The following is a 57167-nucleotide window of genomic DNA, read 5'->3' as shown; positions in this document are numbered from 1 at the left end:
CGCCGCCACGGCCGCCGGATCGTGGCGCACCGCGCCGGACGCCAGGCGCGGATCGGGCGCGAAGAAGCCCAGCGTGTTGTAGCCCCAGTAGTTGCGCAGCCCGGTGCCGAAGAGATGCGGCTCGTCGACGGCGTGCTGCACCGGCAGCAGCGAGAGCGTCGTCACGCCCAGGCGCTTGAAATGGGCGATCGCGGCCGGATGCGCCAGACCCGCGTAGCTGCCGCGCAGCGCTTCCGGGATCTCCGGATGACGCATCGAGAAGCCCTTCACATGGACCTCGTAGAGCACCACGTCGGCCGGCGCATGGCGCGGCGCGTTGGCGCGCGGGCTGGCGCCGGCGAGCGGCGCGGCCACCCGTGCCTTCAGCGCGGTCGGGCCGTTGTCGCGCTCGTCCAGCGCGAGCGGCCCGTCGGGATGGCCCAGTGGATAGCCGTGGTCCTCGGGCAGGCAACGGAACTCGCCGACGATCTCGCGGGCGTAGGGATCGAGCAGCAGCTTGCTCGGGTTGAAGCGATGCCCCTCGCGCGGCGCGTGCGGGCCGTGGGCGCGCAGGCCGTAGACCTGGCCCGGACGCAGCCCCGGCGCGAAGCCGGTCCACAGGCCGTCGACCGGCCCCTGCAGCGCGACGCGCTTGAGCTCGGTCGTGCCGGCCTCGTCGTAGAGGCAGAGCTCGACGCGCGTGGCATGCGCGGAGAAGACCGCGAAGTTGACGCCGCCGTCGCGGGCGGTCGCGCCCAGCGGCTCGTGGCGGCCGGGCTGCAGGACATCGGGGAAGGCAGTCATCGGAGGCATCGTCAATGCGGGGAATGCGGGGGAGCGGTGGCGGCGCCGATCAGACCGGCACGAGGTAGATCGTCGCCATCGGCGGCAAGGTGATCGTGATCATCGGCGTTTCCGCCGCGGCGAACACGGGATGCGCGGCGTCTTGCGCCCCGCTGTGAACGCCGCTGCCGCCGTAGACGGCCGCGTCGGTGTTGAGGACCTCGCGCCACTCGCCCCCATGCGGCAGACGCAGCGCGTAGTCGTGATGCGGCAGCGCGGTGAAGTTGCAGACGGCGACGACGCTGCCGCCCTCCCCGTCGTGCCGCGTCCAGGCGAAGACCGAACGCGCGTGGTCCGCCTCGGTGATCCATTCGAAGCCGTCGGCGTCGCCGTCCTTGCGATGCAGCGCGGGCCGCGCCCGGTACAGGCGGTTCAGATCGCCGACCAGGCGCTGCACGCCGGCATGGCGCGGATCCTCGAGCAGCGCCCACGGCAGCGCGCGCTCGAAGTCCCACTCGGAGCGCTGCGCGAATTCCTGCCCCATGAACAGCAGCTTCTTGCCCGGGTGCGCCCACATGAAGCCGTAGTACGCGCGCAGGCTGGCGAAGCGCTGCCAGTCCGCGGGATCGTGGTCCTCGCCCGGCATCTTGCCCAGCATCGAGCCCTTGGCGTGAACGACCTCGTCATGCGACAGCGGCAGCAGGAAGTTCTCGCTGAACGCGTAGACCAGGCCGAAGCTCATCTTTTCGTGATGCCAGGCGCGGTGCACGGGTTGCTCGCGCATGTAGCCGAGCGTGTCGTTCATCCAGCCCATGTTCCACTTGTAGTGGAAGCCCAGGCCGCCGTCATGGGTCGGCGCGGACACCAGCGGAAAGGCGGTCGACTCCTCGGCGATCGTGATCACGCCGGGCGCCTCGCGGCCCAGCAGCTCGTTCATGCGGCGCAGCAGCGCGATGGCCTCGAGGTTCTCGCGCCCGCCGTCCACGTTGGGGATCCATTCGCCCTCGGGCCGCGAGTAGTCGCGATAGAGCATGGACGCGACGGCGTCCACGCGCAGACCGTCGACGCCATGCCGCTCGGCCCAGTACAGCGCGGCGCCGCACAGGAACTGTCGCACCTGCGGCTTGCCGAAGTCGTAGATCAGCGTGTGCCAGTCGCGATGGAAGCCCTCGCGCGGATCGGCGTACTCGTAGAGCGACGTGCCGTCGAACCGCGCCAGGCCATGCGGATCGGCGGGGAAATGCGCCGGCACGAAGTCCAGCAGCACGCCCAGGCCCTGCGCATGGCAGGCGCGCACGAAGCGGCGCAGGCCGTCGGCGTCGCCCAGACGGGCGGTGGGGGCGTGCAGGCCCAGGGTCTGATAGCCCCAGGAGCCGTCGAAGGGGTATTCGCTGACGGGCATCAGCTCCACGTGCGTGAAGCCCAGGCCGGCGGCGTAGGTCGGCAGCTCATGGGCGAGCTGGTCCCAGGTCGGGAAGGCATGGCCGTCGCCGGGTCGTCGCCACGAGGTCGGATGGACCTCGTAGATGCTGAGCGGCGCGTCGCGGCGGTTGAGCGCCGCGCGGCTCGCCGGCAGCGGCATGGGCTCGGGCAGCGCGTCGATGACGCTGGCGTTGTCCGGCCGCAGCTGGCCGCGGAAGGCGTAGGGGTCGGCCTTCAACGGGAGCACCGCGCCGTCGGCGGCGGTGATCTCGTACTTGTAGAACTGGCCGCGCGCGGCGCCGGGAACGAAGAGCTCCCAGATGCCGGCGTCGTGCTCATCGCGTCGGCGCATCGGATGCGCGGCGCCGTTCCAGCCGTTGAAGTCGCCGACCACCGCGACCCGCGACGCCGATGGCGCCCAGACGGCGAAGCGCACGCCGTCGACCTGGCCATGCCGGTCGTGCCCTTCCTGCCGCTCACGCCGCGCGGCGCCTGGGGCTGGCGCTGAGGCTGGGACTCGGCCTCGCGCCGATCCCGAGACCATCGGATGCGCGCCCAGCCACAGCCACGGGCGCGGATGCTCGCCCCGCGCGAGCAGCGCGAGGTCGGCATCGGGCAGCAGCGGCGTGGCGGTCATGCCTGGCAGCGGATCGTGAAGGCGCGATGGCGCGGCGAGCTGGACGTCACGGAAGGCCGATGGCGACGGCGATCCGGTCAGCCCAGGCTCTTCGCCGACCAGACGCGGTCGACGTACTCGGCGATGGTACGGTCCGACGAGAACATGCCCATGCCGGCGATGTTCAGGACCACGCGCTCCGCCCAGGCCCGGGGATCGCGGAACAGCGCGTCGACGCGCTCCTGCGCGCGCAGGTAGTCGTCGAAGTCGGCGGTCAGCAGGTAGACGTCGTCGCCCAGCAGCTTGTCGACCAGCGCGCGGTAGCGGCCCGCGTCGCCCTGAGAGAAGTCGCCGCGCGCGATCGCCTCGACGACGGCGCGCAGTCGCGCGTTGCCCGCCACCGCGGCGCGGGCATCGTAGCCCTGGCGCTTGAGCGCCTCCACCTCGTCGGTCTTCAGACCGAAGCTGAACATGTTGTCCTCGCCGAAGGCCTGCGCCATCTCGATGTTGGCGCCGTCCCAGGTACCGATGGTCAGCGCGCCGTTGAGCGCGAACTTCATGTTGCCGGTGCCCGAGGCCTCGGTGCCCGCGGTGGAGATCTGCTCCGACAGGTCGGCCGCCGGGATGATGACCTCCGCCAGCGACACGCCGTAGTTGGGCAGGAAGGCCAGCTTGAGCTTGTCGCCCACGCGTGGATCGCTGTTGATCACGCAGCCCACGTCATGCGCCAGCTGGATGACGGACTTGGCCGCCACATAGGCCGACGCCGCCTTGCCCGCGATCACCACGGTGCGCGGCACCCAGTCCGCCCGCGGGTTCGCGACGATGGCCTGATAACGCGCGATGACGTGCAGCACGTTGAGCAGCTGCCGCTTGTACTCGTGGATGCGCTTGATCTGGACATCGAAGAGGCTGTCGACGTTCACCGTCAGGCCCAGGTCGCGCTGGATGCGCGCGGCCAGGCGCTGCTTGTTCTCGCGCTTGACGGCGCGCAGGCGCTCGCCCAGCGCGACGTCGCCGGCCAGCGGCCGGAGCCTGGACAGCTCGCCCAGGTCCTGGCGCCAGCCCGCGCCGATGCGCTCGTCCAGCAGCGAGGAGAGCCCGGGGTTGGCCTGCTGCAGCCAGCGGCGCGGCGTCACGCCATTGGTGACGTTGTGGAAGCGGTCCGGGAAGATCCGGGCGTAGTCCGCGAAGATGGTCTGCACCATCAGCTCCGAGTGCAGCGCCGCCACGCCATTGACGCGGTGCGAGGCCACGATGCTCAGCGCGGCCATGCGCACGCGGCGCTCGCCGAGGCCGTGTTCACCGCCCTCGTCGATCAGCGACACGCGTCGCAGCAACGCGTCGTCGCCGGGGAAGCGCGCTTTCACCTCCTCGAGGAAGCGATGGTTGATCTCGTAGACGACCTCGAGGTGGCGCGGCAGCAGCTGCTCGAAGAGCCGCACCGGCCAGGTCTCCAGCGCCTCGGGCATCAGCGTGTGGTTGGTGTAGCTGACCGCCTGGCGCGTGATCGCCCAGGCCGCGTCCCAGCCCAGGCCGTGCTCGTCGAGCAGCAGGCGCATCAGCTCGGCCGGCGCCAGCGCCGGGTGCGTGTCGTTCAGGTGGATGGCGTTGTCGCGCCCCAGGTCGGCCAGCGCGCGACCTTCGCGCAGGTGGCGGGCGATCAGGTCCTGCAGCGAGGCGCTGACCAGGAAGGCTTCCTGCTTCAGGCGCAGCACGCGCCCGGACTCGGTGCTGTCGTCGGGATAGAGCACCCAGTTGATCGCATCGGCCGCCACGCGGTGCGCGGCGGCGCCGTGGTGGTCGCCACGGCAGAAGGCGGCGAAGTCGATCGGCGCCTCGGCCCGCGCGTGCCATTGGCGCAGCGTGGAGACGCGCTGGCTGTGATGCGCCGGGACGATGAAGTCATAGGCCTGCGCGATCAGGCGCTCGGCCGGGACCCAGCGGCGCGCGCCGTCGGCGCCCACCTCGACGTGCCCGCCGAAGCCCACCGCGTAGCGCAGCTCCGGTCGTGCCGTCTCCCAGGGATTGCCCAGCGCCATCCAGTCGTCCGGGACCTCGACCTGGCGGCCGTCCTGGATGCCTTGCGCGAACATCCCATATTGGTAGCGCAGCCCGTAGCCAAAGGACGGCAGGCCCAGCTCCGCGAAGGAGTCCAGGAAGCAGGCGGCCAATCGGCCCAGCCCGCCGTTGCCCAGCGCCGCGTCGTTCTCGCGCTCCAGCACGTCGGGCAAGGCCTGACCCTGGGCGTCGAAGGCGACGCGCAGGGTGTCGTCCAGCTTCAGCGCGGCCAGCGCATTGCCCAGAGCCCGGCCCATCAGGAACTCCATCGACAGGTAATGCACGCGACGCACCTCGGCGTCCGCACCGCGCGCCGCGTCGGCGGCTTGCGTCTCGGCCCAGCGAAGACCCAGCGGCTCGCGGCAAGCTTGCGCGGCGGCGCGCATCAGCGCGCGGCGCGCGGCGGCCGGATCGACCGAAGCCTGGACGTCGGCGCCGGCGGCGCTCGCGGATGTGGCGGGGGCGCCGGCGAGCGCAAGCTCGCGGCGCAGCGCCTCGGTGAAGGCGGCGCTCAGGTCGATGGGGGCGGTCGTCATGGAGCGAAGTATCCATCAAGCGACCTGAATTTCTGTAGTTTCACTACATCGGGTTATCCCCGAATCAATGTTAAGCCATTGATTTCAATGGATTCAAACGGGCGAATTCGGGTGTGACAGCGTTGTGAATCGCCAATCAGACATGTATATTCTCTACAAACATCGCCCGACGGCACGCGGACTTTCGCGTCGCGCGGCCGGGCGGCCGATCGACAGCAACGAGCGAGACAGGCGGCGCCTTCTGCAGGCGTGCGCGGAGGTACCCAAGTGGCGGACGTGAAGCTGGAAGGCGTGGTCAAGGCCTATGGCGAGACCAGGATCCTGCATGGCATCGACCTGGAGATCCGGGACGGCGAGTTCATGGTCTTCGTGGGCCCGTCGGGCTGCGGCAAGTCGACGCTGCTGCGCACGATCGCCGGCCTGGAGGACATCACCGGCGGCGAGATGCGCATCGGCGGCCGCCTGGTCAACGACGTCCCGCCCGCGGAGCGCGGCATCGCGATGGTGTTCCAGAGCTACGCGCTCTACCCCCACATGAACCTGTACGACAACATGGCGTTCGGGTTGAAGCTGGCCAAGGTGCCCAAGGACGAGATCGAGCGCGCGGTGCGCTACGCCGCGCGCATCCTGCACATCGAGCACCTGCTCGAGCGCAAGCCCAAGGACCTGTCCGGCGGCCAGCGCCAGCGCGTGGCCATCGGCCGCGCCATCGTGCGCAAGCCCGAGGTCTTCCTCTTCGACGAGCCGCTGTCCAACCTGGACGCGGCGCTGCGCGTGCGCATGCGCTACGAGTTCGCGAAGCTGCACGAGGACCTGAAGACCACCATGGTCTACGTCACCCACGACCAGGTCGAGGCGATGACCCTGGCCGACCGCATCGTGGTGCTGAGCGCCGGCAAGATCGAGCAGGTCGGCACGCCGCTGGAGCTCTACGAGCATCCCGACAACCTCTTCGTCGCCGGCTTCATCGGCAGCCCGAAGATGAACTTCATCGAGGCCGAGGTCGTCACCGCCTCGGCCGAGCACGCCACCGTGCGGCTGAGCGACGGCGCGATCATCCGCAGCCTGGTGGACGCCGCGCGCGCCAAGGTCGGCGACCGGGTCACGCTGGGCGTGCGGCCGGAACACTTCGCCGTCGGCGGCGACGCCAACCTGATCGCCAGCACCGTCACCTTCGTCGAGTCGCTGGGCGGCGCGACGCATGCCTACTGCGCCTACCCCGGTGTCGAGGACGCGCTGACCTGCGAGTTCGACGGCAGGACCCGCGTGCGCGCCGGCGACACGCTGCAGCTGCACGCGCCCGCCGAGCTCTGCTACCTCTTCGACGCCGAGGGCCTGGCCTTCCAGCGTCTCGGAGCGGCGGCATGAGCGGTGGCATCGAGGATCGCGCCGGCCAGGGGCCGCGCCACGGCACCGGCATTGGCACCGGCATCGGCGACGCGCGACGTCCGGCCGGCGCCGCCGCCGCGCTGAGCGCCCTGCTCACGGCACTGGGCCTGCTGACGGCCTGCGGGCCGGCGGCGGCGCAGACCGCGCCCAAGCTGCTGGTCTGGATCAACGGCGACAAGGCCTACAACGGGCTGCAGAAGGTCGGCGACGCCTTCGAACGCGAGTCCGGCGTGAAGGTCGTGGTCGAGCATCCGGTCGACGCGCCCGAGAAGTTCACGCAGGCGGCCGGCGCGGGCAAGGGCCCGGACATCTTCTGCTGGCCGCATGACCGCGCCGGCGAATGGGCCAAGGCCGGCCTGCTGACGCCGGTGCAGCCGCGCAAGGCGCTGTTCGACGAGCTCGAGCCCGCGACCTGGGAGGCCTTCCGCTACCAGGGCCGCTACTGGGGCTACCCGATCGCGATCGAGACCACCGGCCTGATCTACAACAAGGCGCTGGTGGCCAAGCCGCCCGCGACCTGGGACGACGTGATCGCGCTGGACAAGGACTTGAGCAAGGGCGGCAAGCACGCCGTGCTCTGGGACTACAACAAGAGCTTCTTCACCTGGCCGATGTTCGCCGGGGCCGGCGGCGTGATCTTCGGCCGCGACGCGCAGGGCGACTTCGATCCGCGCCAGGTCGCGGTGAACAACGCGGGCGCGCTGGCCTCGGGCCGTCTGCTCGAGCGCCTGATCAAGGACGGCGTGATGCCGCGCGGGGCGCGCTATTCGGAGATGGAGTCCTCCTTCGCCCGCGGCGAGATCGCGATGATGATCTCCGGCCCCTGGGCCTGGGACAACGCGCGCAAGGCGGGCATCGACATCGGCGTCGCACCGATCCCGGCGGTGATCCCGGGCAAGCCGTCCAAGCCCTTCGTGGGCGTGCTGGGCTGCATGATCTCGGCCCCGTCCCGGAACAAGGACATCGCGCGCGAGTTCATCGAGCGCCACCTGATGCGCCCCGCCTCGCTGAAGGTGCTGGACGCCGACGTGCCCATCGGCGTGCCGGCCAACAAGGCCTTCTACGCCGAGCTGTCCGTGAATCCGCTGATCCGCGCCAGCATGGAGAACGCGCGCGCCGGCGAGGCCATTCCCAACATCCCCGAGGTGGGGCGCTTCTGGACCGCGATGGACGCGGCGCTGGAGGCCATCACCAACGGCCTGCAAAGCCCGAAGGACGCGCTCGACGGCGCCGCCGCCCGGATGCTGCTCAAGCAATGAACGCCACCACCGCATCGACCTCGGCGCTCGCCGCCTCCCTGCCCGGCTCCCCGCTGGCCGAGGCCTACTCCCAGCAGGCGCCCGGCGCGCTGGAGAGGCTGGCCCGGTGGCTGTACTGGCCGGTGGTCGCGCTGATCGCCGTCGCCGCGCTGTACCTGGTCTTCACGCTCTACGTGGCGGGGCAAACCTGGTGGGCCGTGGGGGCGCTGGCGCTGTTCGGCTCGGGCTTCGCGATCTACCTGTCCAAGGCCGGCTTCGCCTACCGCTACCTCTTCCCCGGCGTGGCCGGGATGCTGCTGTTCATCGCCTTCCCGCTGGCCTACACCACGCAGATCGGCTTCACGAACTACTCGTCGGCCCACCTGCTGAGCCAGGAGCGGGTGCGGGAGTTCCTGCTCGAGCAGCATGACGCGGTGCTCGACGAGGTGCGCGAGTTCAGCGTCCATGCCGACGGCCGCGAGTTCCGCCTCGCGCTGCGCGATCCGGCGACCGGCGCGCTGCAGTTCGTCTCGCCCGCGCTGGGTCTGCGCGACGCGCGGGCGCCGCTGAACGTGACGATGCAGACACCGGCCGACGCGCGCATCGCGCCGACGGCGGCCGCGTCGTCGAGCGCGACGCCCGCGGCGACCGACACGCCCTGGGGTCCCGCGCTGAGCCTGCGCGAGCTGATCGCGCACCGCGGCGCGCTGGCGCAGCTGCGGCTGCACCTGCCGGCCTCGGCCGCGACGTCCGCCTCGACATCGCCTCCGGCCGACGCCTCGACGGGCACGGCGGGCCACCTCGCGGGCACGGGCTCGACCGACACCTCCCTCCACTACCTCGGCCTGCGCGAGTTCGGTCCGATCCGGCCGCACTACGAGGAGCAGCCCGACGGCGCGATGAAGCGGCTGAAGGACGGCGCGCTGTTCAAGCCCGACGAGGCGACCGGCTACTACGAGGGCCAGGGCGCGGCGGCCGGCACGCATCTGGCGCCGGGCTACAAGGTGATGGTGGGCGGCCACAACTACGCCCGCATGATCCTGGACCCGGAGTTCCGCGGTCCCTTCCTGTCGATCTTCGGCTGGACCGTGATGTTCTCGCTGCTGACGGTGCTGTGCGCCACGGCGATCGGCATGACGCTGGCGGTGCTGCTGAACTGGGAGGACCTGCGTTTCCGCACGACCTACCGCACGCTGCTCTTCCTGCCCTACGCGGTGCCGGGCTTCATCTCGATCCTGGTGTTCAAGGGCCTGTTCAACCAGAACTTCGGCGAGATCAACGCCATCCTGGACGCGCTCTTCGGCGTGCGGCCGGCCTGGTTCGCGGACCCGGCGCTGGCGCGGACCATGCTGCTCATCGTCAACGTGTGGCTGGGCTATCCGTACATCATGATCTTGTGCACGGGGCTGCTGAAGGCCATCCCATCCGACCTGTACGAGGCCTCGGCCATCGTGGGCGCGGGCCCGCTGACCAACTTCTTCAAGATCACGGTGCCGCTGATCATCAAGCCGCTGTCGCCGCTGCTGGTGTCGGCCTTCGCGTTCAACTTCAACAACTTCGTGCTGATCGCGTTGCTGACGGACGGGCGACCGGATTACCTGTCGACCAAGATCCCGGCGGGGCAGACCGACATCCTGGTCAGCTACACCTACCGCATCGCCTTCCGCGACTCGGGCACGGACTTCGGACTGGCGGCGGCGATCTCGACGCTGATCTTCGTCCTCGTCGCGGCGATGTCGCTGCTGAACCTGCGCCTGATGCGCAAAGCCAACCAATAAGGACGCCCGGACCATGGCCATCGTTCGAGGCAAGCAGGCGCGCTGGCGTGTCTTCGCGGCGCATGCGCTGCTGTGGGGCTTTTTGGCGATCACGCTGTTCCCACTGCTGGCGGTGGTGTCGATCTCGCTGCGGCCGGGCAACTTCGCCACGGGCAGCCTGATCCCGACCACCATCAGCCTGGAGCACTGGCAGCTCGCGCTGGGCATCCCGTACCAGGCGGCGGACGGCTCGCTGGTGCAGCCGCCCTTCCCGGTGCTGACCTGGCTGTGGAACTCGATCAAGGTGGCGACGATCTCGGCGCTGCTGATCGTGGCGTTCTCGACGACGGCGGCCTACGGCTTCGCGCGGCTGCGCTTCCCCTTCAAGGGCGGGATCCTGAACGGGATGCTGCTGCTGCAGATGTTCCCGCCGGTGCTGGCGCTGGTGGCGATCTACGCGATCTTCGAGACCATCGGGACCTTCGTGCCCTGGCTGGGCATCGAGACGCATGCGGGCGTGATCGTGGCCTACCTGGGCGGCGTGGCGACGCACATCTGGACCATCAAGGGCTACTTCGAGACCATCCCGGTGGAGATCGAGGAGAACGCCAAGGTGGACGGGGCCTCGCACTGGCAGGCCTTCCGCCTGGTGCTGCTGCCGATGGCGGTGCCCATCCTGATGGTGGTGTTCGTGCTGGCCTTCATCGGCTGCATCATCGAGTACCCGGTCGCCTCGGTGCTGCTGCGCGAGGAGTCTCACCTGACGCTGGCGGTGGGCTCCAAGTACTACCTGCACGACCAGCGCTTCCTGTGGGGCGACTTCGCCGCCGCGGCGGTGCTGTCGGGGTTGCCGATCACCGCGGTGTTCCTGCTCGCGCAGCGCTGGATCGTCTCGGGGCTGACGGCGGGTGGGGTGAAGGGCTGAGGCGGGTGAAGGAGTGAGAGCGGGGACGCGGGTCTTACCTCCAAGAACCCCGAAGACCCTCACCCCGCCCTCTCCCGCAAGCGGGAGAGGGAGCAAGAGGGCTCGCTCTCCGGCAAGCGGGAGAGGGAGCACGAGGGCTGGCAGATATCAATCAATAGCCCCGGTCTCGACGCTCGGGGTTGCAGTCGGCCCTGCATCGCGACTGCATGTGCGCTGGCGGCTCCCTCGCCCGCTTGCGGGAGAGGGTGGGGGTGAGGGTCTTCGAGGTCCACGGAGCAGCCCAGCCCCGTTACCTCTTCATCAACCCCCGTGCGCCCCTCAACCCAAATCCGTTGCGCGCGCGTCTTCACCTAACTTTGCGAAAGCGCCCGATCCCCGCAGGGCAAGGCCTGGCACCGGATTCATGTCCCGAGTGACACGGATCCGTCATGCGTGATTTCTAGAGTGCGCGGCGTTTTCCGAGGCCCCCTCCGCGAGGCCCGGACACAGCCCTCCGCCACCACTCCAGGATCCCCATGCGACCCCGCACCTCCACCGCGCTGAACGCCTCGCTCACCCTCGTCGCCGCCGCCATCCTCGCGGCCTGCGGCTCGTCCAGCGACGACCCCACCATCCCCAGCGTCACCATCACCGGCGTGGTCACCGCCACCAGCTTCACCGCCGGCAGCGCCGCCGATCCCACGATCGCCCCCGCCTACTACGTCGGCGCCAAGGTCTGCGTCGACGCCGACGGCAACGGCGTCTGCGACGCCAGCGAAGCCCCCGTCCTCACCGACGCCAAGGGCCACTTCAGCATCACCCTGCCGGCCAACGCCACGCTGATCGCCGACATCGGCACCGACGCGACCAACTCCGCCACCGGCGCCAAGGTCGCCAGCCGCGACGTGCTGCGCGCCTCGCTGGACCAGGTGCTGGATCAAGGGGGCAACATCGTCATCAGCCCGCTGTCCTCCGAGGTGCAGCGCCTGGTCGAGGCCAACGGCAGCAGCTACGCCGTCGAGAAGCAGACCGTCGCCACCCGCATCGGCGTGTCCCTGGCCAACGTGCTGGCCGACGTCAACACCGTCACCGGCGCCGACCAGGCCGCCATGCTGGCCGAGTCCAAGGCCCTGGACAACCGCTTCACCTACGCGATCACCAAGCTGGATCGCGGCGACCTGTTCCCCGACGCGCTGGCCGCGCCCGGCGGCGACCCGCGCCTGGCCGGTGCCGCCAACGTGAGCACCGCCACCGCGCCCACCGGCGCCGACGCCCGCACCAAGATCAACTTCACCCAGGCCCAGCAGGCCGCCTTCAACATCGAAGGCGTGCCGCGCTACGACCACATCTTCATCGTGATGCTGGAGAACAAGGCCACGCTGTCGATCAAGGGCTCGCCCTGGGCGCCCAAGATCAACGCGCTGCTGGCCAGCGGCAACCAGCTGACCAGCTACTACGCCACCGGCAACCCGTCCGAGCCCAACTACACCGCGCTGGGCGGCGCCGACGACTTCGGCATCACCGACGACAGCCAGTGGAACTGCGACGCCACCGGCGCCAATGCCGTGCAGGACCTGCCCCTGCCCGACAAGACCCAGCCCGGCCTGGCCAGCTCGCCCTTCAACGCCAGCTGCACGCAGACCGCCGCGGTCAACCACAACATCGCCGGCAAGCCCAACCTGTTCAACGCGATCACGGCCGCCGGCATGACGTGGCGCACCTACAGCGAGTCCATGAACCCGGGCCAGGACTTCCGCACCGACTCCGTCGCGGATGCCGCCGTCACCGCCACGGACAACGTGTACGCGCCCGGCACGCTCAACGGCAACACCACCGCCGTGGGCAACGCCGCCCTGACGCTGCCCATGCCCGCGGGCCTCTACAAGACCAAGCACCACCCGGGCATGGCCTACCAGAACGTGCGCAGCGCGCCGGAGTTCAAGTACAGCAACCGCACCATGGGCGGCGGCCAGTGGGACGCCACCCTCAAGAACGGCACCGCCTACGCGGTTCCGGCCAACTACGACGTCGACCAGCTCGGCACCGACCTGGCCAGCGGCAAGGTCGGTCAGCTGAACTTCCTGGTGCCCGACCAGTGCGACGACATGCACGGCATCAGCGTCATCGGCAAGCTCGCGGGCGGCGGCACGGCCACGGCCAGCGACTGCGGCAGCGTGGCCAACAACGTGGCCCCGACCTCGGCGGCCAACATCATCACGCGCGGCGACAACTACGTCGACGCGCTGGTGAAGAAGATCCAGGCCTCGCCGCTGTGGAAGAACCCGGCCAAGCGCGTCGCCATCGTGCTGATGTTCGACGAAGGCAATGCGACCTCGGGCTTCAACTCCTGCTGCGGCTGGAACGTGTCCAACAGCGCGGTCTCCAAGCCGGTGACCGTCGACGCGAAGACCGGCGCGGTGACCGTCGACAGCAGCGTCAACAACTACACCAAGGGCAACCGCGGCCACGGCCAGAGCATCTTCGGCATCCTCACCAACCAGGCCGGCGCGCCCAAGGGCGTGTCGGACGGCGACGCCTACAGCCACTTCTCGTTCGTGCGCACGCTGCAGGACATGTTCCAGCTGGCCGACCCGGCCGTGGACGCGTCCTACATGAACCGCTCGAAGTACACCGAGAAGTTCATCGCCGCCAACATCCTGAACCTGCCCGAGTACGCCGGCAGCGCCGACACCCACTTCGATTCGGTGCGCGCGATCAACCACGCCTGGGTCGCCCCGTCCGGCTACACGCAGAAGCAGTCGGCCGACGTGAACACCGGCGCGCAGATCGGCCCCGACGCGGTCCAGACCAACGTCTGGGCGCTGAAGAAGTAATCGCCTCGCGCGATCACGGCGCGTCCCTTCAGCCTTGAAGGACGCGCGCGAAGCCGGCGGCGCCACGGTGCCGCCGGCCCTGGTCTTTCTCTCCCCGCTTGCCATGCGTCACGTCTTCTCCCCCGCCCGCGTCCTGCTGTGTGCCGGTCTGTCCGCGCTGCTCTCGGCCTGCGGTCCCGGCGCCAGGTCCGTGGCGGCCGACGCGGCCTCAACTGCCGCCGCCGCCAGCGACAGCGTCGGCACCGCGCTGAATCCAGTCACCGCGCTGAGCCTTTCCGCGCAGGTCGGCCAGAAGATGTTCTTCGACGTGACGCTGTCGGGCTCCGGCCGCATGTCCTGCGCCAGCTGCCACGACCCCAAGAACGCCTACGGCCCGCCGAACGATCTCTCGGTGCAGCTCGGCGGACCCGATCTGAAGGACGCCGGCGCGCGCGCCGTGCCCTCGCTGCGCTACAAGGACGCCACGCCGCCCTACGCCGACCTGCTCGACAACCCCGACGGCGTCAGCGTCCCCGGCCCGGGCGGCGGCTTCGCCTGGGACGGCCGCGCCGCGACGCTCGCCGATCAGGCCGGCCTGCCGCTGCTCGATCCGCACGAGATGGCCAACGCCAGTCCCGCCGACGTCGTCGCCAAGATCAAGGCCAGCCCCTACGCCGCCCTCTTCAAGCAGGCCTTCGGCGCGACGGTCCTCGACGACGCGGGCCAGGCCTTCGCCGCGGCCGGCAAGGCGCTGCAGGCCTTCCAGCTGGAAGACGTCAGCTTCCATCCCTACTCGAGCAAGTTCGACCTCTACATCGGCAACAAGATCGGCGGCGTGCTGACGCCGGCCGAGGCGCGCGGCCTGAAGGTCTTCGCCGACCCGAACGGCGGCAACTGCGCGTCCTGCCACTACCAGGGCGCCGGCCTCAATGGGAGCACCGCGATCTTCACGGACTTCTCCTACGAGGCCATCGGCGTGCCGCGCAACGCCGCCATCCCGGCCAACGCGGACCCCGCCTACAACGACCTCGGCCTGTGCGGTCCGATGCGCACGGACCACGCCCCGGTCAAGGGCAACACCTTCTGCGGCATGTTCAAGTCGCCGACGCTGCGCAACGTGGCCACGCGCCGCAGCTTCTTCCACAACGGCATCTTCCACACGCTGGAGCAGACCATCCGCTTCTACAACACGCGCGACACGATGCCGGAGATCTGGTACCCGACGGTCGGCGGCAAGGCCAAGGACAAGCCGGATCCCGACTTCCCGACCTACGGCCTGATCACCACGCAATACGTCGGTGGCAAGGTCCGCAAGTACGACGACCTGCCGGCCGGCTTCACCGGCAACATCGACACGCAGATGCCGCTGGACGGCCGGGCGCCGCACAGCAAGCCGCCGATGTCGGAGCAGGACATCGCCGACCTGATCTGCTTCCTCAACACGCTCAACGACAAGGACACCCAGCCGGCGCAAGCGCCCAAGCCGGGCGCCTGCACGTCGTGAGGCGCTCCGTGTCCCGCGCCGCCACCCACGCGGCCTCCCGCACCGCTCCCCGAATCGCTTTCCGAATCGCTTTCCGAATCGTTTCTCGCATGTCCTCCCGCCTCCACATGACCGCCGCTCCTTCGCCTCGCTCCGCCGTGTCCCCGGGCCTCGTCGCGAGCCTGCTCGCCGTGATCGCGCTGGTCGGCTGCGCGCGCTCGAGCGAGCCCACCGCCGACCAGTTCGCCGCCGGCCTGACGGCCTACCTCGCCCAGCGCGGCGACCTCTGCCTGGCCAAGACCGACTGGCCCATCGACCTGACCCAGCACGAGATCGACAGCGGCGCCCGCAACGCGCTGCAGTTGCCCGTGCTGGAGCGGCTGCGGCTGGTGAGCTCCACCGTCGCCGAGGTCGACGTCAAGGACGACCAGGAGGTCCCGCATCACATGAAGGTCCGTCGCTACGCGCTGACGGACAGCGGCAGGCAGTTCTTCATCACGCGCGAGCAGCCGCGCCCGGATGGCGGCAAGGAGCGGCGGGGCGACTTCTGCGCCGCCAAGCTCAGCCTGGACAAGGTGGTGCGCTGGGACCTGACGGGCACCGGCAAGGACCGCGTCGCGGTGGTGAGCTACACCTACCAGGTCCAGGCCGCGCCGTGGACCGCCGACGCCGAGCTGCGCAAGGTCTTTCCCGTGGTCGCGAACGTGATCCAGGGCGCGGGCAGCGCGCAGTTGCAGGAGCGCTTCCGGCAGACGGAGACCGGCTGGGTCGCCGTCGACCTGCTGTGAGCGGCGGCCCGCGATGAGCACGATCGTCCGCTTCCCGCCGGCGCTGGGCGACTGGGTGCGCGGCCACCTGGACGAGGGCGTCGCGCCCGCCGAACTCCGGCAGGCGCTGCGCGAGCGCGCCATCGCCGCCGAGGCCGCCCAAGCCATCGTCGACGCCTTCGTGCGCGCGCGGCTCGGCCAGGCGCCGATGCCGGTCGATCACGTGGCGCTGCCGGACCCGATCGCGCCCGCGGCGTCCGCCGACCCGATCGGCGCCCCGCCCTATCGCCACGAGACGCCGCGCCTGCGGCCCGGGACCTCGATCGCGACGAACGACCGCGTGGTGGGCGTGGCCGCGCGCGCGGCGCGCCCGATGCTGGCCGTGCTCAACGGCGTGTTCAGCGCCGATGAATGCGAGGCGCTGATCGCGCTCGCGCGTGGCCGCCTGCGGCCGTCGACGCTCGTCGATCCGACGACGGGACTCGACGTCGTGAGCGGCCTGCGCGCCAGCCACGGCATGTTCTTCCGCCCCGCGGAAACCCCTCTGATCGCGCGCCTGGATCGCCGCATCGCCGAGATCATGAATCTGCCGGTTTCGCACGGCGAGGGGCTGCAGATCCTCCACTACCCCGAGGGCGCGGGCAGCGCGCCGCACTACGACTTCCTGGTGCCGTCCAACCCGGCCAACCAGGCGTCGATCGCGCGCAGCGGGCAGCGGGTCAGCACGCTGGTGACCTACCTGAACGACGTTCCCGCCGGCGGCGAAACCGTCTTCCCGGCGGCCGGCTGGGCGGTGTCTCCGCAGCGCGGCCACGCGGTCTACTTCGAGTACGCCAACGGACAGGGCGAGTTGGACCACGCCTCGCTGCACGCCAGCGGCGCGGTCACGCAGGGCGAGAAATGGGTCGCGACGAAGTGGATGCGGGAGCGGCCCTTCGTCAGCGCGTGATCGAGGCGGGAGCCTCAAGGCCTGACCCCATGAACAAAGCCCCGCCGGCTCTCGCCGGACGGGGCTTTGTGTTGACAGGTCGGCGGCGCTCGGCCGCCAAGGCCCGGCGCGTCAGCGCGTCAGCGCGTCAGCGCGTCAGCGCGTCAGCGCTTCAACGCATCAGAACTTGTAGGTCGCGCCGATCAGGAAGGTGCGGCCCCACTTGATGTACTCCAGCGGGCGGTCCTTGGTCACCGCGTAGGTGCGATAGGCCTCGTTGGTCAGGTTGTTGACCTGCGCCAGCAGACCCAGCCCCTTCAGCGAGCCTTCGGTGAAGTTGTAGCCGATCTGCGCGTCGACGATGCTCTCGCCCACCACGTAGCGCAGCGTGCGCGCGCCGTTGAAGTTGCCGATCTCGCCGATGAAGTCCGAGCGCTTGCGCTGGCTGATGCGGGCCTCGAAACCGTCGCGCTCGTAGTACGCGGTCAGGTTGTAGACCTGCTTGGACAGACCCGGCAGCGCGATGTTGCCCGAGCCCACGCTGCTCGCGCTTTCCGGATCCTTCACCGAGATGTTGCTGTGGTTGAAGCTGGCGCTGGCGATGATGCCGAAGCCGTTCAGCGCCGGCGTGATCAGGTTCAGCGGCAGCGAGGCCGTCAGCTCCAGACCCTGCAGCTTGCCGCCCGAGCCGTTGTACGGCGCGGAGTAGGTGCCGGTGGTCAGCACCGGCGGGCACTGCGAGGCGCCGCCGACGCCGCAGGTCTTGGGCGGGACGTAGCCGGCGACGAACTTCGAGAAGTCGTAGCTGTCGAAGGACTGCGTGTAGATGTAGCTGCGCAGGTCCTTGTAGTAGCCGGCCGCCGAGACGTAAGCCTTGTTGCCGAAGTACTTCTCGTAGGACAGGTCCAGCGCGTTGGCGCGCCACGGGTCCAGCTTGGCGTTGCCGCCGCTGGCGCCGGGCTTGCCGGTGGCGTTGTCGACGCCGAAGTCCAGCGCCGAGCGCAGCTGGTCCACCTTCGGACGCGCGACCTGCTTGGCCAGGCCCAGGCGCACGGTCTGGTCGTTGCCCAGCGACCAGGCCAGGTTCAGGCTGGGCAGGAAGTCGGTGACCGTCTTGCCGTCGTCGATCGGCTTGACCTGCTGGCCCGCCGGGGCGGTGCCGTCGTAGTAGTTCGAGTGGGACGACTGCTTGACGCTGACGACCTGCAGGCCCACGTTGCCGCGCATCGGGATGCCGAAGGTCGTCGTGTCGATGTTGCCCTTGAAGAAGGCCGTGGTGGTCTTCTCCTCGACATCCCAGGCCTTGGAGATCAGGTAGTTGGCCGTGTCGCTGGGGTTGAACACCATGTAGCGCGCGACGGCCGCCGGCACGTTCCACGCCGGGATCGTGCCCAGGCCGGCGAAGCCCAGGTTGACCGGGCTGTACTGCAGGTCCGAGGCGATGGTGGTCGCGCCCTGCGCGCCCACGTCGATGTTGCCTTCGGGCTGGCGCTTCTTCTTGGAACGGTCGGCGTAGTTGAGGCCGATGTCGAAGTCCGAGAACAGCGCCGAGGTCATCGCCGGCGACGGGATGTTGGTCACCAGCTTGAAGCCGGTCAGCTCGTCCTTGACGCTGGGCACCTTGCCGTAGCCCGAGCCGTAGACCGTGCCGCGCAGGAACAGGTTGGCCGGGTTGGAGTAGTCCAGCGTCGGCGTGATCTGCGAGAAGCCGCCGCTCGCGAACGCCAGCTTGGCCGTGTCCAGCAGGTTCTGCGAGGCGGTCAGCTGGGTGTTGTTCTCCAGGTTCAGCTCGTTGCGCGTGGCGCGCGAGTAGTTGACGTCGGCCATCACCGAGATGCCGTTGTCGAACTTGAGCTTGTTGTTCCAACCGGTCGCGACGATCTTGTCCTCGCGCTTGTTGTACATGCCGCGGATCAGCGGGACCACGTTGGTGATCGTGCCGCCGGTCTGGGTCTGGTTGTCGTTGACCGTCGTCGAGGTCCAGTTGCAGGCGGGGCTGCACGGCGAGTTGCCGTTGTACTGGAGGTTCATCTCGAACTGGTTGGCCGTGTCTTCCTGCTTGGCCTTGGTCCAGAAGCCGTCGATGACGCTGGTCCAGTTCTTGGTCGGGCGGAACTCGACCGTGCCCATCACCGCGTCGCGCGTGCTCTTGCCGGTGCGGCGCAGCGCCTTGATGCCGTCGGAGACGAAGGTGCCGGTGGGCACGCCCGGCCGGGCGTTCACGGCCCAGGGTTCGTACAGGCCGACCTGGTCTTCCTGCACCGGGGTCTCCTGGTGCGCGACGCCCAGCGACACCCCGATGGTGCGGTCGGCGAATTGGTCGATGTAGCTGGCGCTCAGGCGGTTGCCGTTGGCGCTGGAGTCGGCGGCCTTGCCCAGCGAGTTGTGCTGGCCGCGCGCGTTCAGCGTCACCACGCGGTTGCTGAAGTTGAGCGGACGCACGGTCAGCAGGTCGATGGTGCCGGACAGGCCCTGGCCGACCAGGCCCGCGTCGGGCGTCTTGTAGATGGTCACGCCGCTGAGCAGCTCGGACGGGTACTGGTCGAACTCGACGCTGCGGTTGTCGCCGGTGGAGACCAGCTCGCGGCCGTTGAGCAGCGTGGTGGCGAAGTCGGGCGACAGACCGCGCACCGAGATGACCTGGGCACGGCCGGCCACGCGCTGGGCCGACAGGCCCGGCAGGCGGGCGATCGATTCGGCGATCGAGACGTCGGGCAACTTGCCGATGTCCTCGGCCGAGATGGCCTCGACGATGGAGTCGGAATTCTTCTTGACCGAGATCGCCGCCTCGATGCCACGGCGGATGCCGGTGACGGTGACGGTTTCCAGCGTCTTGTCGGTGGCGGCCTTCTCGGCGGCCTGACGCTCGGGTTCGGTCTGGGCTTGCTGCGCGTGGGCGCCGCCGGCCATCAGGGCCAGGGTCACCAGGCAGCCGGCGGCCACCGGCTGGACACGGAACAGCTCACGGGAAGCGGGCGTGGTCTTCATTTCTTGTCTCCTGTCGCTCTTGGGGTGCGAAAGAATTCTGTACTAAAACTAGATATCGAACCAAGCCCTCGCAAACCCGGAACTACACAAATGAGCCGGTGTTTTGTACAAAAACGACGGATCAAGACGGCGAGTTACCTAGGGTTTCTACCGAAAAACCGATAGATCAAGCCATTTTCACGACACGAAAAGCAAAACGGCGGCCTCGAGGGCCGCCGTTTTCAGCAGAGGAATGTAGCTCGACTACAGGTCAACGCACCGACTGCTCCAGCGCGAAGGCCGCGCCGTCCAAGGCGGTCAGCGTGTCGGTGATCAGCACGCACGGGACGCCGGCCAGATAGCTGGCGAAACGTCCCTTGGCCTCGAAGCGGGCCCGGAACTCGGACGCGAAGAAGCGCGCGCCCAGGCGCGGCACGATGCCGCCGCCGATGTAGACGCCGCCCCGCGCGCCCAGCGTCAGCGCGACGCTGCCGGCGAAGCCGCCCAGGAAGGCGCAGAACTGGTCCATGGTCTTGCCGCAGAGCGCGTCGCCGCCCAGGGCGCGCTCGACGATCTGCTCGGCCGTCAGGCGCGGCGCGTCGGGCTGGCCCGCCACCGTCGCGACGGCCGCATGCAGCGTCGGCAGACCGATGCCGGACAGGAAGCGCTCGGCGGAGACATGGGGGAACTCGCGGCGCGCGACGGACAGCAGTTCGCTCTCGTAGTCGTTGGCCGGGGCCAGCGTCATGTGCCCGCCCTCGCCCGGCAACGCGACCCAGCCGCCGGAGGTCTCGACCACGCCGCCCACGCCCAGGCCGGTGCCCGGGCCGATCACCGCCAGCGTGCCGCTCGGCGCGCTGCGCGCCGGTCCCGGCACGGCGGCGACCTGGTCGGGCCGCAGACCCGGCAGCGACAGCGCCAGCGCCTCGAAGTCGTTGAGCAGGCGCAGCTCGTCCAGGCCCAGGTCGGCCTGCAGCTGGCTACGGGAGAAGGTCCAGTGGCTGTTGGTCAGCTCGACGCGATCGCCGTCGATGGCCGTGGCCAGCGCCAGCGAGGCCCGGCGCGGACGCGCCGCCAGCCCCAGCCCGGCCAGTTCCTTCAGATAGGCCTGCGCGGCCGCGCTGAGGGACTCGTACTGCGCCACCGGCAGCTTGCGCACGTGCTGCACCGGCTGGCCCGGGCCGTCGACCCAGGCGAAGCGGGCATTGCTGCCGCCGATGTCGGCCACCAGCCATGGGTAGCCCCTGTCCTGCGCGCGTCCGGTCGTCTCGTTCCGGCCCGCGGCCACACCCTGTTCTGCTTGCACTGTTCTTGTCCTGAGGTTCTGAGGGCCGCCGATCCGGCGGATCCACGCAAGGTAGCAAAACTACATCATTCGCACAAGGGCAGTCTCCCTGCCCGCCATCCGATCGCCAACACCTGGATCGAGGCGTCGTCATCAATCGGCTGCAAATGATTGTTTTCTATGGAATTTCCATTCCATCGCAGACGCCTTGTCGCCGTCAAGTCGGCTGTAGTCGCACTACAACCAAACACCCCCAAGGGGCGAGCCAGGGCGGCAATCGGCATGCCTTCCCGCGGGGCCAGGCCCGCGCCACCGGCCCCCGGGCATCGCTAGGGCGAACCCTTTCGGTGCCCCCGGGGTGGCGGGCCATAATCGCCTCCGGCCCCGAAGGGCCGCCCCGCCGATGTCGAGCCTCCGTCTCGATCCGGCGCCAACCGGTCCCCAACCGGTGCCGTCGCGGGCGCATCCGACCTGATTCATGCGAGATTTCGACAGTCCCCGGCTGATCGCCGACATCGGCGGCACCTTCGCCCGCTTCGCCCTGGAGACCGCCCCCGGGGAGTTCGAGCACATCGCGCTGCTGCGCTGCGCCGAGCATCCGGACTTCCACGCCGCCGTGCGCTCCTACATCGACCGCCTCCCGCGCCATCTGCACGTGGCGCACGCGGCGATCGCCATCGCCAACCCGGTCGAGGGCGACCTGGTGCGCATGACCAACTACCACTGGCAGTTCTCGATCGAGGAAGCGCGTCAGCGCCTCGGCCTGGACACGCTGGTGGTGGTGAACGACTTCACCGCGCTGGCCATGGCCCTGCCCCGGCTGCGCGGCAGCGAGATCCGCCAGGTCGGCGGCGGCGAGGCCCGCCCCGACAGCGTGATCGGCCTGCTGGGCTCGGGCTCCGGCCTGGGCGTGTCGGGCCTGATCCCGGCCGGCGAGGGCTGGATCTCGCTGGGCTCGGAAGGCGGGCACACCAACTTCGCGCCGCGCGACGAGCGCGAGATCGCGCTGCTGCGCTTCGCCTGGAACGAGTACGAGCACGTCTCCTTCGAGCGCCTGCTCTCCGGCCCCGGCCTGGAACTGATGCACCGTGCGATGGCCGACTACCTGAAGCGTCCGTCCGAAGCGCTGAGCGCGCCCGAGATCACCGCCCGCGCGCTCGAGGCCGCGGACCCGGTCTGCGAGGAGACGCTGGAGCTGTTCTGCACGCTGCTGGGCACGGCCGCCGCGAACCTGGCGGTGACGCTGGGCGCGCTGGGCGGCATCTACATCGGCGGCGGCATCGTGCCGCGGCTGGGCGAGTACTTCGACCGCTCGCGCTTCCGCGCGCGTTTCGAGGACAAGGGCCGCTTCTCGCAGTACGTCGCCGCCATCCCGACCTTCGTCATCACCGCCGAGCACGCGACCTTCAAGGGCGCGTCCGCGATCCTGGAGGCGCAGTTGCGCAGCCTGCAGGCCAGCGGCGGCTCGTCCGCCATCGTGGGCCAGATCCGGCGCGCGCGCGACAGCCTGTCGCCGGCCGAGCAGCGCGTGGCGGATCACGTGCTGGCGCATTCGCGCAAGGTGCTCAACGACCCGATCGCGGAGATCGCCAAGGCGGCCAGCGTCAGCCAGCCGACGGTGATCCGCTTCTGCCGCTCGCTGGGTTGCGAGGGCCTGTCCGATTTCAAGCTGCGGCTGGCCTCGGGCCTGACCGGCACGGTGCCCGTCAGCCACACGCAGGTGACGCAGGACGACTCCATGGTCGAGCTGGGCGAGAAGGTGCTGGGCAACACCGCGTCCGCCATCCTGCAGGTCCGCAGCCAGCTCAACCGCGACATGATCGACCGCAGCATCGAGCTGCTGCTGGGCGCCTCGCGCATCGAGTTCTTCGCCATCGGCCATTACGGCGTGGTGGCGCAGGACGCGCAGTTCAAGTTCCTGCGCCTGGGCGTGGCCTGCAACGCCTACACCGAGCCCCGCCTGCAGCTGCTGGCGGCGCAGACGCTCAAGGCGGGCGATGTGGCCGTGCTGATCAGCAGCAGCGGAAAGCTGCCCGAGCTGATCGCCGTCGCCGACACGGCGCGCGAGCGCGGCGCGCACGTGCTGGCCATCACGGCCAGCCAGTCGCCCCTGGCCAAGAAGGCCGACGCGGCGCTGATCGTCGATCACGTCGAGGATGTCGCCACCCACCTCCCCATGATCAGCCGCATCCTGCACCTGCTGGTCATCGACATGCTGGCGGTGGGCGTGGCGATGCGCCGCGATCCGGAGGCGCCGGCGCTGCGCGCGACGCAGCCCGAGCTCGACGAGCGGGACGAGGATGGCCGCCCCAGCGCGCGCCGCGCGGCGCCGGGCATCAGCCTGGCCTCGCCGCTGGCGAAGCTGACCGCGCACAGCCGCTGAGCAGGACCGCGGCCACGGGCCACGGGCCCATCGTCCCGGGGGGAATCACCAGGCCGCCAGCACTTCCTCCGCCAGCCCGAACGCGGTGCTGGCGCCGGTGCCACCGGTGACCACGGCCAGCCGCGTGCGCTCGTCCGGCGCGTCGACCAGGCAGGGCACCTCGGCGCTGACCGGATAGACGCCGGTCCAGCGCTCGACGACCTCCATCGAGGCCAGCGGCAGCTGGCGCTTGAGCTCCTCCAGGATCAGCCGATCCACGGCGTCGCTCGCGAACGGCGGCAGCACCGGCCCGTAGTGGTGCGAGTCCCCGACCACCAGCGTGCCGTCGGCGCTCTGCACCGCGATCAGGTGGATGCCATGCGCGAGCGCGTCGTGGCGCTCGGCCGAGAGCCGCTTGAGCAGCGGCTGCGCCTCGGGCAGCGCGGCGTAGCCCTCGTAGCGGACCAGGCTGAGGTCGGCCATCAGCGCGGCGTTCAGGCGGAAGCCCGCTGGCGGGCGCACGCGCAGCATCTGCAGCTGGCACAGCGACAGCGCGTGCGGCGCGAGCCGGCCGGCGAAGAGGCCGTGCAGCTCCGCGCCGGAGCAGACGGCGACGCGCTCGGCCTGGTAGGTGGCCCGCGAGGTGCGCACCCGCGGCGCCTCGACCTCGAGCACCGACTCGCCGAAGTGGAACTCCACGCCGTGATGCTCCGCGAGCCAGGCCGCGATGCGCGGAATCACCTCGCGCGATTCCACGCGCAGTTCATGCGGGCTGTAGAGCCCGCCGAGCAGGCCCTCCGCGCGCAGTCCCGGCTGGCGAGTCGCGGCCTGCGCGGCGTTCAGACGCTCGCAGCCCTCGCCCATCTCGGTGGCGAGGAAGGCGTCCAGCAGGGCTTCGGACTCGACGCAGCGCGCGGCCATCAGCAGGCCGGCGTGCTCCACGCGCAGTCCGGCCCGCGGGGCGAGCTCGGCCCACAGGTCACGCGAGCGTCGCGCCCGGCGCCAATGCGCGCCGCGCTGCTGCCCGGTCACGGTCACGAAGCCGAAGTTGCGGATGGAGGCGCCGATGCAGGCGGCGTCGCGCTCGACGACGACGACGCGCCAGCCGCGCTTGGCGCCGGCCCAGGCATGGGCCAGGCCGACGATGCCGGCACCGACCACCAGGAGGTCATGGGTCATGGGAAGGAATGGATTGAGAGGATGAGTGGGGAGGGGGAGCCCGAAGACCCTCACCCCCACCCTCTCCCGCAAGCGGGAGAGGGAGCCGACCGTGCTCAGGCGTCTGGGTGGCGGACATGGTCGGGCACCTGGGTGTCAGACATGGAGGGCGTCTGGGTGGCGGACATGGGCGGGTGTCTGGGTGTCAGACATGGAGGGCGTCTGGGTAGCGGGCATGGGCGGGTGTCTGGGTGGCGGAAATGACAAGCAAGACTTGGCCTTGTTGAGACATGACTGGCGGCGTGTGGCCCCTCGCCCGCTGCGCGGGAGAGGGGTTTGGGGTGAGGGCCGTCGAAGTCAGCGAGCCCGTATGGCTCCCTCTCCCGCTTGCGGGAGAGGGTGGGGGTGAGGGTCTTCGGGCTACCTCGCCCGCCACCGCTGCGTGCGCTGCACCAGCAGATGCCCGATCACCCCGATGACGCCACGCCCCGCCGCCGCCGTCACGAAGAGCAGCGTGGCCATCGCCGCCGCCGGCGCCGTGTCCCCGGCGTCATCCATGGCCAGCACCGCGATCGCGGCCAGCGTGGTGTCGGGCGAGTACAGGAACACCACCGCCGACACCGTCGTCAGCGCGCTGACGAAGAAGTAGCCCGCCACCTGCACCAGCGTCGGCACCGCGATGGGCAGGTGCACCCGCCACAGGTGGCGCCAGAACGGCAGTCCCAGCGACTCGGCCACCCGCTCGTACTCCGGATCCAGCTGGCGCAGCGCGCCCAACTGGGTCAGGTGCGCGACCGAGTAGTAGTGCGCCACCGTGCACAGCACCAGGATGCCCAGCCCGCCGTACCAGCCGCGCAGCGGATTCCACGGCGCGTTGAAGAACAGGATGTAGCCCAGGCCCAGCGCAAGACCCGGCACCGCCATCGGCAGCGTCGCCAGCGCATTGAGTACCCCGCGCGCGGCGCGCAGGTCACGCGGCTTGTCGACCAGCCAGGCCAGCAGGAAGCTCAGCACGGTCCCCACCAGCGCCGTCCACCCGGCCATGCGCAGCGAGTTCCCGTAGCTGGCCCATCCGCCGCCGTCGCTCATGTCGAACTGGTAGTGCGACAGCGTCGGCGTGAGCTGGTACGGCCAGTACTGCGCGAAGGACGCGTACACCGCGATGCCGAAGACGCCGACCAGCGCCGTCGCCACCAGCGCGCAGTACAGCAGCGCCGGCAGGTCGACCGCCGCCTGGGGCCGCGGCTGATGCGGCACGGCGCGCAGGCTCAGCACCGCGCGCTGGCGGGCGCGCAGGCGCTGCTCCAGCACGAAGGCGCCCAGCGCCGGGATCAGCAGCAGCAGCGCGACGACCGCTCCCCGGTCCAGCCGCTGCTGCCCGACGACCTCCTTGTAGATGTCGGTGGCCAGCATCGCGGTCTGACCGCCGACGACCTTGGGGACGCCGAAGTCGGTCAGCACCAGCACGAACACCACCACCAGCGAGATCAGCAGCCCGTAGCGGCTGGCCGGCAGCGTCACCGTGCGGAACACGCGCCAGCCGTCGGCGCCCAGGCAGCGCGCGGCCTCGATGAGGCGAGCGTCGCTGGTCGACAGCGTGGTGACGAGGATGAGCAGCGCATGCGGGAAGGTCCACAGCACCGAGCCGGCGACGATGCCCGCTGGCCCATAGATGCTCTCGATGCCGATCGCCTGCATCGCGCCCTTGAGCAGGCCCTGGTTGCCGAAGGCGTAGACCAGGCCGATGGCGGCGAGCAGCGAGGGCGCGAGCAGCGGCAGCAGCGCCAGCCCCCGCCACAGGCCCTTGGCGGGCAGCGCGGTGTGCGTCAGCGCCCAGGCGTAGCCGTAGGCCAGCGCGACGCAGATCACCGCGGACAGGGCCGACAGCGACACGCTGTTGGCCAGCGCGCTCCAGCGGCCCGTCGCGAAGTAGGCGCTGAAGTGCGCGGCGCCGACGAAGCGGCCCTGCCCGTCCAGCACGCTCTGCGCCAGCAGCGAGACCAGCGGCAGCAGGATGATCACGACCAGCGTCAGCAGCGCGGCGGCCAGCAGGCCCCGCAACGCCCAGGCCTCGGCATGGCGGCGCGGACGCGAGGGCGCGGCGGGCGCCGGCGCCTGATCGAGCACCAGACTCACGCGGCCCTCCGCATCGAGGTCGGCGCGTCGAAGAGCTGCAGTGCGCGCGCCGGCAGACGCAGGCCGCGCATCTCGCCCTCGGTCAAGCCCGAGGCCTCCCCGCTCGGGAGCTCCAGCAGCAGCGCCGAGCCCAGCGCGTCGCAGCGCATCAGCACCTGGGTCACCGCGCCGTGGAACTGCAGCGCGTCGATGCGGGCGCGGATCATCGCGCCCTCCCCGTCCAGCAGCCGCAGCGACTCGGGCCGGACGCCCAGGCGGACCACGCTGCCGGTCTTGTAGGCGCTGGTGTCGCAGTCCAGCAGCGCGGTGCCGATGCGCACGCGGCCCTCGGCCACCACCTGGCCGTCCAGCCAGTTCATGCGGCCGACGAAGCCGGCCACCAGCGCGCTGGCGGGCTGCTCGTAGAGCTGGCGCGGCGCGCCCTGCTGCGCGATCTGGCCCTTGGCCAGCAGCACCACGCGGTCGGACATGGCCAGCGCCTCGTCCTGGTCGTGCGTCACCATCAGCGTGGTGATGCCCAGCCGCTGCTGCAGCGCGCGGATCTCGGTGCGCATCTCGTGGCGCACCTGGGCGTCCAGCGCCGACAGCGGCTCGTCCAGCAGCAGCAGGCGCGGTCGCGGCGCCAGCGCGCGGGCCAGGGCCACGCGCTGCTGCTGTCCGCCGGAGAGCTGCGCCGGGAATTTGTGCTGCTGGTCGGCCAGGCCGACCAGGGCGAGCATCTCCTCGGCGCGGGCCGTGGCCTCGCGCCGCGGCAGCTCGGTCAGGCCGTAGCCGACGTTCTGCAGCGCCGTCATGTTGGGGAACAGCGCGTAGGACTGGAACACCACGCCGAAGCGCCGCTGCGAGGCGGGCCAGCGCGTGATGTCCTGCCCCTGCATCAGCACCTGGCCGAGGTCGGCCTGCTCGATGCCGCAGACGATGCGCAGCAGCGTGGTCTTGCCGCAGCCCGAGGGCCCGAGCAGCGAGACGAACTCACCCGGCCGCAGGTCGAGGTCGATGCCCTGCAGCACGGTCTGCGGACCGAAGCGCTTGGTGATCTGACGCAGATGGATCATGGGACGCCGCCGGCTCGCTTACTTCTTCTCGGCCTTGGCTTCGTAGCGGCGCGACCACTCGGCCAGGATGCGGTCGCGGTTGGCGGCGGCCCAGGTGAAGTCGTTCTTGGCCAGCAGCTTGTCCAGGTCGGACGGGACGAACTCCAGCTGTTCCTGCACCGACGGCAGCGCCAGCACGGCGAAGTTCTTGGCGTAGAGCTCGTTGGCCTTGCGGGTCACGGACCAGTCGGCCAGGGCCTTGGCGGCCTCCAGCTTCTTCGTGGTCTTCATGATGCCGGTGGCCTCGACGTCCCAGCCCAGGCCTTCCTTCGGGAAGACGATGTCGATGGGCGCGCCCTCCTTCTTGGTCTTGTTGGCGCGGTACTCGAAGGACAGACCGATGGGGAACTCGCCGGCGCCGGCCTGCTTGCAGGGCTTGGAGCCCGAGTGGGTATAGACGCCGATGTTCTGGTGCAGCGCGTCCATGAAGGCCCAGCCCTTGGCCTCGCCCATCATCTGCAGCCAGGCGGAGACCATCAGGTAGCCGGTGCCGCTGGACGCCGGATGCGGCATGGTCAGCAGGCCCTTGTAGACCGGCTGGGTCAGGTCGTTCCAGGAGCCGGGCTTGGGCAGGTTGCGCTTGCCGGCCTCGACGGTGTTGAAGCACACGGCCGAGGACCACAGGTCCATGCCCACCCAGGTCGGCTGGGCGCGCGGGTCGCGCATGTTGGGACGCACCTGGTCGAGGCCCTTGGGCGCATAGGGGGCGAGCATGCCCTCCTTGTCCAGCAGCATCAGCGAGGTGGCGGCCAGGCCCCAGACCACGTCGGCCTGCGGGTTGGCCTTCTCGGCCAGCAGGCGGGCGGTGACGATGCCGGTGGACTCGCGCACGAACTTGAGCTCGATGCCGGGGTGGTCCTGCTCGAAGGCGGTCTTGTAGGCCTTGATCTGGTCGGCCTCGAGCGCGCTGTAGACCAGCAGTTCGGTCTTGCCCTGGGCATGGGCCTCGGGGCTGGTCAGCGCGGTGATCGCGGACAGGGCCGCGAAGGCGGCGAGGTGGAAGACGGTCGAGAGGGACTTGAGACGCATGGGCGCTCCATCGAGGGTCATGGGGGAAGCCGGAATCGCGGGGCCGCCGACGGGGCGACGAGCTGTCACGATCGATGGACGACACTGTAGGAATGGCATATGTCATCTGCGCGTCAAACGCCCCAACTTCCCGAAACCCGGCATTGGCGGATTTGGGACGCCCCCGAGTTGTGGCGGCAATGCCGACACCTCGCGGTCCCCTCGAGGCGTCGGTCTCCGACGCCTTCACGGCGTCTTCACGGAGCGGCGCATGCTGGTGAACCAGCTCAAGGCCTTCTTCGCGGTGGCGCGGCTGGGGTCCATCACGCTCGCGGCCAAGCAGCTGGGCCTGTCGCAGCCCACGGTCACGACGCAGGTCCGGGCGCTGGAGGAGCAGTACGAGGTGGAGCTCTTCCACCGCGGCGGCGGCCGGCTGACGCTGAGCGACGCCGGCCGGCGTCTGCTCCCCCGCGTGGACGCGCTGCTGCAGCAGGAGCTGGACATCGAATTCGCGCTGAGGAACTCGGCCGAGCTGCAAGGCGGGACGCTGCGGCTGGGCGCGACGGCGCCCTACTACACGCTGACCCTGGCGCAGCGCTTCCGCGCGCGGCATCCGCGGGTGGCCTTGAGCGTGTCGGCGGGCAACTCGCGGCAGATGGTGGACGCGCTGCTCGCCTACCAGGTGGACCTCGCGACCTCCAGTCATCTGGAGGACGATCCGCGGCTGCATCGGGTGGCGCTGGGCAGCGATCCGCTGGTGCTGCTGGTGCCGCGCGGTCACGCGCTGGCGCGGCGTGGCGCGGTGCCCCTGGCGGCGTTGGCGGGCGAGACGCTGCTGGCGCGCGAACGGGGGTCGATGACGCGCGCGCTGAGCGAGCAGGCGCTGGAGCGCGCCGGCGTGAGGCCCCGGGACCAGATGGAGATCGCCAGCCGCGAGGCGTTGCGGGAAGCCGTGGTGCGCGGGCTGGGCGTGAGCATCTTCGCGGCCCACGAGACGGGCCGGCATCCGGAGCTGATCGCCCTGCCCTTCGAGGAGGACATGCCGCTGGTGCGCGAGTACCTCTACTGCCTCCAGGAGCGCAAGGGCGCGAGCCTGATCGAGGCGATGCTGGCGTGCGTGGTCGAGGGCGCGGAACGTGCGCCCTCCCCACCGGCTTGATTTTTCGCAGAGACACCCCGCCCCCGTGGCGGGAGGATGCGGCCCGTCATTCGGGCGCATCCGGTCCTCGCGGCGCGCCCGTCCATCGTCCCACCACGACTCGATCGACGAGCCCCCTATGTCCGTGCACTTCCGCGACCATCCCCCGCATCACCTCTGGAGCGGCGACGACCGCGACGAGCCCGTCCGACAGCGGCGGCCGCTGGACATCTGCGACGACGCGACGCTGCTGCGGCTGCAGGGCGGCTGGGGCATGACGCTGGAGGGCCCGGGCCGGCCCCGCGTCGGCACCGACGCGCTCCGTCTGCGCAACGACCTCACGGTCGGCGACGCGCTGGCCACCGCGCAGCGCTGCGTGAAGGACGCGACCGCGATCCTGCGGCTCTCCGCGGATCGCGAGCGCGAGACCGCCGCCTGCGACTGCGGCGCGCTGATCGCCGCCACGCATGACCTGCTGCGGCAGGCGCTGGGCTCGCTGGGCGTGGTCGAGCGCGGCCTCAGCGACGACGTGTGGGATCGCTCGGACCGCGCCCGCGGTCAGGTCGGCGAGCGCGCCCAGGCCATCGGGCTGCTCGCCAGCGAGGAACGCTGAGCGCGGTCGTCGCGGCAGGCCGCCGCACGGCCTCCGCTCAATCCGCCGTGATGCCCCGCTCCTTCACGAGCTTGGCCCACTGCGGCAACTCCTTCTCCAACCGGGCCCGCGCCGCGGCCGGCGTCGACGGGCTCGCGTCGAAGCCCTCCTTGGCCATGCGGTCCTTGACCGTCGGCGTCGCCAGCACGGCGTTGAGCGTCGCGTTCAGCTTGTCGACGACGGGCTTGGGCGTGCCGGACGGCACGAAGACCATGAACCAGGTTTCGAATGAATAGCCCGGCACGCCGGCCTCGGCGATGGTCGGCACGTTGGGCATCAGCGGCGAGCGCCTGGGTCCGGTGACGCCCAGCGCGCGGAGCCGGCCCGACTGCACATGCCCTTGCGCCGCCGACAGCACGGGGAAGGCCATCTCGGTCTGCCCGCCGATGGTGTCGCTCAGCGCGGGACCGCCGCCGCGATACGGGATATGGACGATGCTGACGCCGGCGACGGCCTTGAAGAGCTCGGCCGCCATGTGGAAGGTGCTGCCCGTGCCCGCCGACGCGTAGGAGAGCTTGCCCGGCTGGCGCTTGGCCAGCGCCACCAGGTCCTTGACCGTCTTGGCCGGCACGTTCTCGTTGACGACCAGCACGTGCTGGGAGCTGGCGACCATGCCGACGGGCGCCAGGTCCTTCAGCGTGTCGTAGGGCATCCTGGGCGTGAGCGCCGGATTGATCGCCAGCGACACGGTCTGCAGGCCGACGGTGTAGCCGTCACCCGCGGCCTTGGCCACTTCGGCGACCCCGAGGTTGCCGCCGGCGCCCGCCTTGTTCTCGACGACCAGCGGCTTGCCGAGCGCCTTGCCCCATTCGTCCGAGATCAGCCGCGCGACGATGTCGGCGCTGCCGCCGGGGGCGTAGGGCACGATCAGCCGCACGGGGTGGTCGGGATAGCCTTGGGCCAGCGCCGAGGCCGACACCGTGGCCGTCGCCAGCGCGGCGATCAGGGTTCTGCGAATCATCTTGTCTCCTGTGAAGCCCCGGTCGTTCGCCGGGGTCGCCTCGATGCTAGGCGGGAGACAGCGGATCAGAATTCAGCGCAGGATCATTCTTTCGTTCCTGCAAGTTAAGGATCGTTTCACTGTGAACTCACGGGTCGATCACGACCGCGTCGATCGGGCACGGCGCGCGAAGGCGACCGCCAACCCCGCCGTGAACAACGCCATCGCGCCGTTCCCGAGCGCGCCCTCCAGGTCGGTTTCCACGGCCTGCACCGCGAACCACATCGTCCATGCCGCCGTCCCGCCGAACACGGCGGCGGCGGACGCCAGACCCCAACGCATATCCCACCCCAGTCTTGTTTTGTGTCGCGACTGTAACGGCGGGCCGCGACGCCGCGCCCCCTCGGTTGGTGGGAGGACCGCCGGATCGTGGGCGATGACCGGAATCAGGCGTCGAAGCCGGGGCACTCCCGGGCGGCCTTGCGCAGCAGCGCCGGCCACACGAAGGCGCCGCCCAATCCGCCGGTCTGGACGCGCATGGACTCCGCGGTGCCGCGGATGATGGCCTCGTCGACCGGCGTCAGCGCCCCGCCACCCGCCTGCGCGGCGATCTGGATCTGGCAGGCGCTCTCGAAGGTGTACATGGAGAGGAAGGCGTCCGCGACGCTCCGGCCCACGGTCAGCAGACCGTGGTTGCGCAGGCAGTAGAAGATCTTCTCGCCCAGGTCGTGCTGCAGCCGGGGCTGCTCCTCGGGCCGGATGGCGACGCCCTCGTAGTCGTGGTACGCGAGCGAGGCCAGCACGAAGGTCGATTGCTGCGAGATCGGGAGCACCCCGTCCTTCTGCGCCGACACGGCGACGCCCGCGCGGGTGTGGGTATGCAGCACGCAGGCGACGTCGGGTCGGGCCGCGTGGATGGCCGAGTGGATGATGAAACCGGCCTGGTTGACGGGGAACGGTGTGTCCTGCAGCTTGTTGCCTTGCGCGTCGACCTTGATGAGGCTGGACGCGGTGATCTCCTCGAACATGAGTCCGTAGGGATTGATCAGGAACTCGTGCGAGTCACCGGGCAGCCGGGCGCTGATGTGGGTGAAGATCAGATCGCTCCAGCCGTGACGGGCCACGAGGCGATAGCAGGCGGCGAGGTCCACGCGCAGCTGCCATTCGGCGTCGCTGACCTTGCCCTTGAGCGAGGGAATCTGAGCGGTGATGTCCATGGGGCGTCTCCATTCGCGCGAGCCTCGATCGGGCTCGATCGCGGCGGATCCTCCGCCGGGAGTGGGCTGGAGGCTGTCGCGTGGAGGACAGGAGCACGGAACATCTCCGGGCGACCCGGACTTTCATTCGCCAAGGTATTTCAGGAGACTCGACCAGAAGTTCAGCTTGCTGCCCAAGACCAGAACCACCAAGAGGATCGAGATGCCGGCCGTCACCAGGTTGGCGATCACGTTGGACCACACGCCGGACCAGAAGCTCAGGGTCCGCTCCAGTCGCCGCAGTCGACGCAGGTGATGGGCTTCGGCCTCGGCCAAGGCGTCGGAGAGCGACTCCTCGGCCATGTCCTCAAGCATGACCTCGGCTCGCATGCGGTAGGTATCGATCTGCGACCGAAGGTTGCTGCCCAGCACGAAGCCGAGCACATCCGCATCCGGATGCGCCTTCATGAACTCGACCTTGTCCGCCTTGTACAGCGCGTAGGCGAGAAGCCCCGCCAGATCACGGCGATCCTGGACAAAGGACTGATAGGTCTGATGCAGCATCAAGCGATGACCTTGGCTTTCGCCAACCATCGCCCCAGCGCGTTGTTCGCGGCTCTGACGATGACCTCCCGGCAAGGCATCGCAGCGCGGACCGCGGGCGATGCCTCGTGGTTCCGGTCACGCGTCATCAGGCGACTGTTGGCACGCCGGATCGTGTGGACGGAGATGTACTTGCGAGCGGGCGAGGTCGTCATGGCGTCAGTGTCGCGTGGGGAGTGATCGGCCGTTGGAATGCCTGCCGTGGCGACCACATCGGCGACACGTCAGGGACGGAGAGCCGCGAGCTTTGCATCGCTGCAGCGCGTCAGCAATGACTCGTTCCTGTGATCGATGGGGGATTCGAATCTCCCCATCTCCCCTCTTCGAGGGGCTCATGACCGCTTCTGCGGCGCCCGATCCGTCTGCAGAAACCTGCGGGTCTGCAGGCTTCTGCGTAGGAAATGGGAAAGGGGCGCCCACGGCGCCCCTTGTCATGTCGAGGCCTCCCGGAGGCCTCCACGGCCGCGGTCAGAAGGCGGCGATGCCGGTCTGCGCGCGCCCCAGGATCAGCGCGTGGATGTCGTGCGTGCCCTCGTAGGTGTTGACCACCTCGAGGTTGACCAGGTGGCGCGCGATGCCGAACTCGTCGCTGATGCCGTTGCCGCCCAGCATGTCCCGCGCCATGCGCGCGATGTCCAGCGCCTTGCCGCAGCTGTTGCGCTTCATGATGGACGTGATCTCCACCGACGCGGTCCCCTCGTCCTTCATGCGGCCCAGCCGCAGGCAGCCTTGCAGGCCCAGCGTGATCTCGGTCTGCATGTCGGCCAGCTTCTTCTGGATCAGCTGGTTGGCCGCCAGCGGCTTGCCGAATTGCTGACGGTCCATCGTGTACTGCCGCGCCGTGTGCCAGCAGGCCTCCGCCGCGCCCAGCGCGCCCCACGCGATGCCGTAGCGCGCGCTGTTCAGGCAGGTGAACGGGCCCTTCAGACCGCGCACGTCCGGGAAGGCGTTCTCCTCGGGGCAGAAGACCTCGTCCATCACGATCTCGCCGGTGATCGACGCCCGCAGTCCCACCTTCCCATGGATGGCCGGGGCGCTCAGGCCCTTCCAGCCCTTCTCCAGCACGAAGCCGCGGATCTGGCCACCGTCGTCCTTGGCCCAGACGACGAAGACATCGGCGATCGGGCTGTTGGTGATCCACATCTTGCTGCCGGTGATCGCATAACCACCGTCGACCTTGCGCGCCCGCGTGATCATCGCCCCCGGGTCCGAGCCGTGGTTCGGCTCGGTCAGGCCGAAGCAGCCGATCCACTCGCCGCTGGCCAGCTTGGGCAGGTACTTGCGCTTGGTCGCCTCGTTGCCGAACTCGTTGATCGGCACCATGACCAGCGAGCTCTGCACGCTCATCATCGAGCGGTAGCCGCTGTCCACGCGCTCGACCTCGCGGGCGACCAGGCCGTAGCAGACGTAGTTGAGGCCGGCGCCGCCGTACGCCTCCGGAATCGTCGCGCCGAGCAGTCCCAGCTCGCCCATCTCGCGGAAGATCGCCGCATCGGTCTTCTCGTGCCGGAAGGCCTCCAGCACGCGCGGCTGCAGGCGGTCCTGGCAGTAGGCGCGCGCGGCGTCGCGCACGGCGCGCTCGTCGTCGGTCAGCTGCTGGTCCAGCAGCAGCGGATCGTCCCAGTGGAAGGAGGCCTTGGCTTTGCTCATGATGTGTCTCGCTTGTCTCGTGTCTCTGAATCTGGCGCGCCCGGCCCGCGGGGGCCTCGGCGCGAGGACCGCCGGTCGGGCGGCGCGGCGACCGAATCGATCCTAGCCCCGCGGGGGCACCACCGCTGTCACCTCGATTTCAACCTTCGCACGGTCCTCGATCAGCCCCGAGACCTGCACCGCGGTCATCGCGATGCCGTACTCGCGGCCCAGCACCTCGCGGTAGGCCTGGCCGACCTCGCGGCCGCGCGCGACGTACTCGCGCTTGTCCAGCACGTACCAGGTCATCCGCACGATGTGTTCCGGACCCGCGTCGGCCTCGGCCAGCACCGTCTTGATGTTGGCCAGCGCCTGCCGCACCTGCGCGATGAAATCGTCGCTCTCGAAGGCGCATTGCGCGTTCCAGCCGATCTGGCCGGCCACGTAGACCTGCCGGCCCACCGCGCTCACGCCGTTGGCGTAGCCGCGCGGTGCCGCCCAGCCCTCGGGCTGCAGCACCTGCTTGTGCGAGGCGGCCGCGTGGATCGCCGCGTCGCCGTGCGCGCTCGTGGCATGCGTGTTGCTCGTCATCGTCGGGACTCCTCTACTGCTCGGACGATTGCTGTTGCTGGACGGCCCGCACCAGCGCGGCGCGGACGTCGTCCGGGAAGGGTTGCGATTGATGCGTGTCCAGCGAGGTGCACACCAGCACCTGGCCGAAGCTGACCCGCGTGCCGTCGGCGCCGTCGAAGCTCACCCGCAGGGTCAGGGAGCTGCGGCCCACGCGCTCGATCCACAGCCGTTGCATGAGCCGGTCGCCGATGCGGCTGATGCGCTCGAAGCTGGTCTGCAGCTGCACGGTCGGCAGGCCCACGCGGCGCGCGCCGATCAGGGTCGCGTAGTCGATGCCCAGGCCGTCGTAGAACCAGTCCTCGACGAAGGCGTTGAGCAGCTCGTAGTAGCGCGGGAAGAACACGATCCCCGCGGGATCGCAATGGCCGAAGCGCACCAGCACCTCGCGCTCGAAGGTCGACGTCATGGGTCCCTCTCCTGTCGGACTCGGGCTTCCGGAGGACATCACTGCTCGCGCAGCCGGAAGCGTTGCAGCTTGCCGGTCTCGGTGCGCGGCAGGCTGGCGCGGAACTCTATCGCACGGGGGTACTTGTACGGGGCCACCGTCGCCTTGACGAAGTCCTGCATCGCCTTGACCTGCGCCGCGTCGCCCGCGTGTCCGGGCTTGAGCACGACGAAGGCCTTCACCAGCTGGCCGCGCTCCTCGTCCGGCACGCCGATCACCGCGCACTCGGCGACCGCCGGATGCGCCATCAGCGCGGACTCCACCTCCGGTCCGGCGATGTTGTAGCCGCCGGAGATGATCATGTCGTCGGTGCGCGCCTGATAGACGAAGTAGCCGTCGGCATCGACCAGGTACGCGTCGCCGGTGAGGTTCCAGCCGTTCCTGACGTACTTGCCCTGGCGGTCGTCCTCCAGATAGCGGCAGCCCGTCGGCCCCTTCACCGCCAGCTTGCCGACGCTGCCCGCGGGCAGCGCGCGGCCCTCGTCGTCGACCACGCAGGCGCGGTAGCCCGGCACCGCGACGCCGGTCGCGCCGGGACGGGCCGTGGCCTCGGTGTGGGAGATGAAGATGTGCAGCATCTCGGTCGCGCCGATGCCGTCGATCATCTCGATGCCGGTGGCGTCCTTCCACAGCTGGCGCGTCGCGGCGGGCAGCGCCTCGCCGGCGCTGACGCACTTGCGCAGCGAGCTCAGGTCGAAGGACGCGCCCGGCTGCGCCAGCATCGCGGCCATCGCGCGATAGGAGGTCGGCGCGGTGAAGCACACGCTGGCGCGATGGCGCGCGATCGCGGGCAGCAGCATCTCGGGCGAGGCCTTCTCCAGCAGCACCGCCGTCGCGCCCACGCTCAGCGGGAACAGCAGCAGCCCCCCCAGCCCGAAGGTGAAGGCCAGCGGCGGACTGCCGATGAAGACGTCGTCCGACGTCGCCTTCAGGCAGGATCGCGGCCAGCAGCGGCAGATCGCGATCACGTCCTGATGGAAGTGCATCGTGCCCTTGGGCTGACCGGTGGTCCCGGACGTGAACGCGATCAGCGCGCAGTCGTCGGCCGCGGTGTCCAGGTTGTCGAACCGAGGCGACTGGCGCTCGGCCAGCGCCTCCAGCCCGTCGGCCGCCTGGCTGCGGAACAGGCACACGCGATCGAGCACCGGATGCTGCGTCCGCGCCGTTTCCAGCTCGTCGGCCAAGGCCGCGTCGCACAGCGCATGCGTGATCTGCGCCTTGTCGATGATCTGCCCCAGCTCCTTGGCGCGCAGCAGCGGCATGGTCGCCACCGCGATCGCGCCGGCCTTCATCACCGCGAACCAGCAGGCCGCCAGCTGCGGCGTGTTGGCGCCGCGCAGCAGCACCCGATTGCCGGGCACCACGCCCATCTCGTTCACCAGCACGTGGGCGATGCGGTTGGCCTGCGCCTGCAGCTCCGAATAGGTCCAGCGGATCTCCCCGCCGCGGCCGTCGCCGCCGACCACGCAGGGCCGGTCGCCATGGCCCTCGGCCACCCAGCGGTCCAGCAGCTCGTGCGCGCAGTTCAGGCGCTCGGGGAACTGCAGCTCGGGCAACTCGAAGATGAGCTCGGGCCACTGGTCCCGCGGCGGGAGCTTGTCACGAGCGAAGGTATCCAGATGCGCGGTGCGGTGCATGGGGGGCGTCCTTGTCCGTTCTTCAACCGTTCTTCAACCGTTCTTCAAGAGATCTCGTCCGATGATCAACTGCTGGACCTCGCTGGCGCCCTCGTAGATGCGCAGCGCGCGGATCTCGCGGTACAGCGACTCGACGATCTCGCCGCGTCGCACGCCGCGACCACCGTGGAGCTGCACCGCCGCGTCAATGACGCGCTGGGCGCCCTCGGTCGCCATCAGCTTGGCCATCGCGGCCTCGCGCGTGATCGTGCGACCCTGATCGCGCTCCCAGGCCGCGCGATAGACCAGCAGCGCGCTGCTGTCCACGGTGCAGGCCATGTCGGCCAGCTTGGCCTGCGTCAGCGGCAGGTCGGCCAGCGTCGCGCCGAACATGGCGCGGGCCTTGGCCTGGCTCAGGCCTTCCTCCAGCGCGCGACGGGCGAAGCCCTGGGCCGCCGCGGCGACCGAGGTGCGGAAGACGTCCAGCGTCCGCATCGCCACCTTGAAGCCCTCGCCCGGCGCGCCGACCATGGCCGAGATCGGCACGCGGCAATTCGTGAAGCGCAGCGTCGCCAGCGGATGCGGCGCGATCACGTCGATGCGCTCGGCGATCTCGAACCCCGGAATGCCCGCATCCACGATGAACGCGCTGATCCCGCGCGAGCCGGGCGCCTCGCCGGTCCGCGCGAAGACCACGTAGAAATCAGCGATACCGCCGTTGGAGATCCAGGTCTTCTGCCCGTCGAGCACGTAGTGATCGCCGTCGCGTCGGGCGGCACACTGCATCGCGGCGACATCGGAACCCGCGTCCGGCTCGGACAGCGCGAAGGCCGCCAGCGCCTCGCCGCGCGCGACGCGCGGCAGGTAGGCCTCGCGCTGCGCGGCCGTGCCCATCAGCGAGATCGCGCCCGACCCCAGGCCCTGCATCGCGAAGGCGAAGTCGGCCAGCCCGTCATGTCGCGCCAGGGTCTCGCGCAACAGGCAGATGGCGCGGGTGTCGATGCCCTCGCCCTCGCCCGCCACCGCGTGCGTGAGCCAGCCGCCCTCGCCGAGCGCCTTGACCAGCGCCTTGCAGCTCGCGTCCACGTCCTCGTGGTCGACCGCGCCCGGTGCCAGATGCTTCGCGCACCAGGCGTCGAGCTCGCGGGCGAGCACGCGGTGCTTGTCGTCGAAGAAGGGCCAGTCCAGGTGTTTCAGATGATTCATGGCTGGCCTCAATCGCCCTTGAATTCAGGACGCTGCTTCGCGACGAAGGCGTGATACGCCCGGTGGAAGTCCTGCGTCATCATGCAGATGGCCTGCGCCTGCGCCTCGGCCTCGATGGCCTCGTCCACGCCCATGGTCCACTCCTGATGCAGCATCCGCTTGGTCATCGCATGCGCGAAGTTGGGGCCGGCGGCGATCTCCGCGGCCCAGGCCACGGCCTGCGATTCCAGCGCGTCCGGCTCGGCGATGCGGTTGAGGAAGCCCCACTGGTGCGCTTCCTCGCCGCCCAGGCTGCGGCCGGTGTAGAGCAGGTCCGACGCGCGGCCCTGGCCCACGATGCGCGGCAGCAGCGCGCAGGCGCCCATGTCGCAGCCGGCCAGGCCGACGCGGGTGAACAGGAAGGCGGTCTTGCTGCGGGCGGTGCCCAGACGCAGGTCGGAGGCCATGGCCATGATCGCGCCGGCGCCGGCGCAGACGCCGTCGATCGCGGCCACCACCGGCTGCGGGCAGGCCCGCATCGCCTTGACCAGATCGCCGGTCATGCGGGTGAAGGCCAGCAGGTCCGGCATGGACATCCGCGTCAGCGGGCCGATGATCTCGTGCACGTCCCCCCCGGAACAGAAGTTGCCGCCCGCGCCCTGCACCACGATCGCGTTCACCTCGTCCACGTAGGCCAGGGTGCGGAACAGGTCGCGCAGCTCGGCGTAGGACTCGAAGGTCAGCGGGTTCTTGCGCTCGGGACGGTTCAGCGTGATCACGCCGACCGCGCCCTCCTGGCGCCAGCTGAAATGCGTCGGCACGAAGCCGGCCAGGCTGCGCTGGTTGCCGGTGATGAGATGGCTGTCCATCGATGAAGCTCCTTGTTCCTGATCTGCCTGCCCACCGGTCGCGACGCGCGCGAGGGGGCGATTCGTCGAGCGCCACCCGGCCCCGGGGCCGGGTGGCGCGTCCCTGTCTACTTGCGCGAGGTCTCCAGCGTCGCCAGATGGCCCTTCAGACCGGCGAGCAAGCCCATCACCTGGGTCATCTGCTCGGGGGACCAGCCACCCAGCAGCTCGAGGATCCAGCCCTCGTGCGTGGCGGCCATGCGCTTGAAGCTGCGGCGGCCGGCCGGTGTCAGCCGCACGGTCACGCTGCGGCGGTCCGACGGATGAGGCTCGCGCACGACCAGGCCTTCGGACTCCAGCTGATCGGCGATGCCGGTGACGTTGCCGCCGGTGACCATCAGCCGCTGCGAGAGCTCGCGCATGGTGAGCCCCTCGGGACTGCGCTCCAGTTGCGCCAGCAGGTCGAAGCGCGGCAGCGTGGTGCCGAACTCGTTGCGCAGGCGCTGGCGGATCTGGTCCTCCACGCGCGTGGTGCAGGCCAGCAGCCGCAGCCAGACGCGCAAGGCCTGATGGTCGCCATCCTGCGCGCGGGACTCGAGGTCCAGCGCCAGGCCGGCGCCCTCGTCGGCGCCATCCATGGCCTCGCCGGTCTCGCCAGCGTCGCGCGCGGCGTTCTTGCCGATCGGATCGATCTGACGCATCACATCACCTCCCCGCCGGCCACGGCGATCGCCTGTCCGGTGATGGACGCGCTCTCGCGGCGCGCCAGCCAGGTCACCGCGGCCGCCACCTCCGCCGGGTCAATCAGCCGCCCCTGCGGATTCACGGCGGCCAGCTCGGCCCGCGCCGCCTCGGCCGTGCGTCCCGTCTTGGCGACGATGGTGTCGATGGCGTCGGCCACGATGTCGGTCTCGGTGTAGCCCGGGCAGACCGCATTGACCGTCACGCCCTTGCGCGCCGTTTCCAGCGCCAGCGCGCGCGTCAGGCCCAGCACGCCGTGCTTGGCCGCGCAGTAGGCCGCCACGTAGGCGTAGCCCTTGAGCGCCGCGGTGCTCGCCACGTTGACGATGCGGCCGAAGCGGCGCTCGGTCATCGCGGGCAGCACCTCGCGGCTGCACAGGAAGCTGCCGGTCAGGTTCACGTTGAGCAGCCGCTGCCAGGTCTCCAGCGAGGTCTTGCCCAGCGGCGCCGTCTCCACCTGCCCGGCGTTGTTGATCAGCAGGTCGACCGGACCGGCCGCCCGGGCCGCCGCCGCGAAGGCGTCGCGCACGCTGGCCTCGTCGCCGACGTCGCAGACCTGCAGCTCGACCGACGGACCGCCGTCGACGTTCAGCCGATCGCGCTGTTCCTTCAGCTTGTCGATGCGCCGGCCCATCAGCGTGACGCGCGCGCCGTCGGCGATCAGCGCCTGCGCGATCGCCGCGCCGATGCCGGAACCGCCGCCGGTCACCACCGCGTGCAGGCCCTCGAGCGGGTACTTGTCGCTCATGTCGATTCCTTGCCGCAACGCCTGCCGCGGCCTTCGCCGCCGTTGTTGCTGCCGTTGCCGTTGCTGCTGTTCATGTTTCTTCTCCCGAGCGAGTCGGAGATGCCCCTCACACGCCCAGCGCGCGGTTGGCCTGTTCCTGCGCGGCGGCGCCACCGCTCAGGGCGCGCTGGCGCTCGAACTCGCGTTCCATCTGGCTCTTGCCGGACTGGTACTGCCGGGGCCAATCCAGGCCCGGGCCGGACAGATAGCCGATGCGCGCGGCCTCGGTCAGTGTCCAGGCCGGATTGGCCAGATGCGGCCGAGCGATCGCGCACAGGTCCGCGCGGCCGGCCGCGATGATGCTGTTGACGTGGTCCGCCTCCGAGATCGCGCCCACCGCGATGGTCGCGATGCCGGCGCGGTTGCGCACGCTCTCGCTGAACGGCGTCTGCCACATGCGGCCGTAGACCGGCTTCTCTCGCTTGCTGACCTGGCCCGAGGACACGTCGATCAGGTCGGCGCCCGCCGCCTTGAAGGCCGCGGCCATCGCGACCGCGTCCTCGGTCGTCGTGCCGCCGGGCACCCAGTCGCTGGCGGAGATCCGCACCGACATCGGCTTGTCCTGCGGCCACACCGCGCGCATGGCCAGGAAGACCTCCAGCGGATAGCGCAACCGGTTCTCCAGCGTGCCGCCGTACTCGTCGTCGCGCTGATTGGTCAGCGGCGACAGGAAGCTCGACAGCAGATAGCCGTGGGCGCAGTGCAGCTCCAGCCAGTCGAAGCCGGCCTCGGCGGCGCGGCGCGTGGCGTCGACGAAGTCGTCGCGCACGCGGTCCATGTCCTCGCGCGTCATCGCGCGGGACCACTGGCTCACGCCATCCAGGTACTGCTGCGGCGAGGCCGAGATCAGCGGCCAGTTGCCCGCCTCCAGCGGTTGGTCGATGCCGTCCCAGGCCACGCGGGTCGAGCCCTTCGCGCCCGCGTGACCCAGCTGCAGCGCGATCTTGGCGGTCGAGCTCGCATGCACGTGATCGACGATGCGCTGCCAGCCGTCGCGCTGCGCGTCGTTCCAGATCCCCGGGCATCCCGGCGTGATGCGCGCATCGGGCGACACGCAGGTCATCTCGACGAAGACCAGCCCCGCGCCGCCCATGGCGCGAGCGCCCAGGTGGGTCAGGTGGTAGTCCGCCGGCTGCCCGTCGACGCAGGAGTACTGCGCCATCGGCGAGACCACCACGCGGTTCTTCAGCGTCGTGCCGCGCAGCGAGAACGGCGTGAACATCGGCGGCGCGGCGCGGTCCAGGCCCGCGCGCTTAGCCAGCCAGGCCTCGTAGTCGCCGACATAGCCGGCATCGCGCAGCCGCAGGTTCTCATGCGAGATGCGCTGCGAGCGCGTCAGCAGCGAGTACGCGAACTGCTCCGGCGCCAGCCGCGCATGGCGCTCGACGTTCTCGAACCATTCGGTGGAATTGCGGGCCGCGTTCTGGATGCGCAGCACCTCGATGGAACGCGTGGCCTCGTACTCCTCCAGCGCGGCGGACAGGCTCTCGACGCCGCCGCCGTGGCGGGCAATGTCCTTGGCCAGCGCGATCGCGTCCTCGAGCGCGAGCTTGGTGCCCGAGCCGATCGAGAAATGCGCGGTGTGCGCCGCGTCGCCCATCAGCACCACCGGCGCGCGGCCGTTGTGATGCACCCAGCGCCTGCAGACCACGCGCGGGAAGCGGATCCACTGCGCCGAGCCGCGCAGATGCGCCGCGTTGGAGATCAGCGGGTGGCCGTCCAGCACCTTGGCGAAGAGCCGCTCGCAGAAGGCGATGCCCTCCTCCTTGCTCATGTCCTCCAGGCCGGCGGCCTTCCAGACGTGCTCGGGCGTCTCGACGATGAAGGTCGAATGCGTCTCGTCGAAGCGGTAGGCATGCGCCTGGAACCAGCCCCATTCGGTCTTCTGGAAGTCGAAGGTGAAGGCGTCGAAGAGCTTGGTCGTGCCGAGCCAGACGAAGCGGCAGTCGCGCAGGTCGATGTCGGGCTGGTAGGTCGCGCTGTACTTCTGGCGCAGCCGGCTGTTGAGGCCGTCGGCCGCGATGATCAGGTCGGCGTCGATGTCGGCGTCGTCGCCGACCTCGGTCTCGTAGCGGATCTCGACGCCCAGCTCCTCGCAACGCTCGCGCAGGATGTCCAGCAGCCGGCGCCGGCCGATGCCGCAGAAGCCGTGGCCGCCGGAGACCATCGTGCGGCCGTCGATGTGGACGGCGATGTCGTCCCAATGGTTGAAGGCCTGCAGGATCGCGTCGGCGGTGTGCGGGTCGGCCTCGCGCAGCGCGGCCAGCGTCTGGTCCGAGAAGACCACGCCCCAGCCGAAGGTGTCGCCGGCGCGATTGCGCTCCAGCACCGTGACCTGATGCGAGGGATCCTGCCGCTTCATGAGCAGCGCGAAGTACAGGCCGGCGGGACCGCCGCCGATGCAGGTGATGCGCATGGTGCTGGGGCTCGCCTCGCGGCAAGCGTTGACTGCTTGACGGAAGCACTTTAGGCATTGATAGTTGAGGTGTCAACTAAATGGGCATCGGATCCGGCAGGCCCTCGCGATAACCCTCGGACCGTCGCGGCACCCTGGCGGAAGGCTTGCAGGATCGACGGCGACTTGTTGGAATTAACCGACACCACGACCCGCGGCCCCACGCTAAGGTGCGCGCCGCCGTGCCGAGTGCCGGCAGGAGCAGCAGATGAAGTCAACGTCAACGAGTCCCGCGCGAACGCTGTGGGACATCTCGCCGGTGGTCGCGCCGGACGCGCCGATCTTTCCCGGCGACGAGCCTTACGCGCTGAAGTGGACCGCCCGCCTGTCCCCGGATTGCCCGGTGAACCTGAGCGCGATCACCATGTCGCCGCATGTGGGCGCGCATGCCGACGCGCCGCTGCACTACGCCGACGGCGTCGCGAGCGCGGCCGAGGTCGACCTCGATCCTTACCTCGGTCCCTGCCGCGTGATCCATGCGATCGGTTGCGGGCCGCTGATCCGTGTCGAGCATCTGGCGCACGCCGCCGCCGACCTCCCTCCCCGCGTGCTGGTGCGCTGCAACGAGCGCGCCGACACGGTCTGGAATCCCGAGTTCACCGCCTACGCGCCGGAGGCCGTCGAATGGCTGGCCGCGCGTGGCGTGACGCTGATCGGCCTGGACACGCCCAGCGTCGATCCCGCGACGAGCAAGACGCTGGACAGCCATCAGCAGTTGCTGCGACTGAACCTGCGCGTGCTCGAGAACCTCGTGCTGGACGAGGTGCCCGCGGGCGACTACGAGCTGATCGCGCTGCCGCTCAAGCTGGCCGGGGCCTGCGCGTCGCCGGTGCGCGCGGTGCTGCGCGCGCTCTGACGCCCGACGAGCGCCGCCGCTCGACATCGCGGCGATTCATCGCCCTTCCCTTTCTTCTCGATCTGTCTGGAACGCTCATGACGACAAGACAAGACTGCCTGGCCCTGGACGCCGCCGATCCGCTGGCGCCGCTCAAGGACCTGTTCTCGCTGCCCGCGGGCACGCTCTATCTGGACGGCAACTCGCTGGGCGCGATGCCCAAGGCGACCGCCACCCGCGTGCAGCAGGTCATCGCCGACGAATGGGGGCGCGACCTGATCAAGAGCTGGAACACCGCCGGCTGGATGGACCTGCCCAGCCGCATCGGCGACAAGATCGGCCGCCTGATCGGCGCCCGGCCGGGCGAGACCATCGTCGCGGACTCGACCTCGCTCAACCTGTTCAAGGTGCTGAGCGCCGCCCTGCGCATCGTCAAGGCCGACGACGCCTCGGGCCGCCGCACGGTCATCGTGTCCGAGCGCAGCAACTTCCCCACCGACCTCTACATCGCCGAGAGCCTGGCCGAGCAGCACGGCATGACGCTGCACCTGGTCGATCACGTCGACGAGATCCCCGGACTGCTCAACGAGCGCCTCGCGGTGCTGATGCTCACCGAGGTCAACTACCGGACCGGCCGCAAGCACGACATGAAGGCGGTCACCGCCGCCGCCCACGCGGCCGGCGCGCTGACGGTGTGGGACCTGGCGCACTCGGCCGGCGCGATCCCCGTCGACCTGAACGGCGCCAACGCGGACTTCGCCATCGGCTGCGGCTACAAGTACCTGAACGGCGGCCCCGGCGCGCCGGCCTTCGTGTGGGCGAACCCGCGTCACGCGGACCGCTTCTGGCAGCCGCTCTCCGGCTGGCTGGGCCATGCGGCGCCCTTCCAGTTCACGTCGAACTACGCGCCCGCGCCGGGCATCAAGCGCTACATCTGCGGCACGCCGGCCATCCTGTCGACGGCGGCGCTGGAATGCGGCGTGGACACGCTGCTGGCGGCCGAGCCCTTCGGCGGCATGGCCGCGCTGCGCGAGAAGTCGCTGGCGCTGACCGAATGCTTCGCCCGGCTGGCCGAGGAACGCTGCGGCGATCAGGGCGTCTACGTCGTGTCGCCGCGCGAGCCCGCGCTGCGCGGCAGCCAGGTCTGCCTGGCGCTGAAGGCGCCGCTGGAGGACGCGAGCTACGCGGTCGTGCAGGCGCTGATCGAGCGCGGCGTGATCGGCGACTACCGCGCCGGCGATCCGACGCGGCTCGCGCAGGTGCCGCACATCCTGCGCTTCGGCTTCACGCCGCTCTATGTCGGCTTCGCCGACGCGTGGGATGCGGTCGAGCACCTGCATCAGGTGCTGGCCACCGGCGAATGGCGCGAAGCGCGCTTCAACAAGAAGGCGGCCGTGACATGAGCTGCCCGATGGGACATGGCGACCGACCCGTCGCCGGCAAGACGGACGCGAGTGCCAGCGTGGGCGCGGGCGGCGAGGCCATCGTCCGCGAGGAAGGCGCGCAGCTCGATTTCTCCAAGGACATGAGCTACGGCGACTACCTGCACCTGGACAAGGTGCTGAGCGCGCAGCACCCGCTCTCGCCCGATCACAACGAGATGCTCTTCATCGTCCAGCACCAGACCTCGGAGCTGTGGATGAAGCTGATGCTGCACGAGCTGCAGGGCGCCGTCGGCAACGTGGCCGAGGATCGCCTGCCCGAGGCCTTCAAGAAGCTGGCGCGGGTGTCGCGCATCATGGAGCAGCTGGTCCACGCCTGGGACGTGCTGGGCACGATGACGCCGCCGGAGTACTCGGCCATCCGCCCCTATCTGTCCAACAGCAGCGGCTTCCAGAGCGCGCAGTACCGGCGCATCGAGTTCATGCTCGGCAACAAGAACGCCGCGATGCTCAAGCCTCACGCGCACCGCCCCGACCTGCTGGCCGAGGTGCAGTCGGCCTTCGAGGCGCCCTCGCTCTACGACGAGGTGCTGCGCCTGATGCAGCGCCGTGGCATCGCGGTGCCGACCTCGCACCTGACGCGCGACTGGACGAAGCCCTACGCGGCCGACGACGGCGTGAAGGACGCGTGGCTGCAGGTCTATCGCGATCCGCAGGCCCACTGGGACCTGTACCAGATGGGCGAGGAGCTCGTCGACCTGGAGGACGCGTTCCGGCTCTGGCGCTTCCGCCACGTGACCACGGTGGAGCGCGTCATCGGCTTCAAGCGCGGCACCGGCGGCACCGGGGGCGTCAGCTACCTGCGCAAGATGCTGGACGTCGTCCTGTTCCCCGAGCTCTGGGCGCTGCGCACGGAGCTCTGAGGCCGGGACGGCGCCCCGCAGCGCCTTCGCGAGCCAAGAAGCGCACGCCCTCGTCTCCGGAAGCCCATCCGGAAGGAAGTCATGGGGGCGTCACTTCTACAATCGCCAGCTTCCGCGCGCGCGGCTGATCCGGCTGCTCCGCGCCCTGCCCGCCAACCCGCCGAGGCTCACCCCATGGACACTCGTCTCTCCCAGATCAAGCTGCGCATCGCCAAGCTGCGCGACGCGCTGCGCAACGCCGGCGCCCACGCCATCCTGGTGCCCTCGGCCGACCCGCATCTGTCCGAGTACCTGCCCGGCCGCTGGCAGGGCCGCGAGGTGCTGTCGGGCTTCACCGGCTCGATGGCGACGCTGGTCGTGACGCTGGACGATGCCCGCCTCTTCGCCGACAGCCGCTACTGGACCCAGGCCGAGCGCGAACTCGAGGGCAGCGGCATCACCCTGTTCAAGATCCCCACCGGCGCCGCGACGCACCACATCGGCTGGATCGCCGAGCAGTTGCAGCCCGGCCAGACCCTGGCCGTCGACGGCCAGGTGCTGGGCCTGGCGCTGGCGCAGCAGCTGCGCGCGGCGCTCGGCGCCAAGGGCATCCGCATGGACACCGGCCTGGACCTGATCGACCAGGCCTGGGACGAGCGCCCCGGCCTGCCCGACGCCCCCATCTACGAGCACGCCGCCCCGCAGGCGACGGTGACCCGCGCCGACAAGCTGGCCCAGGTGCGCGAGGCCATGGGCAAGCACGGCGCGACGCACCACCTGATCTCCAGCGTCGACGACGTGGCCTGGCTGCTCAACCTGCGCGGCTCGGACGTGACCTACAACCCGGTCTTCGTCGGCCATCTGCTGCTGTCGCCGGACGGCGCGACGCTGTTCGTGCAGCCCGGCAAGATCGATGCGGCGCTGACGCAGCGCCTGGCCGCCGACGGCGTGGCGCTGGCCCCGTACGACCAGACGCGCGCCGCGCTGGGCGCGCTGCCGGCCGATGCCCGCGTGCTGATCGATCCGCGCCGCGTGACCCTGGGCCTGCGCGAGGCGCTGCCCGCGACGGCCGCGGTGATCGAGGCCATCAACCCGAGCACGCTGCTCAAGAGCCGCAAGAACGCCGCCGAGGCGGAGTTCGTCCGCGACGCGATGGCGCAGGACGGCGCCGCGATGTGCGCCTTCTACGCCTGGTTCGAGGCGGCGCTGGCGCGCGGCGAGGCGGTCTCCGAGCTGACCGTCGACGAGCGCCTGAGCGCCGAGCGCGCCAAGCGTCCGGGCTTCGTGGGCCTGTCCTTCCCGACCATCGCCGGCTTCAACGGCAACGGCGCGATGCCGCATTACCGCGCGACCGCCGAGTCCTTCGCGCAGATCCAGGGCGACGGCCTGCTGCTGATCGACTCGGGCGCGCAGTACCTGGGCGGCACCACCGACATCACCCGGGTCTGGCCCATCGGCACCCTCACCGACGACCATCGCCGCGATTACACGCTGGTGCTCAAGGGCACGATCGCGCTGTCGCGCGCGGTCTTCCCGCGCGGCACGCTGAGCCCGATGCTGGACGCGCTGGCGCGCGCCCCGCTGTGGGCCCACGGCCTGGACTACGGCCACGGCACCGGCCACGGCGTGGGCTACTTCATGAACGTGCACGAAGGCCCCCAGAGCATCTCCAAGGCCGTGCCCGACGCCAACATGGCGATGGAGCCGGGGATGATCACCTCCATCGAGCCCGGCCTGTACCGGCCCGGCCAGTGGGGCGTGCGCATCGAAAACCTGGTGCTGAACGTCGAGCGCGACACGCCGGAGAAGGGTCAGTTCGGCGCGATGCTGGCCTTCGAGACGCTGACGCTGTGCCCGATCGACACGCGCTGCATCGCGGTGGGGCTGCTGTCGGACGAGGAACTGGCCTGGCTGAACGACTATCACGCCGAGGTGCGCCGCCGCCTGGCGCCGCTGGTCGACGGCGACGCGCTGGCCTGGCTGAACACGCGCACCGAAGCGCTGGCGCGCTGAGCCTCGGGCGGGCGCGCCCGGCACTTCCGTGACCGATGCGACGAACGCCCCGAATGCGTGACCGAAGCGCGATTCTTTACGCCTGGCCTCCCTGGAAGGCCGCCAGCCCGCGGCCTAGAGTTGTCTTCAGGCGATCTGCCTGATGCACGCCAGAGGAGGCGATCATGGACATCAAGCTTTCGCAAGCCCTGCATGGGCGCGGCCGTTCGCACGCCCCGCCCGTTGGCAACGAGGAGCGCGCGCTGCACCGCTTCTCCGATGGCGCGCTGCACAGCGCGCTGATGGTGGCGGTGATCCTGGTGGCCGTGCTGGCCGTCGTGCAGGCCCTGCGCGTGGGCACGCTGATGTGGCAACTGGAGCCGGTCGTGATCCAGGGCAAGTCGCAGAACGTTCCGCTGCCCGCCGCGCCGCAGCCGCTGGAGTCCGCGCAACCCGGCCGCTGACGGCCCCGCAGCCCTCGCGGCGCGCGCCCGCCGTGAGCCCGTGGGCGGCGCCGCGCGCCCGCCCCGGTGCCCGCGTCGCGCGTCACATCTGCCGGAACAGGTGCAGGTAGCTGCGGCTGACCGGCAGGACCTCCGGCCGCGCCTTGAGGTGCAGGTCGGCGGTCTCGTTGGGGCCGCGCGTCACATGGCTGATCGCGTGGAGATTCACCACCACCGACCGGTGCACCTGCACGAAACGCTGCGGATCGAGCCGCTCGATCAGCTCGCGGATCGGCGTGCGGATCAGCGCCTCGCCTTCGCCGGTGACCACCAGCGTGTACTTCTCGTCGGAGCGCAGGAAGAGGATCTCGTCGACCGGGATCAGTTTCAGCGTCGACCCCACCGAGGCGCGAATCCATTGCAGCGGACCGGTGTCGGACGCAAGGCCCGCGCCCGGGATGGGCGCGGCGCCGCCGGTCGCGCCCGGCGTGGCGGATGAGCCCGTCGGACCGGACAGGCCGGGCGGTCTCGCCATGCGCCGCGCGAGCTCGTCGATCACGGCCTCCAGCGCGCGCTGATGCGCATCCGGGCCGGGCCGTGGCGTGGCGGCGGCGCGCTCGGCCAGCCGCTCCTTCAGCCGCCCGACCGTGTCGGCGAGCCGCCCCTCCTCCACCGGCTTGACCAGGTAGTCGATCGCGCCGCGCTCGAAGGCCTGGAGCGCGTATTCCTCGTAGGCGGTGACGAACACCACCTGCGCCTGACGCGCGATCTGCCGCGCCGCCTCCAGCCCGTTCAGGCCCGGCATGTGGACGTCCAGGAACACGATCTGCGGCCGGTGCGCCTCGAACAGCTCGACGGCCTCGCGGCCGTTGCGCGCCTGGGCGACGACCTCGAGCTCGGGCCAGGCCTGCGCGAGGCTGCGCTGGAGGCTGTCGCGCAGCAGCGGTTCGTCGTCGGCGATCAGGGCGGTGGGGGACATGGCGGTCACGGAGGTCGGGGACATCGTGGGGATCCAGGGGATCGGCGTCAACGGAGGGCCGGAAGGTCGTCGCGACGCCACCGGCGGTGGAACGACCCGGACGTCAATGCGGCGTGAAACGCAGCTCGGCGCGCAGACCGTGCGGGCGATTCTCGGTGAGCTCCAGCGTCGCGCTCAGGCCGTAGAACAGCGTCAGGCGCTCGCGCAGATTGCGCAGCCCCGTGCCGGTCCCCATGCTCTGCGTCATGCCGACACCGGTGTCGCTGACCCACAGCCGCACCAGCCCGCCCGCCTCCAGCGCGCCGCCGACCTCGATGCGTCCGCCCTCCTCGCCCGGATCGATGCCGTGCCGCACCGCGTTCTCGACCAGCGTCAGCAGCGCCATCGGCGGGAAGCGCACGATGTCCAGCTCCGGCGGCAGCTCGACGCTGAACGCCAGCCGGTCCGGCATGCGCAGGTGCATCAGCTCCAGGTAGGCGCGCACCAGGGCGGCCTCGTCGGCCAGCCGGGTGCTCTCGCCCTGCAGGCGCGGCATCGCGGCGCGCAGGTAGGCGATCAGGCTGCGCAGCACCGGCGCCGCCTGCGGGGACCCCGTCTCCACCAGCGCCCGCACGTTGGCCAGGGTGTTGAACAGGAAATGCGGCTCGACCTGCGCCTGCAGCAGCCGCAACCGGGCGTCCAGGGCCTGGCGCTCGAGCTCGCTGCGCTCCAGCTCGAAGCTCAGCGCCTGGTTGCGGGCCTCGGCGTCGCGCTGGCGGTAGAGCGCCCCCATCGCCAGCAGCGGCCCCACCACCAGGCCGGAGCCCGCGATCCAGAAGAAGCCCATCACGCGGGCCTCGGACTCGACCAGGCTGGCCAGGTCCCCACCCACGGCCACCAGGTAGACCGCCAGGGTCGCCACCGGCACCGCCGCGGCGACCACCACGACCTGGAACAGCCAGCGCGCCCACCAGCGCGGCAGGCGCCGCGGCCACTGGCCGGCGGCGGAGAACGCCAGCAGGGCCAGCATGCCGACGAACAGCGTGCGACCCAGCAGGACGGGGAACGGGGTGATGAAGATCGGGGCGAGCACCAGCGCGGCCGCGGTGGCCATCGCCAGCGCGAGCAGCACGCGCTGCGGCGTCAGCGAGGAGACGAAGCCATGCCAGGCTTGCGGCGCGGGCGCGCCGTCGGGGACGGGGATCGACATGCCCGCACGATAACGGGCGGGCCGCCGGCATCCAAGCGCGCGCGGGGCCTCAGGCGACGAAGCACGGAATGGGCCCCTTGAGCCACGGGGAAGGGGCGCCTGGGCCCCAGGGCGCGCTCAGGCATACATCCCGATCCGGCACATCACGGCCTCCTTGCCGGCATTGATGGCGAAGCGCAGCGCCTCGGCCGGCGTGGCCCAGCCGTAGCCGCCGGCCAGGTTCTCGTCGCGGAAGGCCTCGCGCTTGTGCACGGACAGCGCCTGGTCCATCCGGACCACGACCACCGCCGCGACATAGCCGAACTGGCGTGGACGCTCGATGGCGCCCGCATAGATCCGGTAGTCCCCGGTATCGATCTCGGCGAAATGCATGGCTGACTCCTGAGGGCCTCGCATCGAGGCGGCTGGGCGGCCCGGGGGCCGGGACATCCGGCGGCCGGGTGCGCCCAGGGCGGGCGCGGCGGAGTCGAACTGTGCGCGGCGATGACAAGGATGGGTAGCCGACCAAGGGGGGCCCTCCAAAGGGGGCCCACCCGCCCTCGGCCCTCCGATGGGGGACTCGCGGGCGAATGCCATTCAAGGATCGGGAAAACGACGCGCGCCAGCGTCCCGCCCACGGCCCGCGCGGGCGATCAGCGACCGGTGATCCGCCGTCGGCGGGCTCAGCCGCGGGTATTGGCGATGCTGGTGTACTCGCGCAGCTCGGCGTCGACGACGCGGCGTGGCGGGGTCTCGGCCGGGCGGACGCCCAGCTCGGGGTGAACGATGTCGTAGGCGCGGCGCTCGGCCGGCGAGACGACGCCATTCTGGTCCGAGTCGGCCGGCGCGTAGATCAGGTTGGGGACCAGGGTGATCGGTTGCTGCGTGGACGTGGTCGACGCGGTGGTGGCGGCGGGCGCGGCGGTCGTGGAGGCGTTGGTCGTGGTGCTGGCGGCGGCGACGCCGGTGCCGGTCGAGGCAGTGGCGCTCACGGCGGCGGGGGCCGGGGCGGCCGCCGGCGCGGCGGCCTGGGTCTGGACCTGCGGGGCGACAACGGGGAGCGCGGCCTGCCATTGCGAGGCGGCATCGGGGGCCGGCGCGGGCGCCGGGGCGGCGTTGCTGGCGCCGGTGTCGGCGGCGGCCAGGCTCACGGCCTGGGCGGACACGCTCACCACGGCCGACGCTTCGGCGCCGTCGTTCGTCACGGCATCCGAGTCACGCGCGCGGGTCGGCTGCCCGGTGGTCGCACCGGGACCGTTCACTGTCGTTGTGTTGTTCAGGGCAGCAATCATGGCGAGCCTCCCACGAGGTTTCCGCGGATTCCGGCCAGCGGATGCCGGGTCCGGGCATGGCCGGACCAGAAGCCTTTCGGGGCATGTCTGCTTTTTCGACCCGATTCCTTGAGACTTTAGGGCGACTTGAGCGGCAATCGCAAATTCTTGATCGGTACAAACCCTAGATTCCCAGCGCCCCGCCCCGCGTCGGTGCGGCATTCGACCGCATCGACGGGCCAGAAGCCACGCGGGAGAAACCCCTGTCGCCTTCGGTTAAATTCCAGCGCATGGGTCTCCGCTCCTTCGCCACCGCACACATTCCGGGCCTGACAGGGCTGACCGGCCCCAAGGCCGTGCCCGACACGGCCTCCGAGGCCTCCTCCTTCGACGCCCTCGTCGCCCGGCTGCATTACCTGCCCAAGGCGGACATCAAGCGCATTCGGGAGGCCTACAAGTTCGCCGACGAGGCGCACCTGGGCCAGTTCCGCGCCAGCGGCGAGCCCTACATCACCCATCCCATCGCCGTGGCCGGCCTGTGCGCCGACTGGCGTCTGGACGCGCAGGCCATCATGGCCGCGCTGATGCACGACGCGATGGAGGATTGCGGCGTCACCAAGACCGAGCTGATCGAGCGTTTCGAGGCCCCGACGGCCGAGCTGGTGGACGGCCTGACCAAGCTGGACAAGCTGCAGTTCTCGACCCGCGAGGAATCGCAGGCGGAGAGCTTTCGCAAGATGCTGCTGGCGATGGCGCGCGACGTGCGCGTCATCCTGATCAAGCTGGCGGACCGGCTGCACAACATGCGCACGATGCAGCACATGGCCTTCGACAAGCGCCGCCGCATCGCCCGCGAGACCCTGGACATCTACGCCCCGATCGCCCATCGGCTCGGCCTGAACGAGATCTACCGCGAGCTGCAGGAGCTCTCCTTCCAGTACATCCACCCGTGGCGGCACGGCGCGCTGGCCAAGGCGGTGGGCAAGGCCCGCGGGCACCGCCGCGACCTGGTCTCGCGCATCGAGCGCGACGTGCAGAAGGCCTTCGCCGAGGCCAACCTGCGCGTGGAGATCCAGGGCCGCGAGAAGACGCTGTTCAGCATCTACAAGAAGATGCGCGAGAAACACCTGAGCTTCGCCCAGGTCAGCGACATCTTCGGCTTCCGCGTGATCGTGCAGGACCTCCCCCAGTGCTACTGGTCGCTGGGCGTGCTGCACCAGATCTACAAGCCGCAGCCGGGCCGCTTCAAGGACTACATCGCGATTCCGAAGCCCAACGGCTACCAGTCGCTGCACACGACGCTGGTCAGCCCGTTGGGCACCCCGGTGGAATTCCAGATGCGGACCGAGGCCATGCACATGGTCGCGGAGAAAGGCGTGGCGGCCCACTGGCTCTACAAGAGCAAGGGCGACGCCAAGGGCGCGCAGCAGCTGGGCTCGCGCTGGCTGCAATCGCTGCTGGACATCCAGGACGAGACCCGCGACGCGACCGAGTTCCTGGAGCACGTCAAGATCGACCTGTTCCCCGACGCGGTCTACGTGTTCACACCGAAGTCCAAGATCATGGCGCTGCCCAAGGGCGCGACGCCGGTGGACTTCGCCTACGCGATCCACTCGGACGTGGGCGACCATTGCGTCGCGGCCAAGGTCAACGGCGAGCCCGTCCCGCTGCGCACCGAGCTGCGCAGCGGCGACGTGATCGAGATCGTCACCGCCGCCGGCGCGCGGCCCAATCCGGCCTGGCTGAGCTTCGTGCGCACCGGCCGGGCGCGCTCCAAGATCCGCCACTTCCTGAAGAACCTGGAGCAGGAGGAATCGCAGGAGCTGGGTCACAAGATGCTGGCCCAGGCGCTGCGCGCCGAAGGCCTGGCGCTGCCCAGCCTGCGCGAGGACGACGAGACCGCCGCCGCGCTGTGGCAGGACCTGGCCCGCTGGGCCGGCAACCGCAACGTGGACGAGCTGCTGGTGGAGATCGGCCTGGGCCGCAAGATCGCCAGCATCGTCGCCAAGAAGCTGGCGCGCACGCTGTCCGAGCAGGGCCAGCGGCCCGACGCGGTGCTGCTGACGATGGGCCGCTTCTCGACCGACGACGCGCCCGCGCAGGGCCAGGTCTTGCTGGACGGCAGCGAAGGCGCGTCGGTGCGCCTGGCCACCTGCTGCCGCCCCATCCCGGGCGACGACATCAAGGGCTACCTGGGCCGCGGCGAGGGCCTGGTGGTCCACACGGCCGAGTGCTCGGTGGGCCGCCGCCTCTTCCAGCGCGACAGCGAGCACTGGATCGCCGTCGGCTGGGCCGAGGAGCTGACCCGCAGCTTCGAGGCCGAGGTCAACGTGCTGATGCGCAACGGCAAGGGCGTGCTGGCGCAGATCGCGACCGCCGTCAGCAGCGCCGAGGCCGACATCACCCACATCGCCATGAGCGACGACTCGCAGCAGCGCGAGACGGCCGAGATGTCGCTGCTGCTGGCGGTGCGCGACCGCCTGCACCTGGCGGACACGCTGCGCACGCTCAAGCGCTCCAGCGCGGTGATGCGGGTCTGGCGCGTCAAGCCCTGACGCGCCGCGTCGATTCGGGGTGCCGGGCCGCGGCGGCGTTCGGGCCGATCCGGTCGATCAGACAGCCGCCGGCTTCGGGTACGACACCTCGACCACCTCGATGAGCTCCACGCCCACCGGCGTGACCAGCTGCAGCTCGTCCCCTTCCTTGGCCTTGAGCAGCGTGCGCGCGATCGGCGACACCCAGCTGACCTCGCCCGCCAGGCTGTCCGATTCGTCGATGCCCTTGATGGTGATGGTGCGCTCCTCCCCCTTCGCGTTCGCGTAGGTCACGGTCGCGCCGAAGAAGACCTGGTCGCTGCCGTGATGGGCGCTGGGGTCGACGACCTCGGCGATGTCCAGGCGCTTGGTCAGGAAGCGCAGGCGGCGGTCGATCTCGCGCAGCCGCTTCTTCCCGTACAGGTAGTCGCCGTTCTCCGAGCGGTCGCCGTTCTTGGCGGCCCAGGAGACGATCTCCACGATCTTGGGACGCTCGTCGTCCAGCAGGGTCATGAACTCCGCCCGCAAGCGGGCGTAGCCCTGCGGCGTCATGTAGTTGCGCGAGCCCTTGGGCAATGCGGGCAGCGAGGGGCTGTCGTCGTCGTCATCGCCGGCGGCGTCGGATTCCTTGGTGAAGGCCTTGCTCATCCCGGCATTGTCACCAAGAACGTCGGCCCCTGGCCGCCTCACCATGAGGATCCCCCTCTGATGCGATCGGTGGCCCAGGCGCTATCGTGGTCCGATCGCGCCGGGCGCGCCAACTGGGGACGAGGGCATGGACGAAGGGATGGAGACCCATCGCGCGGGACCACTGGCGGGACTGCGGATCGTGGAGTTCGCCGGCATCGGCCCGGCGCCGTTCGCGGGCATGGTGCTGGCCGACTTCGGCGCCGAGGTCACCGTGATCGAACGCCCCGGCGGCGAGTCGCGGCTGGGCGGCGGGTCGGCGCTGAACCGCGGCAAGCGGGTCCTGCGGGCCGACCTCAAGACGCCGGCGGGACTGGCGCTGGTGCGCGACCAGGTCGCCAGCGCAGACGCCTTGATCGAAGGCTTCCGACCCGGCGTGATGGAGCGGCTGGGCCTGGGTCCCGACACGCTGTGCGCGGCGCATCCGCGGCTGGTCTATGCCCGCCTCACGGGCTGGGGACAGACCGGGCCGCTGGCGCGCACCGCGGGCCACGACATCAACTACGTCGCCCTCACCGGCCTGATGCCCGCCGCGGCGCGTGAAGGTCATGGCCCGGCATTGCCCGCCACGCTGCTGGGCGACATCGGCGGCGGCGCGCTGACGATGCTGTTCGGGCTGATGTGCGCGCTGTGGGAATCGCGCCGATCCGGTCGGGGCCAGGTGATCGACGCGGCCATCCTCGACGGGGTCGGCTACATGGGCTCGCTCATCCAGGCGCTTCGCGCCGACGGGCTCTGGAGCGACGATCCGGCGCGCAACTTCTTCCTGCATCAGTCGCCCTACTACGACTGCTTCGAATGCGCCGACGGCCGCTGGCTGTCGCTGGGCGCGATCGAACCGCAGTTCCACGCCGAGCTGATGACGCGGCTGGGATTCGTGCCCGTGCCGCCGCAGGACGATCCGGCGCAATGGCCGGCCTTGCGGGCCCGGGTCGCGGCGCGCCTGCGGGAGCGGCCGCTGGCCGAGTGGGTGCTCGTGTTCGGGGGCAGCGACGCCTGCGTCACGCCGGTGCTGACCGCCGCCGAGGCACCGCTACATCCGCAGCAGCAGGCTCGGCGCAACTTCTTCATGCGAGACGGCGTTGCCTGGGCGATGCCAGCGCCGAAGTTGTCGCGCACGCCGGCGACGCCGGCAGGAAATCGCGGGGAACTGGCGGACGATATTCGCACCGAGTAAGACCATACTCGGCTGAACACCCCTCCGATACTTGGCGCCGCGGAGAATGGAAGTCCCATCGGACGACGTCCATACACCCCCCGCGCGAGGAGCGCGCAAAGAAAAAGGCCAGTGTCGTGAAACACTGGCCTCTGATTGGTGCGGCTGGCAGGATTCGAACCCACGACCCCTTGGTTCGTAGCCAAGTACTCTATCCAACTGAGCTACAGCCGCAATATCTTTTTAGAAACTCATACAAGACAT

Annotated in this window: 46 protein-coding genes and 1 tRNA gene (1 of these 47 running past the window's edge); 18 read left to right on the top strand and 29 right to left on the bottom strand. The window is 70.2% G+C overall.

The window, feature by feature from the left end:
* The 3 genes from glgX to MCHT01_RS16930 form a co-directional block, all read right to left on the bottom strand.
* Positions 1–783: the beginning of a glycogen debranching protein GlgX gene (gene glgX / locus MCHT01_RS16940; RefSeq protein WP_067066668.1), read on the bottom strand. It extends 1386 nt beyond the left edge of the window; only the first 783 of its 2169 coding nucleotides appear in the window; it begins with the start codon at positions 781–783; its stop codon lies beyond the left edge, outside the window.
* Positions 784–832: 49 nt separating this feature from the next.
* Positions 833–2821: a 1,4-alpha-glucan branching protein GlgB gene (gene glgB, locus MCHT01_RS16935; RefSeq protein WP_067066666.1), complete on the bottom strand. Its 1989-nt coding sequence runs from the start codon at positions 2819–2821 to the stop codon at positions 833–835.
* A gap of 77 nt (positions 2822–2898) precedes the next feature.
* Entirely contained in the window at positions 2899–5397 is a 2499-nt protein-coding gene (locus MCHT01_RS16930; protein WP_067066665.1) for a glycogen/starch/alpha-glucan phosphorylase, read from the bottom strand.
* Between the two features lie 267 nt (positions 5398–5664).
* On the opposite strand from MCHT01_RS16930, the gene MCHT01_RS16925 reads away from it, so the two are divergent.
* The 8 genes from MCHT01_RS16925 to MCHT01_RS16890 all read left to right on the top strand — a co-directional run bounded on the left by MCHT01_RS16925 (position 5665) and on the right by MCHT01_RS16890 (position 16697).
* Positions 5665–6765 (top strand): ABC transporter ATP-binding protein, encoded by a 1101-nt coding sequence (locus MCHT01_RS16925; protein WP_067066663.1) that lies wholly within the window; start codon positions 5665–5667, stop codon positions 6763–6765.
* Positions 6762–8045 carry a maltose/maltodextrin ABC transporter substrate-binding protein MalE gene (gene malE / locus MCHT01_RS16920; RefSeq protein WP_084452834.1) on the top strand — a complete coding sequence of 428 codons (1284 nt, stop codon included), beginning with the start codon at positions 6762–6764 and terminating at the stop codon, positions 8043–8045. Before MCHT01_RS16925 ends, malE begins: the two co-directional genes overlap by 4 nt.
* Entirely contained in the window at positions 8042–9802 is a 1761-nt protein-coding gene (malF, locus tag MCHT01_RS16915; RefSeq protein WP_084452832.1) for a maltose ABC transporter permease MalF, read from the top strand. The genes malE and malF overlap by 4 nt, the downstream gene beginning before the upstream one ends.
* 13 nt (positions 9803–9815) lie before the next feature.
* Positions 9816–10706, top strand: coding sequence for a maltose ABC transporter permease MalG (gene malG, locus MCHT01_RS16910; protein WP_067066662.1), 891 nt, complete (start codon positions 9816–9818; stop codon positions 10704–10706).
* Between the two features lie 515 nt (positions 10707–11221).
* Positions 11222–13519 (top strand): phosphoesterase, encoded by a 2298-nt coding sequence (locus MCHT01_RS16905; RefSeq protein WP_067066661.1) that lies wholly within the window; start codon positions 11222–11224, stop codon positions 13517–13519.
* A gap of 103 nt (positions 13520–13622) precedes the next feature.
* Entirely contained in the window at positions 13623–15002 is a 1380-nt protein-coding gene (locus tag MCHT01_RS16900) for a cytochrome-c peroxidase (RefSeq protein WP_067066853.1), read from the top strand.
* Positions 15003–15091: 89 nt separating this feature from the next.
* Positions 15092–15769, top strand: coding sequence for an SEN1982 family lipoprotein (locus tag MCHT01_RS16895; RefSeq protein ID WP_245643369.1), 678 nt, complete (start codon positions 15092–15094; stop codon positions 15767–15769).
* 13 nt (positions 15770–15782) lie between these two features.
* Entirely contained in the window at positions 15783–16697 is a 915-nt protein-coding gene (locus MCHT01_RS16890) for a 2OG-Fe(II) oxygenase (RefSeq protein ID WP_067066657.1), read from the top strand.
* A 159-nt stretch (positions 16698–16856) separates the two neighbouring features.
* Here MCHT01_RS16890 and MCHT01_RS16885 read toward each other — a convergent pair whose 3' ends face one another.
* Positions 16857–19664, bottom strand: a complete 2808-nt coding sequence (locus MCHT01_RS16885; protein ID WP_084452830.1) for a TonB-dependent receptor — start codon at positions 19662–19664, stop codon at positions 16857–16859.
* Positions 19665–19914: 250 nt separating this feature from the next.
* Positions 19915–20949 (bottom strand): glucokinase, encoded by a 1035-nt coding sequence (glk, locus tag MCHT01_RS16880; protein WP_245643367.1) that lies wholly within the window; start codon positions 20947–20949, stop codon positions 19915–19917.
* Between the two features lie 457 nt (positions 20950–21406).
* Between glk and MCHT01_RS16875 the strand changes: the two genes are divergently transcribed.
* Positions 21407–23311 carry a glucokinase gene (locus MCHT01_RS16875; protein ID WP_067066654.1) on the top strand — a complete coding sequence of 635 codons (1905 nt, stop codon included), beginning with the start codon at positions 21407–21409 and terminating at the stop codon, positions 23309–23311.
* A 45-nt stretch (positions 23312–23356) separates the two neighbouring features.
* Here the strand turns inward: MCHT01_RS16875 and MCHT01_RS16870 are convergent, their stop codons facing one another.
* The 4 genes from MCHT01_RS16870 to MCHT01_RS16855 form a co-directional block, all read right to left on the bottom strand.
* Complete coding sequence (locus tag MCHT01_RS16870; RefSeq protein WP_067066652.1) at positions 23357–24469, bottom strand: TIGR03364 family FAD-dependent oxidoreductase; 1113 nt, start codon at positions 24467–24469, stop codon at positions 23357–23359.
* A gap of 399 nt (positions 24470–24868) precedes the next feature.
* Positions 24869–26578 carry a putative 2-aminoethylphosphonate ABC transporter permease subunit gene (locus MCHT01_RS16865; RefSeq protein ID WP_439956173.1) on the bottom strand — a complete coding sequence of 570 codons (1710 nt, stop codon included), beginning with the start codon at positions 26576–26578 and terminating at the stop codon, positions 24869–24871.
* 2 nt (positions 26579–26580) lie between these two features.
* The gene (locus tag MCHT01_RS16860; RefSeq protein WP_067066643.1) at positions 26581–27639 is read right to left on the bottom strand and encodes an ABC transporter ATP-binding protein; all 1059 of its coding nucleotides are present in this window, start codon (positions 27637–27639) and stop codon (positions 26581–26583) included.
* Positions 27640–27657: 18 nt separating this feature from the next.
* The gene (locus tag MCHT01_RS16855; RefSeq protein WP_084452828.1) at positions 27658–28707 is read right to left on the bottom strand and encodes a putative 2-aminoethylphosphonate ABC transporter substrate-binding protein; all 1050 of its coding nucleotides are present in this window, start codon (positions 28705–28707) and stop codon (positions 27658–27660) included.
* Positions 28708–28957: 250 nt separating this feature from the next.
* Between MCHT01_RS16855 and MCHT01_RS16850 the strand changes: the two genes are divergently transcribed.
* Both MCHT01_RS16850 and MCHT01_RS16845 read left to right on the top strand, forming a co-directional pair.
* Complete coding sequence (locus tag MCHT01_RS16850) at positions 28958–29845, top strand: LysR substrate-binding domain-containing protein (RefSeq protein WP_067066641.1); 888 nt, start codon at positions 28958–28960, stop codon at positions 29843–29845.
* Between the two features lie 118 nt (positions 29846–29963).
* The gene (locus tag MCHT01_RS16845; RefSeq protein ID WP_067066640.1) at positions 29964–30437 is read left to right on the top strand and encodes a hypothetical protein; all 474 of its coding nucleotides are present in this window, start codon (positions 29964–29966) and stop codon (positions 30435–30437) included.
* Positions 30438–30474: 37 nt separating this feature from the next.
* Here MCHT01_RS16845 and MCHT01_RS16840 read toward each other — a convergent pair whose 3' ends face one another.
* The 14 genes from MCHT01_RS16840 to MCHT01_RS16775 all read right to left on the bottom strand — a co-directional run bounded on the left by MCHT01_RS16840 (position 30475) and on the right by MCHT01_RS16775 (position 43515).
* Entirely contained in the window at positions 30475–31437 is a 963-nt protein-coding gene (locus tag MCHT01_RS16840; RefSeq protein ID WP_067066638.1) for a Bug family tripartite tricarboxylate transporter substrate binding protein, read from the bottom strand.
* A gap of 138 nt (positions 31438–31575) precedes the next feature.
* The gene (locus MCHT01_RS16835) at positions 31576–31758 is read right to left on the bottom strand and encodes a hypothetical protein (protein WP_067066637.1); all 183 of its coding nucleotides are present in this window, start codon (positions 31756–31758) and stop codon (positions 31576–31578) included.
* A 104-nt stretch (positions 31759–31862) separates the two neighbouring features.
* Positions 31863–32633 (bottom strand): class II aldolase/adducin family protein, encoded by a 771-nt coding sequence (locus MCHT01_RS16830; protein WP_067066635.1) that lies wholly within the window; start codon positions 32631–32633, stop codon positions 31863–31865.
* Between the two features lie 123 nt (positions 32634–32756).
* The gene (locus MCHT01_RS16825; protein ID WP_067066633.1) at positions 32757–33176 is read right to left on the bottom strand and encodes a hypothetical protein; all 420 of its coding nucleotides are present in this window, start codon (positions 33174–33176) and stop codon (positions 32757–32759) included.
* Complete coding sequence (locus tag MCHT01_RS26310) at positions 33176–33370, bottom strand: hypothetical protein (protein WP_148661571.1); 195 nt, start codon at positions 33368–33370, stop codon at positions 33176–33178. The genes MCHT01_RS16825 and MCHT01_RS26310 overlap by 1 nt, the downstream gene beginning before the upstream one ends.
* Before the next feature lie 313 nt (positions 33371–33683).
* On the bottom strand, positions 33684–34865 hold the full coding sequence (locus MCHT01_RS16815) for an acyl-CoA dehydrogenase (RefSeq protein WP_067066630.1): 1182 nt from the start codon (positions 34863–34865) through the stop codon (positions 33684–33686).
* A gap of 102 nt (positions 34866–34967) precedes the next feature.
* Positions 34968–35435 carry a RidA family protein gene (locus MCHT01_RS16810; protein WP_084452826.1) on the bottom strand — a complete coding sequence of 156 codons (468 nt, stop codon included), beginning with the start codon at positions 35433–35435 and terminating at the stop codon, positions 34968–34970.
* A gap of 13 nt (positions 35436–35448) precedes the next feature.
* The gene (locus MCHT01_RS16805; protein WP_067066628.1) at positions 35449–35883 is read right to left on the bottom strand and encodes an acyl-CoA thioesterase; all 435 of its coding nucleotides are present in this window, start codon (positions 35881–35883) and stop codon (positions 35449–35451) included.
* A gap of 38 nt (positions 35884–35921) precedes the next feature.
* Complete coding sequence (locus MCHT01_RS16800) at positions 35922–37559, bottom strand: benzoate-CoA ligase family protein (protein WP_067066626.1); 1638 nt, start codon at positions 37557–37559, stop codon at positions 35922–35924.
* Between the two features lie 33 nt (positions 37560–37592).
* Positions 37593–38744, bottom strand: coding sequence for an acyl-CoA dehydrogenase family protein (locus MCHT01_RS16795; RefSeq protein WP_067066624.1), 1152 nt, complete (start codon positions 38742–38744; stop codon positions 37593–37595).
* A gap of 8 nt (positions 38745–38752) precedes the next feature.
* The gene (locus MCHT01_RS16790; RefSeq protein WP_067066623.1) at positions 38753–39592 is read right to left on the bottom strand and encodes an enoyl-CoA hydratase family protein; all 840 of its coding nucleotides are present in this window, start codon (positions 39590–39592) and stop codon (positions 38753–38755) included.
* A gap of 107 nt (positions 39593–39699) precedes the next feature.
* The gene (locus MCHT01_RS16785; protein WP_245643365.1) at positions 39700–40272 is read right to left on the bottom strand and encodes a MarR family winged helix-turn-helix transcriptional regulator; all 573 of its coding nucleotides are present in this window, start codon (positions 40270–40272) and stop codon (positions 39700–39702) included.
* A complete protein-coding gene (locus MCHT01_RS16780) occupies positions 40272–41060 on the bottom strand; it encodes an SDR family NAD(P)-dependent oxidoreductase (protein WP_067066621.1) in 789 nt (262 codons plus the stop codon). The genes MCHT01_RS16785 and MCHT01_RS16780 overlap by 1 nt, the downstream gene beginning before the upstream one ends.
* Positions 41061–41166: 106 nt before the next feature.
* On the bottom strand, positions 41167–43515 hold the full coding sequence (locus MCHT01_RS16775) for a bifunctional salicylyl-CoA 5-hydroxylase/oxidoreductase (RefSeq protein WP_067066620.1): 2349 nt from the start codon (positions 43513–43515) through the stop codon (positions 41167–41169).
* Between the two features lie 247 nt (positions 43516–43762).
* Here MCHT01_RS16775 and kynB point away from each other — a divergent pair, with 247 nt between their 5' ends.
* From kynB to MCHT01_RS26805, 5 genes are all read left to right on the top strand, one after another.
* Positions 43763–44410: an arylformamidase gene (gene kynB, locus MCHT01_RS16770; RefSeq protein ID WP_067066618.1), complete on the top strand. Its 648-nt coding sequence runs from the start codon at positions 43763–43765 to the stop codon at positions 44408–44410.
* Positions 44411–44487: 77 nt separating this feature from the next.
* Positions 44488–45792 carry a kynureninase gene (gene kynU / locus MCHT01_RS16765; protein ID WP_067066616.1) on the top strand — a complete coding sequence of 435 codons (1305 nt, stop codon included), beginning with the start codon at positions 44488–44490 and terminating at the stop codon, positions 45790–45792.
* Positions 45789–46694: a tryptophan 2,3-dioxygenase gene (kynA, locus tag MCHT01_RS16760; protein WP_174549063.1), complete on the top strand. Its 906-nt coding sequence runs from the start codon at positions 45789–45791 to the stop codon at positions 46692–46694. The genes kynU and kynA overlap by 4 nt, the downstream gene beginning before the upstream one ends.
* A gap of 174 nt (positions 46695–46868) precedes the next feature.
* Complete coding sequence (locus MCHT01_RS16755; RefSeq protein ID WP_067066613.1) at positions 46869–48686, top strand: aminopeptidase P family protein; 1818 nt, start codon at positions 46869–46871, stop codon at positions 48684–48686.
* Between the two features lie 164 nt (positions 48687–48850).
* The gene (locus MCHT01_RS26805; protein WP_067066611.1) at positions 48851–49129 is read left to right on the top strand and encodes a hypothetical protein; all 279 of its coding nucleotides are present in this window, start codon (positions 48851–48853) and stop codon (positions 49127–49129) included.
* 82 nt (positions 49130–49211) lie between these two features.
* Here the strand turns inward: MCHT01_RS26805 and MCHT01_RS16745 are convergent, their stop codons facing one another.
* The 4 genes from MCHT01_RS16745 to MCHT01_RS16730 form a co-directional block, all read right to left on the bottom strand.
* Complete coding sequence (locus MCHT01_RS16745; protein WP_245643363.1) at positions 49212–50111, bottom strand: LytR/AlgR family response regulator transcription factor; 900 nt, start codon at positions 50109–50111, stop codon at positions 49212–49214.
* A gap of 79 nt (positions 50112–50190) precedes the next feature.
* Positions 50191–51276 (bottom strand): sensor histidine kinase, encoded by a 1086-nt coding sequence (locus tag MCHT01_RS16740; protein WP_067066610.1) that lies wholly within the window; start codon positions 51274–51276, stop codon positions 50191–50193.
* Between the two features lie 117 nt (positions 51277–51393).
* Entirely contained in the window at positions 51394–51648 is a 255-nt protein-coding gene (locus tag MCHT01_RS16735) for a hypothetical protein (protein WP_067066608.1), read from the bottom strand.
* A gap of 290 nt (positions 51649–51938) precedes the next feature.
* Positions 51939–52547, bottom strand: a complete 609-nt coding sequence (locus MCHT01_RS16730) for a hypothetical protein (protein ID WP_148661570.1) — start codon at positions 52545–52547, stop codon at positions 51939–51941.
* Positions 52548–52816: 269 nt separating this feature from the next.
* Between MCHT01_RS16730 and MCHT01_RS16725 the strand changes: the two genes are divergently transcribed.
* Positions 52817–55081, top strand: a complete 2265-nt coding sequence (locus tag MCHT01_RS16725) for a RelA/SpoT family protein (RefSeq protein WP_067066605.1) — start codon at positions 52817–52819, stop codon at positions 55079–55081.
* Positions 55082–55138: 57 nt separating this feature from the next.
* On the opposite strand, the gene greB is transcribed toward MCHT01_RS16725, so the two are convergent.
* A complete protein-coding gene (gene greB, locus MCHT01_RS16720) occupies positions 55139–55708 on the bottom strand; it encodes a transcription elongation factor GreB (protein WP_067066603.1) in 570 nt (189 codons plus the stop codon).
* Between the two features lie 139 nt (positions 55709–55847).
* On the opposite strand from greB, the gene MCHT01_RS16715 reads away from it, so the two are divergent.
* On the top strand, positions 55848–56924 hold the full coding sequence (locus MCHT01_RS16715) for a CaiB/BaiF CoA transferase family protein (protein ID WP_067066842.1): 1077 nt from the start codon (positions 55848–55850) through the stop codon (positions 56922–56924).
* A gap of 136 nt (positions 56925–57060) precedes the next feature.
* Here MCHT01_RS16715 and MCHT01_RS16710 read toward each other — a convergent pair.
* Positions 57061–57137 (bottom strand) — tRNA-Arg (locus MCHT01_RS16710).
* Positions 57138–57167: the final 30 nt, after the last annotated feature.

This window comes from Mitsuaria chitosanitabida ATCC BAA-476 = NBRC 102408 (genome assembly GCF_001598255.1).
GTDB classification, from domain to species: domain Bacteria; phylum Pseudomonadota; class Gammaproteobacteria; order Burkholderiales; family Burkholderiaceae_C; genus Roseateles; species Roseateles chitosanitabidus.
Note: the sequence above shows the minus strand (reverse complement) of the source record. Positions and strands in the feature narration are given on the sequence as shown.

What these genes read in the sequence shown, in the direction of transcription:
- malF (WP_084452832.1), top strand. Translation starts at nt 8,042, where the DNA reads ATGAACGCCACCACCGCATCGACCTCGGCGCTCGCCGCCTCCCTGCCC.
- greB (WP_067066603.1), bottom strand. Translation starts at nt 55,708, where the DNA reads ATGAGCAAGGCCTTCACCAAGGAATCCGACGCCGCCGGCGATGACGAC.
- MCHT01_RS16810 (WP_084452826.1), bottom strand. Translation starts at nt 35,435, where the DNA reads ATGACGAGCAACACGCATGCCACGAGCGCGCACGGCGACGCGGCGATC.
- MCHT01_RS16755 (WP_067066613.1), top strand. Translation starts at nt 46,869, where the DNA reads ATGGACACTCGTCTCTCCCAGATCAAGCTGCGCATCGCCAAGCTGCGC.
- MCHT01_RS16895 (WP_245643369.1), top strand. Translation starts at nt 15,092, where the DNA reads ATGTCCTCCCGCCTCCACATGACCGCCGCTCCTTCGCCTCGCTCCGCC.
- kynU (WP_067066616.1), top strand. Translation starts at nt 44,488, where the DNA reads ATGACGACAAGACAAGACTGCCTGGCCCTGGACGCCGCCGATCCGCTG.
- MCHT01_RS16785 (WP_245643365.1), bottom strand. Translation starts at nt 40,272, where the DNA reads ATGCGTCAGATCGATCCGATCGGCAAGAACGCCGCGCGCGACGCTGGC.
- MCHT01_RS16845 (WP_067066640.1), top strand. Translation starts at nt 29,964, where the DNA reads ATGTCCGTGCACTTCCGCGACCATCCCCCGCATCACCTCTGGAGCGGC.
- MCHT01_RS26805 (WP_067066611.1), top strand. Translation starts at nt 48,851, where the DNA reads ATGGACATCAAGCTTTCGCAAGCCCTGCATGGGCGCGGCCGTTCGCAC.
- MCHT01_RS16815 (WP_067066630.1), bottom strand. Translation starts at nt 34,865, where the DNA reads ATGAGCAAAGCCAAGGCCTCCTTCCACTGGGACGATCCGCTGCTGCTG.
- MCHT01_RS16905 (WP_067066661.1), top strand. Translation starts at nt 11,222, where the DNA reads ATGCGACCCCGCACCTCCACCGCGCTGAACGCCTCGCTCACCCTCGTC.
- MCHT01_RS16885 (WP_084452830.1), bottom strand. Translation starts at nt 19,664, where the DNA reads ATGAAGACCACGCCCGCTTCCCGTGAGCTGTTCCGTGTCCAGCCGGTG.
- glgB (WP_067066666.1), bottom strand. Translation starts at nt 2,821, where the DNA reads ATGACCGCCACGCCGCTGCTGCCCGATGCCGACCTCGCGCTGCTCGCG.
- malE (WP_084452834.1), top strand. Translation starts at nt 6,762, where the DNA reads ATGAGCGGTGGCATCGAGGATCGCGCCGGCCAGGGGCCGCGCCACGGC.
- MCHT01_RS16740 (WP_067066610.1), bottom strand. Translation starts at nt 51,276, where the DNA reads ATGTCGATCCCCGTCCCCGACGGCGCGCCCGCGCCGCAAGCCTGGCAT.
- MCHT01_RS16835 (WP_067066637.1), bottom strand. Translation starts at nt 31,758, where the DNA reads ATGCGTTGGGGTCTGGCGTCCGCCGCCGCCGTGTTCGGCGGGACGGCG.
- MCHT01_RS16830 (WP_067066635.1), bottom strand. Translation starts at nt 32,633, where the DNA reads ATGGACATCACCGCTCAGATTCCCTCGCTCAAGGGCAAGGTCAGCGAC.
- MCHT01_RS16825 (WP_067066633.1), bottom strand. Translation starts at nt 33,176, where the DNA reads ATGCTGCATCAGACCTATCAGTCCTTTGTCCAGGATCGCCGTGATCTG.
- kynA (WP_174549063.1), top strand. Translation starts at nt 45,789, where the DNA reads ATGAGCTGCCCGATGGGACATGGCGACCGACCCGTCGCCGGCAAGACG.
- MCHT01_RS16850 (WP_067066641.1), top strand. Translation starts at nt 28,958, where the DNA reads ATGCTGGTGAACCAGCTCAAGGCCTTCTTCGCGGTGGCGCGGCTGGGG.
- MCHT01_RS16930 (WP_067066665.1), bottom strand. Translation starts at nt 5,397, where the DNA reads ATGACGACCGCCCCCATCGACCTGAGCGCCGCCTTCACCGAGGCGCTG.
- MCHT01_RS16875 (WP_067066654.1), top strand. Translation starts at nt 21,407, where the DNA reads ATGCGAGATTTCGACAGTCCCCGGCTGATCGCCGACATCGGCGGCACC.
- MCHT01_RS16870 (WP_067066652.1), bottom strand. Translation starts at nt 24,469, where the DNA reads ATGACCCATGACCTCCTGGTGGTCGGTGCCGGCATCGTCGGCCTGGCC.
- MCHT01_RS16890 (WP_067066657.1), top strand. Translation starts at nt 15,783, where the DNA reads ATGAGCACGATCGTCCGCTTCCCGCCGGCGCTGGGCGACTGGGTGCGC.
- MCHT01_RS16745 (WP_245643363.1), bottom strand. Translation starts at nt 50,111, where the DNA reads ATGTCCCCGACCTCCGTGACCGCCATGTCCCCCACCGCCCTGATCGCC.
- MCHT01_RS16805 (WP_067066628.1), bottom strand. Translation starts at nt 35,883, where the DNA reads ATGACGTCGACCTTCGAGCGCGAGGTGCTGGTGCGCTTCGGCCATTGC.
- MCHT01_RS16780 (WP_067066621.1), bottom strand. Translation starts at nt 41,060, where the DNA reads ATGAGCGACAAGTACCCGCTCGAGGGCCTGCACGCGGTGGTGACCGGC.
- MCHT01_RS16790 (WP_067066623.1), bottom strand. Translation starts at nt 39,592, where the DNA reads ATGGACAGCCATCTCATCACCGGCAACCAGCGCAGCCTGGCCGGCTTC.
- MCHT01_RS16840 (WP_067066638.1), bottom strand. Translation starts at nt 31,437, where the DNA reads ATGATTCGCAGAACCCTGATCGCCGCGCTGGCGACGGCCACGGTGTCG.
- MCHT01_RS16725 (WP_067066605.1), top strand. Translation starts at nt 52,817, where the DNA reads ATGGGTCTCCGCTCCTTCGCCACCGCACACATTCCGGGCCTGACAGGG.
- MCHT01_RS16800 (WP_067066626.1), bottom strand. Translation starts at nt 37,559, where the DNA reads ATGCACCGCACCGCGCATCTGGATACCTTCGCTCGTGACAAGCTCCCG.
- malG (WP_067066662.1), top strand. Translation starts at nt 9,816, where the DNA reads ATGGCCATCGTTCGAGGCAAGCAGGCGCGCTGGCGTGTCTTCGCGGCG.
- MCHT01_RS26310 (WP_148661571.1), bottom strand. Translation starts at nt 33,370, where the DNA reads ATGACGACCTCGCCCGCTCGCAAGTACATCTCCGTCCACACGATCCGG.
- MCHT01_RS16795 (WP_067066624.1), bottom strand. Translation starts at nt 38,744, where the DNA reads ATGAATCATCTGAAACACCTGGACTGGCCCTTCTTCGACGACAAGCAC.
- MCHT01_RS16855 (WP_084452828.1), bottom strand. Translation starts at nt 28,707, where the DNA reads ATGCGTCTCAAGTCCCTCTCGACCGTCTTCCACCTCGCCGCCTTCGCG.
- MCHT01_RS16735 (WP_067066608.1), bottom strand. Translation starts at nt 51,648, where the DNA reads ATGCATTTCGCCGAGATCGATACCGGGGACTACCGGATCTATGCGGGC.
- MCHT01_RS16730 (WP_148661570.1), bottom strand. Translation starts at nt 52,547, where the DNA reads ATGATTGCTGCCCTGAACAACACAACGACAGTGAACGGTCCCGGTGCG.
- MCHT01_RS16900 (WP_067066853.1), top strand. Translation starts at nt 13,623, where the DNA reads ATGCGTCACGTCTTCTCCCCCGCCCGCGTCCTGCTGTGTGCCGGTCTG.
- MCHT01_RS16715 (WP_067066842.1), top strand. Translation starts at nt 55,848, where the DNA reads ATGGAGACCCATCGCGCGGGACCACTGGCGGGACTGCGGATCGTGGAG.
- MCHT01_RS16775 (WP_067066620.1), bottom strand. Translation starts at nt 43,515, where the DNA reads ATGCGCATCACCTGCATCGGCGGCGGTCCCGCCGGCCTGTACTTCGCG.
- MCHT01_RS16860 (WP_067066643.1), bottom strand. Translation starts at nt 27,639, where the DNA reads ATGATCCATCTGCGTCAGATCACCAAGCGCTTCGGTCCGCAGACCGTG.
- kynB (WP_067066618.1), top strand. Translation starts at nt 43,763, where the DNA reads ATGAAGTCAACGTCAACGAGTCCCGCGCGAACGCTGTGGGACATCTCG.